Annotated in this window: 59 protein-coding genes (1 of these 59 running past the window's edge); 52 read left to right on the forward strand and 7 right to left on the reverse strand. The window is 30.5% G+C overall.

The features are described from left to right. The 4 genes from ACNG5D_RS00005 to ACNG5D_RS00020 form a co-directional block, all read left to right on the forward strand. Nucleotides 1–410, forward strand: a 410-nt coding sequence (locus tag ACNG5D_RS00005; RefSeq protein ID WP_418181437.1) for a hypothetical protein, incomplete at its 5' end; no start/stop codon positions are given. A gap of 206 nt (nt 411–616) precedes the next feature. Continuing rightward, on the forward strand, nt 617–1,804 hold the full coding sequence (locus ACNG5D_RS00010; RefSeq protein ID WP_418181438.1) for a phosphoglycerate kinase: 1,188 nt from the start codon (nt 617–619) through the stop codon (nt 1,802–1,804). 74 nt (nt 1,805–1,878) lie between these two features. Further along, nucleotides 1,879–3,465, forward strand: a complete 1,587-nt coding sequence (locus tag ACNG5D_RS00015; RefSeq protein ID WP_418181439.1) for a LysM peptidoglycan-binding domain-containing protein — start codon at nt 1,879–1,881, stop codon at nt 3,463–3,465. A 24-nt stretch (nt 3,466–3,489) separates the two neighbouring features. Beyond that, nucleotides 3,490–4,500 (forward strand): DUF4837 family protein, encoded by a 1,011-nt coding sequence (locus ACNG5D_RS00020; protein WP_418181440.1) that lies wholly within the window; start codon nt 3,490–3,492, stop codon nt 4,498–4,500. A gap of 78 nt (nt 4,501–4,578) precedes the next feature. On the opposite strand, the gene tatA is transcribed toward ACNG5D_RS00020, so the two are convergent. Further along, the gene (tatA, locus tag ACNG5D_RS00025) at nt 4,579–4,755 is read right to left on the reverse strand and encodes a twin-arginine translocase TatA/TatE family subunit (protein WP_418181441.1); all 177 of its coding nucleotides are present in this window, start codon (nt 4,753–4,755) and stop codon (nt 4,579–4,581) included. A gap of 115 nt (nt 4,756–4,870) precedes the next feature. Between tatA and ACNG5D_RS00030 the strand changes: the two genes are divergently transcribed. The 27 genes from ACNG5D_RS00030 to ACNG5D_RS00160 all read left to right on the forward strand — a co-directional run bounded on the left by ACNG5D_RS00030 (nt 4,871) and on the right by ACNG5D_RS00160 (nt 32,624). Then, the gene (locus ACNG5D_RS00030) at nt 4,871–5,740 is read left to right on the forward strand and encodes a M23 family metallopeptidase (protein ID WP_418181442.1); all 870 of its coding nucleotides are present in this window, start codon (nt 4,871–4,873) and stop codon (nt 5,738–5,740) included. Then, entirely contained in the window at nt 5,737–6,642 is a 906-nt protein-coding gene (locus tag ACNG5D_RS00035; protein ID WP_418181443.1) for an alpha/beta hydrolase family protein, read from the forward strand. Before ACNG5D_RS00030 ends, ACNG5D_RS00035 begins: the two co-directional genes overlap by 4 nt. After that, on the forward strand, nt 6,643–8,136 hold the full coding sequence (locus ACNG5D_RS00040) for a GH3 auxin-responsive promoter family protein (protein WP_418181444.1): 1,494 nt from the start codon (nt 6,643–6,645) through the stop codon (nt 8,134–8,136). It begins immediately after the preceding gene. A gap of 37 nt (nt 8,137–8,173) precedes the next feature. After that, entirely contained in the window at nt 8,174–9,862 is a 1,689-nt protein-coding gene (locus ACNG5D_RS00045; RefSeq protein ID WP_418181445.1) for a DUF6909 family protein, read from the forward strand. A 5-nt stretch (nt 9,863–9,867) separates the two neighbouring features. Then, nucleotides 9,868–10,926, forward strand: coding sequence for a hypothetical protein (locus tag ACNG5D_RS00050; RefSeq protein ID WP_418181446.1), 1,059 nt, complete (start codon nt 9,868–9,870; stop codon nt 10,924–10,926). Then, nucleotides 10,916–11,932 carry a dTDP-glucose 4,6-dehydratase gene (gene rfbB / locus ACNG5D_RS00055; protein ID WP_418181447.1) on the forward strand — a complete coding sequence of 339 codons (1,017 nt, stop codon included), beginning with the start codon at nt 10,916–10,918 and terminating at the stop codon, nt 11,930–11,932. The genes ACNG5D_RS00050 and rfbB overlap by 11 nt, the downstream gene beginning before the upstream one ends. Continuing rightward, complete coding sequence (rfbA, locus tag ACNG5D_RS00060) at nt 11,932–12,798, forward strand: glucose-1-phosphate thymidylyltransferase RfbA (protein WP_418181448.1); 867 nt, start codon at nt 11,932–11,934, stop codon at nt 12,796–12,798. Before rfbB ends, rfbA begins: the two co-directional genes overlap by 1 nt. After that, a complete protein-coding gene (rfbC, locus tag ACNG5D_RS00065) occupies nt 12,795–13,340 on the forward strand; it encodes a dTDP-4-dehydrorhamnose 3,5-epimerase (protein ID WP_418181449.1) in 546 nt (181 codons plus the stop codon). Before rfbA ends, rfbC begins: the two co-directional genes overlap by 4 nt. Then, on the forward strand, nt 13,337–14,125 hold the full coding sequence (rfbD, locus tag ACNG5D_RS00070) for a dTDP-4-dehydrorhamnose reductase (protein WP_418181450.1): 789 nt from the start codon (nt 13,337–13,339) through the stop codon (nt 14,123–14,125). The genes rfbC and rfbD overlap by 4 nt, the downstream gene beginning before the upstream one ends. Before the next feature lie 120 nt (nt 14,126–14,245). After that, nucleotides 14,246–15,262, forward strand: a complete 1,017-nt coding sequence (gene pseB / locus ACNG5D_RS00075; RefSeq protein ID WP_418181451.1) for a UDP-N-acetylglucosamine 4,6-dehydratase (inverting) — start codon at nt 14,246–14,248, stop codon at nt 15,260–15,262. Then, on the forward strand, nt 15,262–16,404 hold the full coding sequence (gene pseC, locus ACNG5D_RS00080) for a UDP-4-amino-4,6-dideoxy-N-acetyl-beta-L-altrosamine transaminase (RefSeq protein ID WP_418181452.1): 1,143 nt from the start codon (nt 15,262–15,264) through the stop codon (nt 16,402–16,404). The genes pseB and pseC overlap by 1 nt, the downstream gene beginning before the upstream one ends. A 135-nt stretch (nt 16,405–16,539) precedes the next feature. After that, the gene (locus ACNG5D_RS00085; protein ID WP_418181453.1) at nt 16,540–17,415 is read left to right on the forward strand and encodes an aldo/keto reductase; all 876 of its coding nucleotides are present in this window, start codon (nt 16,540–16,542) and stop codon (nt 17,413–17,415) included. A 10-nt stretch (nt 17,416–17,425) separates the two neighbouring features. Beyond that, on the forward strand, nt 17,426–18,196 hold the full coding sequence (locus tag ACNG5D_RS00090) for an SDR family oxidoreductase (protein WP_418181454.1): 771 nt from the start codon (nt 17,426–17,428) through the stop codon (nt 18,194–18,196). Beyond that, entirely contained in the window at nt 18,177–19,007 is an 831-nt protein-coding gene (locus ACNG5D_RS00095) for a cytidylyltransferase domain-containing protein (RefSeq protein WP_418181455.1), read from the forward strand. The genes ACNG5D_RS00090 and ACNG5D_RS00095 overlap by 20 nt, the downstream gene beginning before the upstream one ends. Further along, on the forward strand, nt 19,000–19,998 hold the full coding sequence (pseG, locus tag ACNG5D_RS00100) for a UDP-2,4-diacetamido-2,4,6-trideoxy-beta-L-altropyranose hydrolase (RefSeq protein WP_418181456.1): 999 nt from the start codon (nt 19,000–19,002) through the stop codon (nt 19,996–19,998). Before ACNG5D_RS00095 ends, pseG begins: the two co-directional genes overlap by 8 nt. A gap of 22 nt (nt 19,999–20,020) precedes the next feature. Beyond that, on the forward strand, nt 20,021–20,722 hold the full coding sequence (locus ACNG5D_RS00105; RefSeq protein WP_418181457.1) for an SDR family NAD(P)-dependent oxidoreductase: 702 nt from the start codon (nt 20,021–20,023) through the stop codon (nt 20,720–20,722). 1 nt (nt 20,723) lies between these two features. Next, on the forward strand, nt 20,724–21,443 hold the full coding sequence (locus tag ACNG5D_RS00110; protein ID WP_418181458.1) for a metallophosphoesterase family protein: 720 nt from the start codon (nt 20,724–20,726) through the stop codon (nt 21,441–21,443). Next, entirely contained in the window at nt 21,433–22,371 is a 939-nt protein-coding gene (locus ACNG5D_RS00115) for an ATP-grasp domain-containing protein (RefSeq protein WP_418181459.1), read from the forward strand. The genes ACNG5D_RS00110 and ACNG5D_RS00115 overlap by 11 nt, the downstream gene beginning before the upstream one ends. 3 nt (nt 22,372–22,374) lie before the next feature. Next, complete coding sequence (pseI, locus tag ACNG5D_RS00120) at nt 22,375–23,433, forward strand: pseudaminic acid synthase (RefSeq protein WP_418181460.1); 1,059 nt, start codon at nt 22,375–22,377, stop codon at nt 23,431–23,433. Between the two features lie 14 nt (nt 23,434–23,447). Then, nucleotides 23,448–24,695, forward strand: coding sequence for a lipopolysaccharide biosynthesis protein (locus tag ACNG5D_RS00125; protein WP_418181461.1), 1,248 nt, complete (start codon nt 23,448–23,450; stop codon nt 24,693–24,695). Further along, nucleotides 24,688–25,704, forward strand: a complete 1,017-nt coding sequence (locus ACNG5D_RS00130; protein WP_418181462.1) for a polysialyltransferase family glycosyltransferase — start codon at nt 24,688–24,690, stop codon at nt 25,702–25,704. Before ACNG5D_RS00125 ends, ACNG5D_RS00130 begins: the two co-directional genes overlap by 8 nt. A gap of 85 nt (nt 25,705–25,789) precedes the next feature. Beyond that, nucleotides 25,790–26,959 carry a DUF6418 domain-containing protein gene (locus tag ACNG5D_RS00135; protein WP_418181463.1) on the forward strand — a complete coding sequence of 390 codons (1,170 nt, stop codon included), beginning with the start codon at nt 25,790–25,792 and terminating at the stop codon, nt 26,957–26,959. Beyond that, nucleotides 26,952–28,100, forward strand: coding sequence for an O-antigen ligase family protein (locus tag ACNG5D_RS00140; protein ID WP_418181464.1), 1,149 nt, complete (start codon nt 26,952–26,954; stop codon nt 28,098–28,100). Before ACNG5D_RS00135 ends, ACNG5D_RS00140 begins: the two co-directional genes overlap by 8 nt. Continuing rightward, entirely contained in the window at nt 28,087–29,106 is a 1,020-nt protein-coding gene (locus ACNG5D_RS00145; RefSeq protein ID WP_418181465.1) for a hypothetical protein, read from the forward strand. The genes ACNG5D_RS00140 and ACNG5D_RS00145 overlap by 14 nt, the downstream gene beginning before the upstream one ends. Before the next feature lie 44 nt (nt 29,107–29,150). Further along, the gene (locus tag ACNG5D_RS00150) at nt 29,151–30,272 is read left to right on the forward strand and encodes a glycosyltransferase (protein WP_418181466.1); all 1,122 of its coding nucleotides are present in this window, start codon (nt 29,151–29,153) and stop codon (nt 30,270–30,272) included. Between the two features lie 9 nt (nt 30,273–30,281). Further along, entirely contained in the window at nt 30,282–31,271 is a 990-nt protein-coding gene (locus tag ACNG5D_RS00155) for a UDP-glucuronic acid decarboxylase family protein (protein WP_418181467.1), read from the forward strand. Beyond that, nucleotides 31,272–32,624, forward strand: coding sequence for an undecaprenyl-phosphate glucose phosphotransferase (locus ACNG5D_RS00160; RefSeq protein WP_418181468.1), 1,353 nt, complete (start codon nt 31,272–31,274; stop codon nt 32,622–32,624). Here the strand turns inward: ACNG5D_RS00160 and ACNG5D_RS00165 are convergent. The 3 genes from ACNG5D_RS00165 to ACNG5D_RS00175 are packed head-to-tail and all read right to left on the reverse strand — an operon-like array spanning nt 32,621 to nt 36,201. Further along, a complete protein-coding gene (locus ACNG5D_RS00165) occupies nt 32,621–33,784 on the reverse strand; it encodes a glycosyltransferase family 4 protein (protein ID WP_418181469.1) in 1,164 nt (387 codons plus the stop codon). The two genes, ACNG5D_RS00160 and ACNG5D_RS00165, sit on opposite strands and share 4 nt — an antisense overlap. 8 nt (nt 33,785–33,792) lie before the next feature. After that, nucleotides 33,793–34,878 (reverse strand): non-hydrolyzing UDP-N-acetylglucosamine 2-epimerase, encoded by a 1,086-nt coding sequence (wecB, locus tag ACNG5D_RS00170; RefSeq protein WP_418181470.1) that lies wholly within the window; start codon nt 34,876–34,878, stop codon nt 33,793–33,795. Further along, nucleotides 34,879–36,201 (reverse strand): phenylacetate--CoA ligase family protein, encoded by a 1,323-nt coding sequence (locus ACNG5D_RS00175; protein WP_418181471.1) that lies wholly within the window; start codon nt 36,199–36,201, stop codon nt 34,879–34,881. Nucleotides 36,202–36,272: 71 nt separating this feature from the next. Between ACNG5D_RS00175 and purD the strand changes: the two genes are divergently transcribed. Beyond that, nucleotides 36,273–37,544, forward strand: a complete 1,272-nt coding sequence (gene purD, locus ACNG5D_RS00180; RefSeq protein ID WP_418181472.1) for a phosphoribosylamine--glycine ligase — start codon at nt 36,273–36,275, stop codon at nt 37,542–37,544. Here the strand turns inward: purD and ACNG5D_RS00185 are convergent. Then, on the reverse strand, nt 37,539–37,766 hold the full coding sequence (locus ACNG5D_RS00185; RefSeq protein ID WP_418181473.1) for a DUF6341 family protein: 228 nt from the start codon (nt 37,764–37,766) through the stop codon (nt 37,539–37,541). The genes purD and ACNG5D_RS00185 overlap by 6 nt on opposite strands. Nucleotides 37,767–37,838: 72 nt before the next feature. On the opposite strand from ACNG5D_RS00185, the gene ACNG5D_RS00190 reads away from it, so the two are divergent. After that, the gene (locus ACNG5D_RS00190; RefSeq protein WP_418181474.1) at nt 37,839–38,762 is read left to right on the forward strand and encodes a DUF6427 family protein; all 924 of its coding nucleotides are present in this window, start codon (nt 37,839–37,841) and stop codon (nt 38,760–38,762) included. Here ACNG5D_RS00190 and upp read toward each other — a convergent pair. Continuing rightward, nucleotides 38,751–39,410 carry a uracil phosphoribosyltransferase gene (upp, locus tag ACNG5D_RS00195; RefSeq protein WP_418181475.1) on the reverse strand — a complete coding sequence of 220 codons (660 nt, stop codon included), beginning with the start codon at nt 39,408–39,410 and terminating at the stop codon, nt 38,751–38,753. The genes ACNG5D_RS00190 and upp overlap by 12 nt on opposite strands. Before the next feature lie 136 nt (nt 39,411–39,546). Between upp and ACNG5D_RS00200 the strand changes: the two genes are divergently transcribed. Further along, on the forward strand, nt 39,547–40,152 hold the full coding sequence (locus ACNG5D_RS00200) for a DUF4254 domain-containing protein (protein ID WP_418181476.1): 606 nt from the start codon (nt 39,547–39,549) through the stop codon (nt 40,150–40,152). Between the two features lie 46 nt (nt 40,153–40,198). Beyond that, nucleotides 40,199–41,215, forward strand: coding sequence for a glycosyltransferase family 9 protein (locus ACNG5D_RS00205; protein WP_418181477.1), 1,017 nt, complete (start codon nt 40,199–40,201; stop codon nt 41,213–41,215). Between the two features lie 29 nt (nt 41,216–41,244). Here the strand turns inward: ACNG5D_RS00205 and ACNG5D_RS00210 are convergent, their stop codons facing one another. Continuing rightward, nucleotides 41,245–42,303: a 2Fe-2S iron-sulfur cluster-binding protein gene (locus ACNG5D_RS00210; protein ID WP_418181478.1), complete on the reverse strand. Its 1,059-nt coding sequence runs from the start codon at nt 42,301–42,303 to the stop codon at nt 41,245–41,247. A gap of 116 nt (nt 42,304–42,419) precedes the next feature. Here ACNG5D_RS00210 and ACNG5D_RS00215 point away from each other — a divergent pair, with 116 nt between their 5' ends. The 17 genes from ACNG5D_RS00215 to ACNG5D_RS00295 all read left to right on the forward strand — a co-directional run. Then, nucleotides 42,420–42,764, forward strand: a complete 345-nt coding sequence (locus ACNG5D_RS00215; RefSeq protein ID WP_418181479.1) for a PadR family transcriptional regulator — start codon at nt 42,420–42,422, stop codon at nt 42,762–42,764. Between the two features lie 75 nt (nt 42,765–42,839). After that, nucleotides 42,840–44,318 carry a DUF5687 family protein gene (locus tag ACNG5D_RS00220; protein WP_418181480.1) on the forward strand — a complete coding sequence of 493 codons (1,479 nt, stop codon included), beginning with the start codon at nt 42,840–42,842 and terminating at the stop codon, nt 44,316–44,318. A gap of 12 nt (nt 44,319–44,330) precedes the next feature. After that, a complete protein-coding gene (locus tag ACNG5D_RS00225; RefSeq protein WP_418181481.1) occupies nt 44,331–45,026 on the forward strand; it encodes an ABC transporter ATP-binding protein in 696 nt (231 codons plus the stop codon). Between the two features lie 118 nt (nt 45,027–45,144). Beyond that, a complete protein-coding gene (porW, locus tag ACNG5D_RS00230; protein WP_418181482.1) occupies nt 45,145–47,703 on the forward strand; it encodes a type IX secretion system periplasmic lipoprotein PorW/SprE in 2,559 nt (852 codons plus the stop codon). An 18-nt stretch (nt 47,704–47,721) separates the two neighbouring features. After that, on the forward strand, nt 47,722–48,135 hold the full coding sequence (locus ACNG5D_RS00235; protein WP_418181483.1) for a bactofilin family protein: 414 nt from the start codon (nt 47,722–47,724) through the stop codon (nt 48,133–48,135). After that, entirely contained in the window at nt 48,101–48,334 is a 234-nt protein-coding gene (locus ACNG5D_RS00240) for an AtpZ/AtpI family protein (RefSeq protein ID WP_418181484.1), read from the forward strand. The genes ACNG5D_RS00235 and ACNG5D_RS00240 overlap by 35 nt, the downstream gene beginning before the upstream one ends. Further along, on the forward strand, nt 48,334–48,705 hold the full coding sequence (locus tag ACNG5D_RS00245) for a DUF6168 family protein (RefSeq protein WP_418181485.1): 372 nt from the start codon (nt 48,334–48,336) through the stop codon (nt 48,703–48,705). The genes ACNG5D_RS00240 and ACNG5D_RS00245 overlap by 1 nt, the downstream gene beginning before the upstream one ends. A gap of 117 nt (nt 48,706–48,822) precedes the next feature. Then, nucleotides 48,823–49,929: a F0F1 ATP synthase subunit A gene (gene atpB, locus ACNG5D_RS00250; protein ID WP_418181486.1), complete on the forward strand. Its 1,107-nt coding sequence runs from the start codon at nt 48,823–48,825 to the stop codon at nt 49,927–49,929. Nucleotides 49,930–49,970: 41 nt separating this feature from the next. After that, the gene (gene atpE, locus ACNG5D_RS00255) at nt 49,971–50,159 is read left to right on the forward strand and encodes an ATP synthase F0 subunit C (protein WP_004569351.1); all 189 of its coding nucleotides are present in this window, start codon (nt 49,971–49,973) and stop codon (nt 50,157–50,159) included. A gap of 98 nt (nt 50,160–50,257) precedes the next feature. Then, nucleotides 50,258–50,758: a F0F1 ATP synthase subunit B gene (locus tag ACNG5D_RS00260; protein ID WP_418181487.1), complete on the forward strand. Its 501-nt coding sequence runs from the start codon at nt 50,258–50,260 to the stop codon at nt 50,756–50,758. A gap of 6 nt (nt 50,759–50,764) precedes the next feature. Next, nucleotides 50,765–51,301 (forward strand): ATP synthase F1 subunit delta, encoded by a 537-nt coding sequence (atpH, locus tag ACNG5D_RS00265; RefSeq protein WP_418181488.1) that lies wholly within the window; start codon nt 50,765–50,767, stop codon nt 51,299–51,301. A gap of 29 nt (nt 51,302–51,330) precedes the next feature. Then, nucleotides 51,331–52,911, forward strand: a complete 1,581-nt coding sequence (atpA, locus tag ACNG5D_RS00270) for a F0F1 ATP synthase subunit alpha (RefSeq protein ID WP_418181489.1) — start codon at nt 51,331–51,333, stop codon at nt 52,909–52,911. A gap of 78 nt (nt 52,912–52,989) precedes the next feature. Then, entirely contained in the window at nt 52,990–53,850 is an 861-nt protein-coding gene (gene atpG / locus ACNG5D_RS00275; protein ID WP_418181490.1) for an ATP synthase F1 subunit gamma, read from the forward strand. Nucleotides 53,851–53,962: 112 nt separating this feature from the next. Beyond that, nucleotides 53,963–55,417 carry a lipopolysaccharide biosynthesis protein gene (locus ACNG5D_RS00280; protein WP_418181491.1) on the forward strand — a complete coding sequence of 485 codons (1,455 nt, stop codon included), beginning with the start codon at nt 53,963–53,965 and terminating at the stop codon, nt 55,415–55,417. A gap of 1 nt (nt 55,418) precedes the next feature. Further along, nucleotides 55,419–55,853: a dUTP diphosphatase gene (dut, locus tag ACNG5D_RS00285; RefSeq protein ID WP_418181492.1), complete on the forward strand. Its 435-nt coding sequence runs from the start codon at nt 55,419–55,421 to the stop codon at nt 55,851–55,853. A 124-nt stretch (nt 55,854–55,977) separates the two neighbouring features. Next, the gene (locus ACNG5D_RS00290; RefSeq protein ID WP_418181493.1) at nt 55,978–56,997 is read left to right on the forward strand and encodes a sugar phosphate nucleotidyltransferase; all 1,020 of its coding nucleotides are present in this window, start codon (nt 55,978–55,980) and stop codon (nt 56,995–56,997) included. Between the two features lie 3 nt (nt 56,998–57,000). After that, nucleotides 57,001–57,671: the start of a tetratricopeptide repeat protein gene (locus ACNG5D_RS00295; protein ID WP_418181494.1), read on the forward strand. 691 nt of this gene lie beyond the right edge of the window; 671 of the gene's 1,362 nt are visible here — the first part of the coding sequence; the start codon lies at nt 57,001–57,003; its stop codon lies beyond the right edge, outside the window.

Here is a 57,671-nt window from a genome sequence, read left to right on the forward strand (position 1 = left end):
CTAAAGCAAAAGCGAAGGCTAAGGCAAAAGCAAAAAAGGAACAAGCTAAAAAAGCAGCAAAGTTAAAGGCAGCAAAGCTTAAGGCGAAGAAAAAGGCAAAACTTAAAGCAGCTAAAGCAAAAGCGAAGGCTAAGGCAAAAGCAAAAAAGGAACAAGCTAAAAAAGCAGCAAAGTTAAAGGCAGCAAAGCTTAAGGCGAAGAAAAAGGCAAAACTTAAAGCAGCTAAAGCAAAAGCGAAAGCTAAGGCAAAAGCAAAAAAGGAACAAGCTAAAAAAGTAGCAAAGTTAAAAGTAGCAAAACCAAATAAAAAGAAGAAAGCTAAAACTAAAGCGATTGAAAAAGTAAAGCCAAAAAAGAAAGCTAAAAATGTTAATAGCAAAAAAACAACTAAACTAAAAAAGGTATCCTAATTAGATTGATTAACTAGCTTTAATTGTAAAACTGGTTGAAGACACTAAAAGGCTCAGCCAGTTTTTGTTATTTAATAGTAAAGATGTAATGCTTTATAATTAATTTTGTAGCTACATCGTTTTCGTGAAAAAAGTCGTTTTTTAGCAGTTTATAATTAGTTACATTTGTGAGATACAAAGAATTATAAACAATTAAAAATATAATAATGAAAACGCTTAACGATTTTAATTTCGCTAATAAAAAAGCATTAATAAGAGTAGATTTTAATGTGCCTTTAAATGAAAATTTCGAGGTTACCGATGCGACAAGAATTATTTCAGCAAAACCAACTATTATTAAAATTTTAGAAGATGGTGGTAGTTGTATTTTAATGTCGCACTTAGGGCGCCCTAAAGGTTTTCAAGACGAGTTTTCATTAAAGCATATCGTTAGTAAAGTTGAAGATGTATTAGGTGTTGAAGTTAAAACACTTTCTGATTGTGTAGGTGACGATGTTGAAGCAGCGGTAGCAAACCTACAACCAGGACAAATTTTATTACTAGAAAATTTACGTTTCTATAAAGAAGAAACAGCTGGCGATAAAGATTTTGCCGAAAAACTATCAAAATTAGGCGATATTTATGTTAATGATGCTTTTGGTACAGCCCATAGAGCGCATGCATCAACAACTATTGTGGCGCAGTTTTTTGAAGATAAAAAATGTTTTGGAAACTTATTAGCTCAAGAAATTGAAAGCATTAATAAAGTTATGGAAACAGGAGAAAAACCAGTTTTAGCTGTTTTAGGAGGCGCAAAAGTATCTTCAAAAATTACCATTATAGAAAATATTTTAGATAAAGTAGACCACCTAATTATAGGTGGCGGTATGGCGTTTACGTTTGTAAAAGCTCAAGGCGGAAACATTGGAAATTCTATTTGTGAAGATGATAAAATGCCGTTGGCTTTAGATATTTTAAAGCAAGCTAAAGCTAAAAATGTACAAATACATATTCCTATTGATACTATTGCTGCAGATGCTTTTAGTAACGATGCTAATAAACAAACCGTAGATATTACAGCAATTCCAGAAGGTTGGGAAGGTGTAGATGCTGGCCCTAAATCTGTTAAATTATTTCATGATGTTGTAATGCAATCAAAAACCATCCTTTGGAATGGTCCGTTAGGTGTTTTTGAAATGGAAAGTTTTGCAAACGGAACTATCGAGTTAGGAAATTCTATTGCCGAAGCCACTAAAAATGGCGCCTTCTCTCTTGTAGGTGGAGGCGATTCTGTTGCTGCCGTTAAACAATTTGGTTTCGAAAATAAAGTAAGCTATGTAAGCACAGGCGGCGGTGCTATGCTTGAAAGCCTAGAAGGAAAAACACTTCCAGGAATAGCAGCTATTTTAGAATAATTTGAAATAAGTTTTCAAATTACCTTTAAAAATACGATTTTAGCCATAATATCGTTCATTAATGAATAGATTTTATGGCTTTTCGTTTTTTTATAATAATATACCTTTTTAATTTAAGTGTCTGTTTTTCACAAAAACAAGACTCGGTTTCTATTCAAAATAATAGAGTAAAGGACACTATAAACTTAAAAACAACATCGATTAAAGATTCTATAATTAAAGACAATACGCATGTTGTTAAAGTTATAGAAGCAGTAATTGATAGTACAACAATACGTAAGTTAGAAGACAACGAGTTTGCTTTAAAACTAGACAAGGCTTGGTTTGAAGAACTATATAGTAATAGGTTGTACGATACCATGTATAAAACCATAACCGAGCTAGATTATAAGCCAGTTGAATATCCAGAACTACATACAGATACACTCAAGGCGCGTTTAAAAGCATTAGATGCTAGAACGCCTTTTAATGTAGAATACAACCCCTCGTTAGAAAGTGTAATTAAATCTTATTTAAAACACAGACGTAAATCTATACAACGTCTAATAACGCTAAGTCAGTTCTATTTCCCAATGTTTGAGCGCGAATTAGATTTATACGATATTCCTTTAGAAGTAAAATACCTAGCAATTGTAGAGTCGGCGTTAAAACCAAGAGCAAAATCTAGAGTTGGAGCAACAGGATTGTGGCAATTTATGTTTGGCACAGGCAAAGAGTACGGTTTGGATGTAAGTAGTTATGTCGATGAGCGTAGCGACCCCATAAAATCTACCGAAGCAGCAGCAAAATATTTGGCAAGATTGTATAAAATATTTGGCGATTGGGATTTGGCGCTAGCAGCATATAACTCTGGTCCTGGAAATGTTGGGAAAGCTATTAGGCGTTCTGGAGGGTATAGAAACTATTGGAATATTAGGCATAACTTACCTAGAGAAACCGCTGGTTATTTGCCAGCATTTTTAGCAAACATGTATATTTTTGAGTATGCCAAAGAGCATGGCTTTAAAAAATATAAACCAGAGTTTGCCCATTTTGAAACCGATACCGTTAGAGTAAAACACATGATAACGCTCGATCAAGTATCAGAAGTAACAGGCACTCCAATTGAAGAACTTCAATTTTTAAACCCTTCATATAAGTTAGATATTATTCCTTTTATTAAAGGAGAAAACTATGTGTTAAGATTGCCACGAGATGTTGTAGGAACATTTGTTAATAACGAAGATAAAATTTACGCTTTTGCTAAAGCAGAATTTGACAAGCGCGAAAAACCAATGCCACAATTTTTAAAAGCCGACTCTAAAACAACTTATAAAGTAAAATCGGGCGATTATTTAGGGAAAATATCCAGAAAATATGGCGTAAGAGTTAGCCAAATAAAAAGGTGGAATGGTTTAAGAAGTAACAATTTAAAAATAGGACAAAAACTAATAATTTATCCTAGAAAACCCAATGTAAACGTTACGTCTTCAACGAAAATAACTATAAAACCAAAACCCATTTCTGGCGAAGTAATTATTTATACCGTTAAAAACGGAGATTCATTATGGAGTATATCTCAAAAATTTTCTGGAGTTTCTATTCAAAATATTAAAGATTGGAACGGTATTAGTGGTAGTAAATTAAAACCTGGAATGAAACTTAAAATAGCTAAAAGTTAAATTCTTAAAAACATTAAAAATATTATGCGATATCTTATTTTATCTATGCTGGCAGTTACCCTTTTAATGTCATGTGGAGATGGTAAAAAATCATCAAAAGAAAGATTTCTTCCAGATGCTTCTGGAGCTATTAACAACGTATCTGTTGTAACAGAAAACGATTCTTGGGACGGGCAAATAGGCGAAGCTATTAGGCAAGTACTAGCTAAACCTATTTATGGTTTGCCTCAAGACGAACCCATGTTTACAATAAGCCAAATTCCGCCATCTGTTTTCTCGGGTTTTGTTACAAAAAACAGAACCGTTTTAAAAATTGTACCAGGAAAAGAAGCAGGTATAATTATTAAAGACGATGTTTATGCGCGACCACAAAAAGTAATAGTAGTTTCAGGAAAAACAAAACAGGATATTATTAATGTTTTAAAAACTAACGAACCTAAAATTATTGAAACCTTTAGAAATGCCGAGTTAAATGAAAGACAACGACAAATGGCAAAATCGCCACATAGTTTTACGTCTATTAAAGAAAAATTAGGCTTAACCATTCAGTTTGCATCCATTTACGAAGCCGCTAAAGAAACCGATAAATTCTTTTGGTTTAGAAAAGACATTACAACAGGACACTCGCATTTAATGATTTACGAGTTGCCATATAATGCTATTAAAAGAAATGATAGTACTGTAAATCAAGTAATAAAAGTTAGAGATTCTATAGGTAAAGTGTATTTTAAAGGCCGATTAGACGGAACTGTTAATGCCAACGGAAATAAAATTAGCTCTTATATGGTTACAGAAAGTGCATATACACCTTTCCATGCTGAAACTATTCTAGATAACAAACCAGCTTTTGAAACAAAGGGTTTATGGGAACTAACTAACGATTTTATGGGAGGCTCGTTTATAAATTATACTATCGAAGATAAAGTAAATAAAAGATGGATTGGTATTGAAGGTTTTATATTTGCGCCATCGGTAGAGAAGCGTAATTATATGCTCGAGCTAGAATCGGTAATAAAATCTGTTAAAATAGATTAGCAGAGAATAAATCTAAAAACAAAAAACCAGCTAATAACAAGCTGGTTTTTTTGTTTTTAGATAAAACGTATTTATCTTTTATTTTTCTTCTGCAGATTCTTCTTCTTTACTAGCGTCCTTAAACTCTTTAATTCCACTACCTAATCCACGCATTAATTCAGGTATTTTTTTACCTCCAAATAAAAGTAAAACAACCACAACAATTAATGCTATTTGCCAAGGTCCAATTGCTAATGGTAACATATATAAGCTCATAATAATGATTTTAAAATACAAAGTTAATAATTAAAGTTTAATAAAGTCGTTTAAAATTCAACTTTAGCATACTGTTAGCTAAGTCTTGTTATAAATTTATTTATTTTTGTTTTGCATGGAAGAAAAAAAAAAGAAACCTAAAAAAATAAAAAGAAAATTACTCGATAAGTATCGCTTAATGATACTTAACGAAAACACGTTTGAAGAGCGTTTGTCTTTTAAATTAACACGATTAAATGTTTTCGTGTTTACTTCTTTATTAGCTATATTTTTAATTACCCTTACTTATTTGCTAATAGCGTTTACACCATTACGCGAGTATATACCAGGATATTCTTCAACAGCATTAAAAAAGAAAGCTACAGAGCTGAGTTTTAAAACAGATTCTTTACAACGCGTTATTAATATGAATGATCGTTTGTACGAGTCTATTAAAAACGTATTAACAGGCGATGTAAATGCAGTAAATTTTAATAAAGACTCTATTATTGAGGCCGTAAAACTAGAAGCTAGCGAAGTAGATTTAAATCCAATAGCCGAAGATTCTTTACTTCGAGAAAAAGTAGACAAAGAAGATAAATATAATCTTTTCGAGTCGGCAACATCGGCAACAAATTTTGTGTTGTTCCCTCCAGTAAGTGGTACAATTAGCGAACATTATAATGCTAAAGAAAAACATTATGCTGTCGATATTGTTGTAGCAAAAGATACACCAATTAAAGCAACTGCCGATGGTATTGTTATTTTTTCAGAATGGACATCAAGCACAGGATATGTAATTATTATAGAGCATAGTTATGGTTTAATTTCGGTTTATAAACACAATGCTACATTAACAAAAGCACAAGGCGATTTAGTAAAAGCAGGCGAAGTTATTGCTACTGCAGGAAGCACAGGCGAATTATCTACAGGGCCACATTTGCATTTTGAACTTTGGAATGATGGATTTCCTATTAACCCAACAAATTTTATAGATTTTAAATGAAAATAGTTTGTTGTGAAGCACTTGTTTTTAAAACTGTTTTCTTGTTGTTTTTTGTTTCTTTATCATGCAAAAAGCAGCAACCAAAAACCTTTAATAAAGATATTGTTTATCAACAATTATTAAATAAATCAGAATCGTTCAATAGTCATAATGTAGATGCTTTTAAAATTAGATATAACTCGCAAGGCCTAATTATTGAAGGCTTTATAGCAAAACCAAATAAGCAGAGTAATAAAAAGTATCCAGCAATAATTTTTTGTAGAGGTGGCAATCAAAGTTATGGCATGCTAAACACATATCAACTTAATATGATTACCCATTTAAGTGCAAATGGTTTTGTGGTTTTAGCATCTCAATTAAGAGGAAATATATCTAGTGAAGGTATAGACGAATTTGGTGGAGACGATGTAAATGATATTTTAAAATTAATAGATATTGCAAAAGCGTTAGATTTTGTAGATGAAAAAAACATTCATATTTTAGGCTATTCAAGAGGAGGAATGAATGCATATCAAGTCTCAAAACTTACAGATAAAATTAATAGTATAGCAGTAGTAGGTGCGCCAACAAACAAGTTTAAAGCCATCAAATTTAGGCAAAACATGTATCATAATGTTTATAAACCTTTGTTTGGCGATACTATAAACAACAGAAACGAATACATAAAACGATCTGCGGTTTATTGGCATAATAAAATAAACGAACCCTTACTTATACTTCACGGAACAGACGATAATAGAGTACAAGTAGAAGAAGCAAAACAGCTTATAGATTCGTTAAAAGCCAAAAATAAAAAAGACCTAAATTTTAAGGTTTTTGTAGGCGGAAATCACGCTTTAACTAATGTTAAAAAAGAAAGAGATAGTTTAATAATTAATTGGTTTAAATTACACACAAAATAAATGCTATCATTAAAATCTGTACTAGCAAAACCATTTGCAAAACGTGTTTATAAAAAGGTTCAAAAATGGGCTAACAACCCAATTGAAACCCAAGAAAAGGTGTTTAAAGAATTAATTTCTTCAGCAGCCGAAACAGTATTTGGTAAAGATCACGATTTTATAAGTATTAATAATTATAACGATTTTGTAAAGCGTGTACCAGTTAGAGATTATGAAGCATTAAAACCTTATGTAGATAGGGTAGTAGCTGGCGAAAACAATATCCTTTGGAAAGGGAAACCATTATATTTTGCAAAAACCTCAGGAACCACATCGGGCTCTAAATATATACCTATTACCAAAGCAAGTATGCCAAGTCATGTTGAAGCAGCCAGAAATGCTATATTAATGTATATTCATGAAACAGGTAACGCAAAGTTTGTTGATGGAAAAATGATTTTTTTGCAAGGTAGCCCTATTTTAAATGAGCAAAACGGAGTACAATTAGGAAGACTCTCGGGTATTGTAGCACATTATGTGCCTAAATATTTGCAAAAAAACAGACTACCATCTTGGGAAACAAATTGTATTGAAGACTGGGAAACAAAAGTTGATGCAATAGTAAACGAAACGTTACCAGAAAACATGACTATTATATCTGGAATTCCGTCGTGGGTACAAATGTATTTTGAAAAATTACAGCAAAAAACAGGAAAAAAAGTAGGCGATATTTTTAAAAATTTCAACTTATTTATTTTTGGAGGCGTTAATTACGAGCCATACAGAAGTAAATTCGAAAATTTAATAGGACGAAAGGTTGATAGTATAGAATTGTACCCAGCAAGCGAAGGTTTTTTTGCATATCAAGACAAACAAAACGAAAAAGGAATGCTTTTGCAGCTTAATTCGGGTATTTTTTATGAGTTTATTAAAGCCGATGAGTTTTTTAACGAAAACCCAAAACGAATTACAATTAAAGATGTTAAGGTAGGTGTAAATTATGTTATGATAATTTCAACAAATGCAGGACTTTGGTCCTATAATATAGGAGATACAGTAGAGTTTACCTCGGTAAAGCCATATCGCGTTATTGTATCTGGACGAATAAAACATTTTATTTCGGCATTTGGCGAGCATGTTATAGGTAAAGAAGTAGAACAAGCTATGCAAGAAGCTACTTTAAATTCAAATATAAGTGTTACAGAATTTACAGTAGCACCCCAAATTACCCCTAAAGAAGGATTGCCATATCACGAATGGTTTGTAGAATTTGAAAACGAACCAGAAAACCTTTCAGCATTAGCAAAAAAAATAGATATATCGCTTCAAAAACAAAACACATATTATTTCGATTTAATACAAGGTCATGTATTGCAGCCTCTTAAAATTACTAAAGTAGAAAAAGGAGGTTTTCAAAATTATATGAAATCCATTGGAAAATTAGGCGGGCAAAACAAGATTCCTCGACTATCAAACGACAGAAAGATAGTAGATGGTTTTCCGTATAAAAATTAACACAAATAGTCTTATCTTTGACCCAACCAAACTAACTATGAGTAATAAAAAACTTCATGAAAGAACACGTGCCCAAGAAAGCTCTAATGCTATCGAGCGCATGTATGTTACTATGCGTCATTTATTTAACCGTGGTTTTTATAAGCCTATGGGGGTTTCTGGCGAAACTCTAAGGCAATCCTTATTACTTTTACGTCCAGAAATTTATGGATCTATAGGAGACGAAAAAGCAGAATTAGAAGGCTTGTTATATGTTATTGATAGATTACCACAAGGTATTGAAGAATGTACATTTATTAACTTAACAAGCGACGAAGGATACTCTAACTCGCATTTTAAAGCCATAATTCCAGAAAAACGTCGTAGAAACTGTTATCGCATTGATGATGAACAGATGAATATTGAAATTACACGAGGGCGATCAGAGATATACGATATACTAACACATATTACTTTTCTTTTTATAGAATCGCATAAAATAAGTAACCGTGTAGTAATAGACGATCAAGGAACTACAACTAGAGATTGGGTAAAGCTTGAAAAAGCAGTATTGTCTAAAAAGAAACTTACGCAAGAAGAACGCGAGGTAGCAATTACACACACCGCAAATATTTTAGGCAGAACATTTAATGAGTTAACAACTGTATACAACGAGTTTTCAACACCTACGCAACCCGAACGATTATTACATATAGTATATTGGTTAGGAAAATTAGCTATCGAGGAGCTGGTAAATAGTAATAAACGAACAGTAACCTTTAGCCCTGTTTTAAGAGAACGCATTGGGCACCATATACATGGCGAAATTTGGGCAAATACAGTAAAAGATTACTTGTTTAAAAACAATTTACTAGAAAGGCCAATACACATAATTAGCGCAAATATGCATAGTGTAATGAATACATTGTTTACACCAAGCGCATTAAAATCAATAGTAGCCAAAAAAGATATTTTTGAGGTTTACGAAGCATTAAGTAATAAAGATAATATAGACCTTCGCAATAAAGTTACTAAAGTAGCGTTGCAAAAGGGGATGATTTATATTAAAGATACTTCTGGAGCCAATATTGATGTTCAAATATTTGATACAGAAAAAATAGATACTTCAAAACTAGACCTTAATATTACCGAAACAAATATTAAGAAAAAAAAGCCTGTTATTTTAGTAATGGATTATGCTTTTGGAGAGCAAGCTTATGAAACTATAGACGAATTATTAAAACCGTATAAACAAAAAGGAAAAAAAACACATTTAAATGTAGAGTCTGTTTCAATCATGGGTAAAGCAGGTATTTTAGAAGGAGGCAAAGGCGATATTATGATACCATCGGCACATATTTTTGAAGGCACAGCAGATAACTACCCATTTGAAAATGAGTTAAAAAGAGAAGATTTAGAAGGCAAAGGTGTAAACGTTTTTGAGGGGTCAATGATAACCGTTTTAGGAACATCGCTTCAAAACAAAGACATTTTAAAATTCTTTTATAATTCCACTTGGAATGTTATAGGCTTAGAAATGGAAGGCGCGCATTACCAAAAAGCCATACAAGCAGCCTCGAGAGTAAGAGGTAGTATAGGGCCAGATGTAAAAGTAAGATATGCTTATTACGCTAGCGATAACCCTTTAGAAACAGGAGCAACATTAGCATCGGGTGGTTTAGGTACATCGGGTGTTAGACCAACATATTTAATAACAAGAACCATATTAGAACAAATATTTAATTAAAAATTATGAGTAAAGATTTACCACAACAACCTCAATCTGAAGAAGTAGATTTAGGACAATTGTTTAAACTTATTGGCAGTGCATTCGATAGGTTTATTAAATTTATAGGTTCTATATTTAAAGCCATTTTCTCGGTTGTTATTTACGCGCTAAAAGCTATTATTGATAATTATAAAATTATTGTAGGTGTTTTATTAGTTGCTGCTGTTTTAGGATATGCTTTAGAAAAAACTAAAAGTGATGTATACTCATCAGAAATGCTTGTTAAGCCGTATTTTGATAGTAAATTTCAGTTGGTAACTAACATTAATTATTATAATGCTTTAATTGATGATAAGGATTATGTACAATTAGGTAATTTGTTTGAAATAGATGAAGAAGCAACAAAAAGCCTTATTGAGTTTGAAATTAACCCAGGCCCAGAAACAAAAAATGATCGTATTTTACAGTTTGAAGAATTTATTGTAGCTGTAGATAGTGTAAGAGCACAAGATATTTCTATTGAAGATTATTTAGAAAACAGAAGTGTGTATTCTGGAAATATATTCCAAATTGCTGTAAAATCTCATAAAAAAAACATTTTTAGATCTCTAGAAAAAGGCCTAAATTCTACATTTACAAATACTTACTCTGTAAAGAAAATGCAGAAAAGAGATTCGCTTATTAATTTAAATAAAGAGCGTGTTAGAAAATCTTTAAATCAAGTAGATTCTTTAAAGCGAGTTTATATTGATGTTATGAAAGCAGATGCAAGCACAAACAATACGCCAGTTACCTTAAAAGAAGGAGGAATGTCTTTAGTTCAAGAACGAGTAAAGACAAAGGAATTTGAATTGTTATCAAAAGAACTAGAATTAAGACGTGAGTTAACAGCGCTAGAATCTCAACAAGTTGAAGAAGATGTATATTTTGATACGATTTCTAGTTTTCAAGATGTAGGTTCGGTTTATACTACCTTTTTTGATAAATATTCTATATTATTTCCAATATTAGCATTCGTATTATTAAGTCTAGTTTTTCTTGGAAATAAGCTTGTTAATTTTGTAAAAAATTATGAAGCATAAATACATTTTAATAACTGGAGGAGCTGGTTTTATAGGTTCTAATTTTATTACATACTTTCTGGAAAAGTATCCAGATATTAAAATAGTAAATATAGATAAGCTTACCTATGCAGGTAAGCTTTCTAATTTAAAAGAAGTAGAAAATCATAAAAACTATACTTTTATAAAAGGCGATATTTGTAATAGGAAACTAATCGAGCAGTTATTTCAAGAGTACAATTTTAATGGCGTTATACATTTTGCAGCAGAATCTCATGTAGATAATTCAATAAAATCGCCTAACGCGTTTATTAACACAAATGTCTTAGGTACTTTTAACTTGCTAGATGTTGCAAAAAACAATTGGATTTCATCGCCGCATTATACAAAACAAGACCATATAGAATCAAGATTTCTACACATATCAACAGACGAGGTATATGGAACACTAGGAGACAAAGGTTTATTTACAGAACAAACAGCCTATGCCCCAAACAGTCCATATAGCGCATCAAAAGCTTCTTCCGATTTTATTGTTAGAAGTTACTATCACACCTTTGGCTTAAACGTTGTTACCACAAATTGTTCTAATAATTATGGCCCTAAACAACACGACGAAAAATTTATACCAACCATAATTAGAAAAGCTATAAAAGGAGAAAAAATTCCTGTTTATGGAAACGGTAAAAATATAAGAGATTGGCTATATGTAGAAGACCACTGTAAAGGTATAGATTTAGCGTTTACAAAGGGTAAAGCAGGCGAAACATATAATATAGGAGGAAATAACGAAAGAAATAATTTACACATTGCAAATACAATATGTGAGATATTAAACTCAGTTTTACCCCAAAAAACATCGTATAAAGAACAAATAACTTTTGTAAAAGATAGGCCAGGACACGATTTTAGATATGCTATTGATGCATCAAAAATAGAAGGTGAATTATACTGGAAAGCAGAAGAAAATTTTGAAACAGGTATACAAAAAACCATAAATTGGTATATTAAAAAATATCAGGACTAATGAAAGGGATTATACTAGCAGGAGGATCAGGAACCAGATTATATCCGCTTACAAAAGTAGTAAGCAAACAGCTTATGCCTGTGTACGACAAACCAATGATTTACTATCCATTAACCACCTTGTTATCTTCTGGAATAAAAGACGTTTTAATTATTTCAACATCTATCGATTTGCCAAGGTTTAAAGCACTTTTAGGAGATGGTAAAGCATACGGTTGTTCGTTTGAGTATGCTATTCAAGAAGAGCCAAAAGGCTTAGCAGAGGCTTTTATTATAGGCGAGAAGTTTATAGGAAAAGATAGTGTAGCTTTAATTTTAGGCGACAATATATTTTATGGTTCGGGGCTAGATAAAACACTTAAAAGTAACATAAATCCTAATGGAGGTGTCATATTTGCTTATCATGTTCAAGACCCAGAACGCTATGGTGTTGTAGAGTTTAATGAAAAAAACAAAGCCATTTCAATAGAAGAAAAACCAGCCAAACCAAAATCTAATTTTGCTGTACCAGGTATATATTTTTACGATAATGCTGTTGTAAACATTGCAAAAAACATAAAACCAAGTAAGCGTGGCGAGTTAGAAATAACAGATGTAAACAAGGTGTATTTACAACAAAACAAACTAAACGTTCAAATTCTTGATAAAGGCACCGCTTGGTTAGACACAGGTACATTTACCTCATTAATGCAAGCCTCGCAATTTGTACAAGTAATTGAAGATAGACAAGGACAAAAAATAGGATGCATTGAAGAAGTAGCCTATAAAATGGGGTATATAAACAAAGAGCAATTAATTAAATTGGCACAACCCTTACTAAAAAGTGGTTACGGAGACTATCTTCAAAAATTAGTTTTAGAAGAATGATTATAGAAGAAACATACTTAAAAGGATGTTACGTTATAACCCCAAAAGTTTTTAAAGACGAAAGAGGTTTTTTTCTAGAAACGTTTAATGAAAACGCCTTTATAGAAGAAACAGGTATTAAAACAAAGTTTGTTCAAGACAATATGTCTAAATCATCTATAGGTGTTTTAAGGGGCTTACACTTTCAAAAAGGGACATTTGCGCAAGCCAAATTAGTTCAAGTAATTAAAGGCAAAGTCTTAGATGTTTGTGTTGATATAAGAAAAGAATCGCCAACCTTTGGGAAACATTTTTCAATAATTCTTGATGAGGTTAATAAAAAACAACTCTATGTACCCAGAGGATTTGCCCATGGTTTTATAGTTTTAGAAGATGATACTATTTTTTCGTATAAGTGTGATAACTTTTATAATAAAGCTTCAGAATCTGGTATTATATTCAACGATAAATATTTAAATATAAATTGGAACTTTCCAGAAGAAAAAATGATTGTTTCAGAAAAAGACAAAGAACTATTAACATTTGAAAACATATTCAAATGAAAAAAAAAGTTTTAGTAACTGGAGCTCATGGGCAACTAGGCAGCACTATAAAAGAATTATTTAAAGAAAACAATATTAATTTAGATTTTGTTTTTGTTTCTAAAGACAATTTAGATATTACTAGAAATGAAAACTTAGACGTTTTTTTTAAAAACAATACCTTTCATTATTGTATTAATTGCGCAGCCTATACAAACGTTGAGCAAGCCGAAAAAACACCCGATATAGCTTATAAAATAAATGCTGAAGGTGTTAAAAATATAGCATTAAAGTGTCGTGAATATAATGTTGTATTAATTCATATTTCAACAGACTATGTTTTTGATGGCGAAAAACGTACACCTTACGTTGTAGAGGATAAAACCAACCCTATAAACGAATACGGAAAATCTAAACTTTTAGGAGAAAAACACATTCAAAATACATTAAGTAACTATTATATTGTTAGAACTTCTTGGCTGTATAGTAAAACGTATGGAAAAAACTTTTATAAAACCATAATAAATAAGGCTAAAACAGAGAAAGAACTTTTTATAACTACAGAGCAAATGGGTTGCCCGACCGATACCGTTAATTTATCAAAATTTATTATAAAATTAATTCAAGATAAAAACCTTCCTTATGGCATATATCATTTTTGCGACGAAAAAGCCATGACTTGGTATAATTTTGCAGAGCAAATTTTAAAAGAAAATAGTAAAACAAAACAAATACAATTATTTAAAAGTAATAATTACAAAAGTTTAACTAAAAGACCAAAATATTCTGTTTTAAAAAACAAATAAACAAGTTCAATAATTCTTTTTTTCAATAAAAGTTATTGTTTAAGAAATAAAAGAGTGAAAAAGTATACAATTATATTACTTTTGTTGCTAGAAAATTAAATTTTATCAAAAAAACTACACATGTTCAATTTAAAAGGTAAATCTATTTTAATAACCGGTGGTACTGGTTCTTTAGGAAAAGCGTTAACGAGTCATATTTTAAAAAATAATCCAGAAGTTAGAAGGTTGATTATTTATTCAAGAGACGAGCAAAAGCAATTTCAAATGGCTCAAGAGTTTCCTGATGCAAAATTTCCTCAAATTAGATATTTTATAGGAGATGTAAGAGATAGGGAACGATTAGAAAGAGCATTTCAAGGTGTAGACTATGTTATTCATGCTGCAGCAATGAAACATGTTCATATTGCAGAATATAACCCAGACGAATGTATAAAAACAAATATAGGAGGGGCAGAAAATGTAGTAGAAGCCTGTTTTAAAACTAAAGTGCAGCGTGTAGTTGCCCTTTCAACAGACAAAGCCTGTGCGCCAATTAATTTGTACGGTGCTACAAAGTTAACTTCAGATAAACTATTTGTTGCTGCAAATAATATTAAAGGCGAAAACCCAATTAGGTTTTCTGTAGTTAGGTATGGTAATGTTATGGGATCAAACGGTTCTGTAATTCCTTTTTTTATAAACAAAAAGAAAGAAGGTAAGTTACCTATTACAGATCCTAATATGACCAGGTTTAATATTTCGCTTCAAGGTGGTGTAGATATGGTAATGCATGCTTTAGAGCACGCTTGGGGAGGCGAATTATTTGTGCCTAAAATCCCTTCATATAAAATTATGGATGTTGCTAATGCAATTGGGCCTAATTGTGAAAAACCTATAGTTGGAATTAGACCAGGAGAAAAAGTTCATGAAGAAATGATAACACCTTCAGATTCTTTTTACACTTATGATCTTGGAAAATATTATACAATATTACCAGCAACACATTCATGGAGTTTAAACGATTATATAGAAACGTTTAAAGCAAAAAAAGTAGCCTTAGGGTTTAGCTATAACTCAGGAGATAATGATGAATGGGAAACAGTAGAAACACTAAGAAAACTTATTAAAGAGCACGTAGATTCTAATTTTGAAGCATAATGAGCGCAATACCATACGGAAGACAAAATATTGAGCAAGATGATATTGATGCAGTTGTAGAAACACTTACTGCCGATTTTTTAACCCAAGGCCCAAAGGTAAAAGAGTTTGAAGATGCATTTGCTAAATATGTAGGTGCTAAATACGCGGTTGCGGTAAATAATGCTACTTCAGGCCTTCATTTATCAGTATTAGCTTTAGGCCTTAAAGAAGGAGAACGAGTTATAACAACACCAATTACATTTGCAGCATCTGCAAATTGTGTAAGATATGCTGGAGGCGAAGTTTGGTTTGCCGATATCGATCCAGATTCGTACTTATTATCTTTAGAAAGTACAAAAAAGTTAATTGAAAGTAAACCAAAAGGTTTTTTTAAAGGTATTATTCCTGTAGATTTTGCAGGCCTTCCACTAGACTTAGAGGCTTTTAGAGCATTAGCAAACAAACATGATTTATGGATAATAGAAGATGCATGTCATGCTCCAGGAGGCAGTTTTACAGACTCTAAAGGCGAAAAACAAATGTGCGGAAACGGTGTTTATGCCGATGTTGGTGTGTTTTCATTTCACCCTGTAAAGCATATAGCTTGTGGAGAAGGAGGAATGATAACTACAAATTCAGAAAAAACATACAAAAAACTAGTTTCGTTAAGAACACACGGTATTACTAAAGAAAACATGGCAGAAAACCACGGAGGCTGGTTTTATGAAATGCAAGAATTAGGGTATAATTATAGGTTAACAGATATTCAGTCTGCTTTAGGAATTTCGCAACTTGCTAAAAACGAAGCAGGTGTGTTAAAAAGAAATGAAATAGCAAAGAAGTACAAACAAGCTTTTAATGGTAAAATAAAATTTCAAAGCATACAGGAAGGAGCCTTAAATGCTCATCACTTATTTGTTATAGAAGTTGAAGATAGAAAAGGACTTTATAATTTTTTAAGAACGCACAACATTTTTGCGCAAATACATTACATTCCGGTACACACATTACCATACTATAAAGACATAGGGTATAATCAAGCAAGCTTAAGTAATTCTGAAAATTATTATTCAAAATGCATTAGTTTACCAATGTATCCGTCTTTAAAAGATGAAGAACAACAACTTGTTATAAACAAAGTGTTGGAGTTTATTTCCTAAGCCAAAAAAGATTTTATAACCTAGCAAGTAAGGTTTAAAAAGCAGTAACTGCTAGGTTTTTATATATATACCAAAATAAAATTTACGGAGACTTTTAAAATATTAATTCTGTAACTAATTTAACAAGATATAAACATGATAAATAAATTGGTGTTAGGAACCGTTCAATTAGGCTTAAATTATGGTATAAATAATTTGTTAGGAAAGCCATCTTTAGAACGTGCTTTTGAAATTCTTAATACAGCTTTTGATAATGGAATAGATACTCTTGATACCGCAGAAGCTTATGGAGATTCTTTAAAAGTAATTGGAGCATTTCAAAAAAAGTATCCTGAAAAAACATTTAAAATTATTAGTAAATTATCTCCCAATGTAAATATAACTAATGAAGAATTACAAGCCCATATAAATACAAGTTGTAAAGTTTTAAATGTAGAACAACTTTATGGATATATGTTTCATAACTACAGTCATTTTAAACAAAATTCAGGCTTATACGACGAGTTACTTAAAATTAAGAAAAAAAAAGGACTATTAAACATTGGCATTTCTTTATATACCAATGATGAAATTATAGACATACTAACTAATTTTTCTGGATTTGATTTTATACAAATCCCTTTTAATTTACTTGACAATCATTCCAAAAGAGCAGATATTATATTAAAAGCTAAGGACAAAGGAATATCAATTCATACACGATCCACGTTTTTGCAAGGTTTATTTTTTTTAAATCAGGATAAACTATCGGATAAGATGACGCCGTTAAAACCTTATTTAAATGAAATAAAAAAAATGGAGTCTGATTATAATTTAACAACAGATAAGCTAGCATTGCAATATGTTTTACAAAAAGAATATATTGATCATGTTTTAATAGGCGTAGATTCTGCCGAGCAATTAATAGATAATATTAGTGTATGTAAAAAAAATATAAGCATACCAAGCAAAAAAATAGATTTAATAAATGTTAAGGAAACACAATTGTTAAACCCTTCAACTTGGAAATAAAAAAAACAGAATGAACCTATTTAAAGACATAAAAGAAAAAGTTGTATTTATAACAGGTGGCTATGGGCATTTAGGTGCTGCAATGTGCGAAGTTTTATTAGATTATGGAGCTATAGTTTACGTAGGTGGCAGAAGTAAGGAGAAATTTAACTCTAAATTTAAAACCATTAAAAACGCGCATTTTATAGAAATTGATGTGTCTACAAAAAATTCTATAGAAAAAGCTTTCGAAAATGTTTTTAAAAACGAGCAAAGATTAGATGTATTAATTAACAATGCTCATTTTGGTGCTACAGCACATCCTGAATTATTAACCTCAGACCAGTGGAGAGTAGGAATAGAAGGAGGATTAAATCAGTATTTTGATGTGATTAAAACATCTATTCCATATTTAAAGAAAGCAAAAAATGCTAAAATAATTAATATTGCATCTATGTATGGCGTTGTGGTGCCAGACCTAAATATTTATGACGGACAAGAAGAACTCTTAAATCCTTCAAATTACGGAACAGCCAAAGCGGCCGTCATTCATTTAACAAAATATTATGCCATGTATTTGGCCAAATATAATATTAACGTAAATGCAATTTCACCAGGGCCATTTCCTTCTGTTGAGGTTCAAAAAAATAAAACATTTGTAAAAAAACTAGAAGACAAAACAAAATTGAAACGAATAGGAGAACCTAAAGATTTGAAAGGATTAATATTATTACTTTCATCTAACAGTTCAAGTTATATAACAGGACAAAACATTATTATTGATGGAGGTTGGACAATATAAAATAGCTGCTATTATTCAAGCACGATTGGGTTCGTCAAGGTTGCCAAACAAAGTTTTAATGCCGTTACCCATTAACAGTAAACAAAGTATACTTTCTAGAATAGTAACATCAATTAGGGCTGTTAATTTGGTTTCAACCATACATGTAGCAACATCTGTCGATAGCAAAAATAACCTCATAGAGAATGAATGTAAAAAGCTTTCTGTTAAATGCTATAGAGGAAGTGAAGACGATGTGTTATCGCGTTTTTTCGAAATAGTTAATAATAATGATTATGATTTTGTGTTGCGTTTTACAGCAGATAATCCAATAATAGATGTTAATCTGTTAAGCGATTTTATAAACAACCATACACAAAAAAAGCTAGATTACTCATGTAGCCAAGGCTTGCCATTAGGCTGTAATTTCGAAATGATTAAAGCCAGTTCTATAATAGATGCCTTTAATAAAACATCGGCCTTGTTCGATAAAGAACATGTAACCCCTTTTATTAAAAGAAATGCATTAAATCAAGAGATTTTTAAGTACCCTAAAATTGAAAAAGTAAGTCATTTTAGGTTTACTATCGATTATCCAAGCGACTATGCTTTTATAAATTTAATGTATAACATGTTAGGAGAAAAGCCAACATACTCCTTAAATGATTTTTTAAATTTAATAGAAAACAACCCGTGGGTAAGCAATATAAATAACCAAAACCAACAGAAACATAAAACCGAATCTTTGGCCGAGGAAATAGAGTTAATTTTACCTACTGTTAAAGCGTTAGAATTAAATCGCTTAAATTTATTTTTAAAAAAAGGTGAATAAGAAGAAAATACTTTTTAGAGCAGACGGGAATTCTAAAACAGGTTTAGGGCATTTATATCGTTTATTTGCTTTAGTAGAAATCTATAAAGAAAAATTTGAGTTTATTTTTTTAACAAAAGAAGCATCGGTATTAAATATTATTCCTAAAGATTATAATTTAAAAACTATTCCTAACAATATTGATATAAATCAAGAGCCTTATTGGATTAGTAAACACTTTTCTTCAAACGAGTATATAATAATTTCTGATGGGTATCAATTTGTAAGTTCATATCAAAAAGCTATTACAGAGTTAGGTTATTTTTTAATGTATATAGATGATCTTACAGAAGAATATATGTATGCAAACATAGTGGTTAATCATTCACCCAACGCAAATATAAAAAACTATAAAACAGAGCCGTATACTAATTTTGCACTTGGTACAGACTATGCAATATTAAGGCCTCACTTTTTAAATTCGGCAAAAAGCAAAAAAACAATTACAAATATAGATACAGCATTTGTTTGTTATGGAGGTGCAGATTATTTTGATTTTACGTTACAAACAGTACAAGCATTATTAAAAACATTAAAAATAAAAGAAATAAATGTTGTAATAGGTGGCGCCTATAAACATACAGAAATACAAAAAGTTGCCGAGCAATTTTCTAAAGTAAAGTTATATAGAAATTTAAATGAAAAAGACTTAAATACACTTATAGAGGCTTGTAATATATCATTTGTTTCGTCAAGCACAATATTATATGAAGTAATGACGGTAAAGATGCCGGTATTTACGGGCTTTTTTGTTCAAAATCAAATTGATTTTTATCGCGGAATTGAAAAAAGAGAAGTCTTTTTTGGTATGGAAGATTTACGTGATTTTAATTTTAACACAATTCCTGAAAAGATTGAAGAATTAACACAAGAAAAGATTCAAGAACAAATAAAAAATCAAAAACTAATAATAGATGGCGAGCAAAAAAAGCGATTTCTAGCATTAATTTAAATGGTTTTATTAAAAGTGTAATATGAAAAAACTAATTATAATCACAGGTGTAAATAAAGGCTTAGGAGAAGCATTTTTTAATTTCTTTTTAAAAGACGAAAGCATTACCATTATTGCTATTTCTAGAAATTTTAGCGAAAACCAAAAATTAATAAAAGGGAAAAATAAACAAGTAATATTTTTACAAAAAGATTTATCAACACTTAAAGATGTTGAAGCAGAGCTTAATTTAAGTTTATATTATTCGCCTAAATTTGAAGAAGTAATTTTTATAAATAATGCCGCAACTATTAATCCAATAGAAGCCATTGGTAATTTTAAAGACCATGCGATTATAAATTCAATTCAACTAAACACTATAGCCCCGTTATTATTAACAAATAATATTATAAAACACAATACCTCTAATAAAGTAAGAATTTTTAATATAACTAGTGGTGCGTCTAAACGACCTATAGTAGGCTGGAGTTTATATTGTAGTACAAAATCGGCAAACGAAATGTTTTTTAACACATTAAAATTGCAAGAAGAAAACAATAAAAATATTGAAATCTATAATTTAGATCCAGGAGTTATGGATACCGATATGCAAAAAAACATTAGAAGTAAAGAGGAAAAACAAATGCCAAATGTAAATGTTTTTAAAGATTACCATAAAACCGAAAAACTAAAATCTGCAATAGAAGTGGCACAAGAAATTGTAAAAACACATAATATTATATAATATGAAAATAGCTATATTATCTGATATTCATGGTAATTATGTTGCTTTACAAACAGTTTTAGCTGAAGCCAAAAGGCAAAAGGTTGATCATTTATTTTTATTAGGCGATCAACTAGGTTATTTTTATCGCGCATCTGATGTTTTTGATTTAATAAAGCAATGGCCACATGATATTATTTCGGGTAATCATGAACGCTTATTTTTAGAATTTCTAGAAGCTTCCAAAACAAGAAGAAATGTAATTCAAAACAAATATGGAAACTGTTTTTCTTATTATGAAAAGCATTTTAATGAAAACCTAAAAAATGAAATAAAAGCGCTACCAGAACAAAAGATAGTAAAGAAAGATAATTTTACTTTTTTACTTTGCCATGGTTCGGTAAACGATAAAGATCAATATATATACCCCGATGCCTCTATTAATGAGCTTAAAGCTAATCAAATTAAAGAAATAGATTATATATTTAATGGGCACACACATTATCCTATGATATTTAAAGGCGAACACTCTTTATTAATAAATGTAGGCTCTGTAGGACAGTCAAGAACCGTAGGTGGTATAGCAAATTGGGGAATAATAAATACAAAAAATGGTGTGTATACACCGCAAAACACACCTTATAAAATTAATGAGGTAGAAAACGAATTAATATCATTCAAAGAAGATAAAGAATATTTATTTAAGGTTTTAAAAAGAAATAATAAAAATTATGAAAGTTAATGTTTTAGTTACTGGTTGCGGAGGAGATATAGGTCAAAGTATAGGTAAAATATTAAATAAAAGTACTTTAGTTAATAACCTATATGGGTGCGATATTTCAAACAAAAACGCAGGTCAATTTATTTATTCTAATTTTTTTGTGGGTTTACCTTATAAAGATAGTAGTTACCTGTCAAGTTTAGAGGCTTTTATAGAAGATAAAGAAATTGATTTTATAATACCAATGGCAGAACCAGAACTAAGGTATTTTTCAGAAACGAACAACCTTACTTCTATTGGTAGAGCTAAAATGCTAACAGCTTCGGCAGAAGCATTGCGTATAGGTTTCGATAAATTAGAAACCGCTAATTTTTTAAAAAATAATAATTTTCCTTTTCCAAATACAGTTTTAGCATCAGAAGAGGAGTCGCCTAAATTTCCAGTTATTTTAAAATCAAGAACAGGATCTGGTAGTGCTTCTGTTTATAAAGTAGATAATTTAAAAGATTATAATTACCTTAGGTCTAAACACAACGATTTTATTGCTCAAGAATTTTTAGAAGATAGCCTTGGCGAGTATACATGTGGTGTATTTAGAACGAAATCGGGTGATACAAAAACGATAACCTTTAAAAGAGAATTAACAGGCGGTTATAGCGGTTACGGCGAAGTTGTAAATAACGAAAGTATTAATAATCTATTACTTAATTTAGCAACAAAAATAAACCTTGAAGGATCAATAAATGTACAACTTAGGTTAACCAAAAAAGGTCCAGTTGTTTTTGAAATTAACCCAAGGTTTTCTAGTACCGTTTTATTTAGACACATGTTTGGTTTTAAGGATTTAGAATGGTCAATAAAAGATAAACTAAACGAAAAAATAGAGCCCTATAAAGCGGTTGAAGAAGGCCGAAAGTTTTATAAAGGGTTTAACGAATATATTAGTTAACAAATGAAAACAATACAAATAGGAAATAGAGAAGTTGGAGGTAATAACCCGTGTTTTATTATAGCCGAACTTTCTGCCAATCATGGTAAAGATATTAATATTGCTATAGATACAATTAAAGCAGCAAAAAAAGCTGGAGCAGATGCTATTAAATTACAAACATTTACTCCAGATACCATAACACTTAATGCCAAACGAGAAGAGTTTTTAATTAATCATGGTACTTTATGGGATGGTAAATATCTTTACGATTTATATAAAGAAACCTATTTACCATGGGAATGGCATGAAACATTGTTTAACGTTGCTAAAGAAGAAGGGTTACTATGTTTTTCTTCACCTTTTGATTTAACAGCTGTTAGCTTTTTAGAGAACCTTAACGTACCTGCATATAAAATTGCCTCGCCAGAAATATTAGATATTCCTTTAATAAAAGCTTGCGCAAAAACAGGAAAACCTATTATTATAAGTACAGGAATTGCTTCAATAGAAGATATTAACTTAGCGGTTCAAACTTGTTTAGCCGAAGGTAATAATCAGATTGTGCTTTTAAAGTGTACAACATCGTATCCGGCACCAATAGAAGATGCTAACTTAAAAACAATACCCAATTTAGTTGACACATTTGATGTTATAGGCGGGTTATCAGACCATACATTAGGTGTTGTTGCACCAGTTGTTTCAGTCGCTTTAGGAGGAAAAGTAATAGAAAAACATTTTATATTAGATCGTTCTATTGGTGGTGCAGATGCTTCTTTTTCTTTAGATACCGAACAATTTAAAGAGATGGTAGAAAGTGTAAGAGACGCAGAAAAATCTCTTGGAAAAATCTCATACAAATTAAAAGAAAAAGCCTCATCGCTCTCAAAATTAGCATCACGTTCTTTATTTATTACAGAAGATGTAAAAAAAGGAGAAATACTAACTAATGAAAATATAAGATCAATAAGGCCAGGTAATGGAATACATCCTAAGTATTTAAATCAAGTTTTAGGTAAACAATTTAATAGTAATTATAAGAAAGGGGAGCCATTGCTTTTTCAAATGATTGAAAATGTTTAGTACCCTTTTTTGTAATGAAAAAAATTTCTAAAAAAGAAGTATCTAAATTAATAAACTTATTTTTAAGGGTAATGCCCTTAGCAGTTAAGTTTGTTTTTTTTGCAGCTTTATCGAAAGTATTAACAACAGATAATTATGGTAGCTATACCTTAATAACTACCACCGTTACAGTATCTATATTTGTTTTAGGTTTAGATTTTTATAACTATTCCATAAGAGAAGTACTTATTAATAAATCTCGTGTATTTCAAAAGCTATTTAGTACATTTAGTTTGTATGCAATAATTTATTTAGCCATAAGTATTATAGTAGCTTTTGTTTTATTAACATTTAGTAATGTATTTACTTTAAGCCCAAGCACTATAATAATAATTACATTAATTTGTTTTTCAGAGCATTTTTGTCAAGAAGCCTATAGGTTGCAAATAGCTTTTAAAAAAATATACTTAGCAAATATTATTTTCTTTTTTAGAGTTTTTGTTTGGATGGCTTATTTAGTTATTCAAGTTTTACTTTTTCAGAAAGAAGTTTCAATAAATCGCATACTAAATCTTTGGTTAATTTTTAACGTCGTAGCTGTATTGTTAAATTTTATAACAGCACATAATTTTATAAGAAAGAACCTTAATTATTTAAAACTAGATCTAGATTTTATAAAAAAGGGGCTTGTAATAAGTGGTTTGTTTTTTGCAGGTACATTATCGTTAAAATCAATAGAGTATTTAAACAGGTATATTGTAGACTTGTTTTTAGGTAAGGAAATGACAGGGATATTTAGTTTTTACTCTAATTTGGCATTGGTAATTTCTGTTTATGTAAACGCAATAGTAATTTCTTTTGAATTACCAGCTTTAATTGAGAAAGGAAAATCAAGTCAGATTAATAGTTATTTTAAGGGTTTTAAAAAAAGTTTTTTAAAGCATATTATTATAATTGTAGTAGTTTTGGTAATCGCTATTTTTCCAATTTTAAAATGGCAGAACATGGAGATTTACTCTAATTATTTTTATGTTTTTTTCATTCTATTATTGGCATCAGCAATTATGAATTATTCGCTTGTCTTTCATTTTTATTTATATATAAAAAAGAAAGACAAAAAAATACTTATGTTAACTATTAAATCTGGTATATTTAATTTATTAGCTACTTTTGCTTTAACTTATTTATTAGGTATTCTAGGAGCTTCGGTTTCTTTTTTATTAACAAGTATATGCTTATTTTATTTGCGTAAAACAAGCTCCAAAAAAATAGGTTATGAATAATATATATATAGCTCTTTCTGCACACCATGTAATGTATTGTGAGAGTATTAGTAAAATTAATACCTCTCATAACAATATTTTAATAACATTAGAAGGAATAAAGTTTGACAAGTCAATATTTAATAGTGTTATATTTGTAGGGCATTCGGTATATAACCAATCTAACTCTAAGGTTGAAAAAATTAAAAATATTTTTTACAAAATAAAATCTTACAAAAAAGTAGTAAATAAACTGAAGCATCTTAAAAACAATAAGAATATTACCGTATATTTTTCTTCTCTTGAGGATGTATTATCCAATTATTTATTATTAAACTTTTCTAAGGATACTCAAGGCGTTGTTTTTGAGGATGGTATGCTAAACTATTATGAACATACTATTAATGATGTTTCTGCAATTAATTTCAAATTAAAAAAAATAATTGCTTTATTGCATGGGTTGAGTTATACAAATTATAAAGGGCACACATCGGGTATTGATTACGATAGAGTTAAATACCAATTAGTACGGGTTCCAGAGCTTTCTATTCGACCTAATAAATCAAAAACGTTACCGTTAGTAAAGTATAATTCGTTTAAATTAAATGACGATATTTTAATTGTTGGTCAAGAGCCTTATGGTAATATTTATGGAAAAGACTTTTATCTAGAAAAAATTAAACAATTAATAGATTTAATAAAATTAGATTCTGAGTTTACCGAGAATAAACAAATTTTTTATAAACCTCATAGGCATGGGCCAAGAATTAAAGCAAGTTTTCTTGATAATAATTTTAAAAATACAGTTACTTACATTGAAGATAATATAAGTATTGAAAATATATATTTTAATAAAATTAGATGTAAAAATATTTATACTATCGATTCTAGTGCGGTTTTTAGTATTTTTCAAGACGCGCCGCAAGACGTTAGAAACCAATTAAAAATTAGCGTTATGCCTTTTAAAAAAAGTACTTTAACCCTGCTTTTTTCTAAGCTTAACTTTATAAATTTAAAAAATGATATTTAATTTAATTTGCATACTATTAGCTTTTTCCATTAGTTATCATTTTTTTTTAAAGGCGAGATTAATTTTTATTTGTTTTTTGCCTTTCATGATTCAATATTTATGGATGTTTGCATCGATATTGGTTATTGAACAAGGCGCATATATTAATGAACAAGGAAGAAATGGAGCTTTTTATTATTCTAATTTTTATCTATTATTATTTTATATAGCTTCAATAATATCATTTATATTTTTTTTCCAATTTTTCAATAAAGTGCTATCTATTTCTTTTCCTGAATTTAAATTTTTAAAAAAGAAAGAAATTTCAATGTCGCGCTTTTTTGCAATTATGGTTATTATAATTGCAATGGTTAGTTTAATTTCTTCACCATCTGTATACACCTCAAGTGCTGTAAATAAGTTTAATTATTGGGAAAAAGCAACATTTCCAGGGCTAAGTGTTATTTTAGGGAGTACAATAGGTTATTTACCTTTTGTTTTTGGTTTAATTTATCATAAATACAAGAAATGTACTATTGTATTAATTATAATATACATTATATATTTAATTGGGGTAGATCAAAAATTTACAGCTTTTTTATATGGCTCATTAGGGTTTTTATTATCATTCTCTATTTTAAAACTTAAAAATGATAAAAGCTATAATATTTTAGCCTTTAAGAAGAGATATTTAATATTTGTAGGAACTTTAATTTTTTTATTGGTTTTTATTAAGTACTCAAATAACAACCCTTTTGCATATTTAGATTTAACACCAATGGAATCTGTTTTTTACAGAGCATTTGGTTTACAGGCTCATGTTTTTTGGGGTGTAGTAGAGAGTTATATTTATAGTAATAATAGCCATAGTTGGGACTTATCCGAGCTTCCATACGGAATGCATGTGGTAATGAAAGAGTTTACACCAATAGAACACCAAAAGTATTTAGAGGATTATGTTTGGGCTAAAGGTGTAAGCTGGACAAATGCTTACCCGGCAATTTTAATCCGTATGTTTCCAGTCCCTATATCACTTGTTTTTCATTTTATTATTTTTTCTTTTGTACCCTTGATATATGTAATATTGTTAAAAACAATACAAAATAGAAACTATTTAATAGCCATAATATTATTTCAGTTAACATTATGGCTAACAAACATATATTCTATGGCCTATTTCCATAGGTTGTTTAAAGTAGTACTCATATTCTTATTTTTATGTTTTTTAGCATATATTGTAAATGAAGTAAAGAAAAAACGCAGAAAAATTGGATAAAAATAAAATACTACATACTTGTTATTATGGTGTAATGCTTTTTTTGCCAATTTCGGTTTTTATAGATAACTTGTTTTTAATATTACTTACAATATCTACTTTTTTAGTTAAAAAAAGAGTTTACCCTTTAAAAAACATAGTATTTTCAAGCCTCATTATTTTCTTTGTATATGTAGTATGTCTAGGGCTTGTGTCCTTAGAGTTTGAAACTAATGAATATTTAAAGCTATTACCTTTATTAATTATTCCATATTCCTTTTCTTATTTAAAAAAAGATGTTTTAATAAATGGGTTGTATTTCTTTTTAGTTGCAGTAATCTTAAAGCAACTCATGGCCGTTTACGGGATAATAGAATATTATTACTTTACCCCTGGAGTAAAAGTGCCATTAGCTAGTTATGCCGGTGTAAATGAAATTTTATATTTTGAAAGACCATACTTAGGTTATTTTTCAGCTTTAAATGTTATTATAGCATACTATTTTTTTAAAAACTATAAAGTATGGCTTTTTGCATTAATTTGTTTCTTTTCAACATTAATAGTAGTGCTTATATCAGCTAGAATGGGTCTTTTAATTATAATGGTTACTTTGTTATGTATATTAATATCAAAAATAAGTAAGCGTTTTAGGCTCGTGTTGTTGCTGTTTTCAATTATAGTTTTTACTTTATTTATACAAACCAATAACCCATTAAAAAATAGGTTTCAACAAATTAAATATGACTCTAGATTAATTGTTTGGAATGGAGCTCTAGAAATTGCAAAAGAACACTCAAATTATATATTTGGTATAAAAAACCAAAATACAATTAAAAAAAGCTTGCTAAATTTTTATGAAAACAAAGCAGAATTTGAATACTCGCCAGATAAAATAAGGTTTGTTACTAAAGGTTATAATACCCATAACCAATTCTTAAATGAGTTTTTAAGAGGCGGTATAATAGCTTTACTATTGCTTATTTCTCCTTTTGTTTATGCGTTATATAATAGTTTTAAAAGCCATAATTTAGCATTTGCTTTGCTTGTTTTATCTGTGTTAATGTTTTTACTAGTTGAAAACCTTTTAGCGCGCCAAATAGGGGTTTATATTACAGCTATTATATTATCTTTATCAAGAAAAATCGATTATGAAAAAAATTAGTGTTTTTTTGCTTTTTATAGCATTGGCATCATGTAAAAATGATGTTAAAAAGGCTACAGAAGTGCCTAGTAAAGCGGTTTATGTAGACTCTTTATATGCTTTAAACACTTCCTTTGAAGTTGGAGATGTAAGAAGATATGGTGTAGAACCAGGGGTTAAAATAGGACAACACCCAAAACTTCTTAAAGACAAACTAGATGTTTTAATGGATATTTCTGAGCTAGGAATAAAACTATATTTCCCTAAAGGCGTTTATGATAGAACATTAAATATTGAAAAAAGAGAGGCTGTTAAAATAGTTTCTGATAGTGCTTTATTTACAGGAGCAGTAACTATTAAAAACTCAAGCAGTATTTATATTGATGGTGTTATTCAAAGCCTATCAAGTTTCTATATTCAAAACTCGAATGATATAGAAATTAATTCAATCTTAACAAAAACAGATTCTTTAATAAAAAAGAAAATGTTAAGAAGCACCGGGGTTTCCATACATGGAGGAGCAAAAAATGTGAGAATAAATAAAGTTCTAATTAAAGATTCTGGTTCTGGTTCAAGACATTATAAATATATAAAAGGCGGTTTAATTGTTCATGGGCATAATAACGAGCCCAGAGAAATTAAAATAGATTCTGCAATTGTAGAATCATCAGATAGGCATGGTGTTTATTTAACAGGCGTAGATATAGATATAAAATATTTACATGTGAAAAAATTTGGAGTAGGCACAGCAGACGATATGGCACCAATGGAAGGAGGAATAGATGGAGAACAAGTTAATTTTTCTGGTTTATGGATAAAAAATTGTCATGATTCTTTTATTGATGAGGCTATAATTGACACTAATAAGTCTAAAGGAAAATTTTCTGTTAATTTTGATATTGGCCAAGAATTTAGACCAACTACAATTGAAAAATTAGTAATCAATCATCAAGGTTCTAAAAATAATATCGAAAAAAGAATTTTTTCAAGAACAGGGGTAATTGTTGGAGAAACAATTGAGCAATAATAATATTCTAAATAAAACAATTGATTTAATATTCTTTTTAATTAATGAAAAAAGCTTTAATACATGATTGGTATTACGTAAATGGTGGTGCAGAAAAAGTAATTCATTCTTTCAATAATATTTGGGATGATTTTGATCATTTCGCATTAATTGATTTTTTAGACGAAAACGATAGGGACGAAATTTTTACAGGTAAAAATAAAACAGTAAATACATCTTTTATTCAAAAATTACCAACTGCAAGAACAAATCACAGAAAGTTTTTACAATTATTCCCCCTAGCCATAGAACAATTTGATTTATCAAATTACGATTTAATAATATCATCATCTGCATCCATAGGAAAAGGGGTAATAACAAATTCAAACCAATTGCATATCTCTTACATTCATTCTCCTATGCGATACGCATGGGATTTATACCATCAATATTTAAAAGATTCTAAACTAAAAGGGGTAAAAGGGTGGTATGCAAAAAAGGTACTTAGTAAGATAAGAGTTTGGGATGTTATAAACACTAATAGAGTAGACCATATAATAGCAAATTCAAACTACATAGCAAAACGAATAAAAAAAGTATACAGACGCGACGCCAAAGTTATTTATCCGCCAGTAGATTTATATAATTTTTCATTAGTAGAGGAAAAAGAAGATTATTACGTAACAGCATCTAGATTAGTTCCATATAAAAAAGTTTCATTAATTGTCGAGGCATTCTCTAAGATGCCAAATAAAACCTTAGTGGTAATAGGTGATGGCCCAGAAATGAAAAATATTAAGACTAAAGCAACAAGTAATATAAATTTACTAGGGCATGTTAGTTTTTCAGAAATGGTTAGTTATTTACAAAAAGCTAAGACCTTTATTTTTGCAGCAGAAGAAGATTTTGGAATTGTTCCTGTCGAAGCTCAAGCTTGCGGCACACCTGTTTTAGCTTATGGTAAAGGCGGTGTTTTAGAAACCGTAGAAGAAGGAATAAGCGGAAGCTTTTTTTACAAACAAGATGTAGAAGCCATTATCAAAGCTGTTAATAAAATGGACAATACTAATTTTAATCCTGTATTAGTGAGAAAAAATGCCGAAAAATTTAGCAAAGAAAGATTTGAAAACGAATTCAAAAATACTGTAGAAGAGTTGTATAGAAATTGGAAAAACAGTTCTAAATAACTTAAAAACATGAGAAAAAAAGTATTAATTACAGGTGCGGCAGGGTTTTTAGGCTCACATTTATGCGACAGATTTATAAAAGAAGACTATCATGTTGTAGCCATGGATAATTTTATTACTGGCGATAAAAAAAATATAGAACATTTATTAGGCTTAGAAAATTTTGAATTTGTAGCGCACGATGTAACTAACTATATAGAATTAAGAGGTAATTTAGATTATATTTTACACTTTGCATCTCCAGCAAGCCCTATAGATTATTTAAAAATACCAATACAAACACTTAAAGTTGGAGCCTTAGGAACCCATAATCTTTTAGGCTTAGCAAAAGCCAAAAAGGCTAGAATGCTAATTGCATCAACATCCGAAGTGTATGGCGACCCTTTGGTGCACCCACAAGATGAAGACTATTATGGGAATGTAAATGCTATTGGCCCGCGTGGTGTATATGATGAAGCAAAACGTTTTCAAGAATCTATTACTATGGCATACCATAGGTTTCATGGAATAGAAACGCGCATAGTACGTATATTTAATACCTATGGTCCTAGAATGAGACTTAATGATGGTAGAGTTATCCCTGCTTTTATGGGGCAAGCATTAAGAGGGGAAGATTTAACAGTTTTTGGAGACGGCTCTCAAACCCGATCTTTTTGTTATGTTGACGACCAAATTGAAGGCATTTATAGGTTGCTATTAAGCGATTATTCTAATCCCGTTAATATTGGCAACCCTAATGAAATAACAATTAAAGAATTTGCTGAAGAAATAATAAAACTAACAGGAACAGAACAAAAGGTAGTTTATAAAGAATTACCTCAAGACGATCCTTTACAAAGACAACCCGATATAACATTAGCAAAAAAAATACTAAATTGGGAGCCAAAAATGAGTAGAGAAGAAGGCATGAAAATAACTTATAATTATTTTAAGTCTTTATCTCAAGACGAGTTATATAAAAGTAATCATAAAGATTTTAAAACACATATAAAGAAATAAGTGGATTATAAAAAAGGAAGATATTCAAGTTTAATAAAGCCTATATTTAGTTTTATAGATTTAGTCATAATAAATATGACTGTGTTTTATTTTGAAATAAATTTAAAAAATATTTATGTTTTTTGCTCATATATCTCTATTTCTTGGATATTAATTGGTGTTAAAAACCGTTTTTACGAAGTACATAGACACACAAGATTAATACAAATTGCACCATTAATAATTAGACAAATAATATTCTTTACAATAGCTTTATATGCTTTTATAGGGTTTTTTAAACAGCCCACTATTAGTAGGTTAGCTCTTGGTAAATATTTAATAGCTGTTTTTGTATTAATTACAATTTTTAAATTTTTAACAACCTTTTTATTAAAAAAATACAGAACAGTTTTACGAGGTAATATTAGGCGAGTAATAGTTATAGGAAATAATGATAAGGCCAGACAACTAATAAAAACGTTTAATACAAGATTGGATTTTGGTTACCAATTTGACAAAAAATTTAGCGTAAAAGATGATGGTTTTTCTCTAGAAAAATGTTTCGATTATGTTATTGAAAACAATATAGATGAAATTTATTTTTCTGTTTCAGAATTAAATAATAAACAAATAAATAAACTAATAGATTTTGCCGATAATAATCTGAGAGAGTTGAAGTTTATTCCAGATAATAAAGAGATTTTTTCAAAGAAACTCAAATACGAATATTACAATTATATTCCCATTTTGTCTTTAAGGGCTATTCCGCTTCAGGAATCTGTAAATAAGTTTGTTAAAAGATTATTTGATATATTATTTTCGCTATTCATTATTGTTTTTGTACTGTCTTGGTTAACTCCAATTTTAGCAATACTTATTAAATTAGAATCTAAAGGGCCAGTATTTTTTAAGCAATCTAGAAATGGATTTAATTATCAAGAGTTTGATTGCTATAAGTTTAGGTCGATGACCCCAAATAAGAATGCACACTTACATCAAGCTACTAAAGGCGATTTAAGAGTTACTAAAATGGGGGCTTTTATTAGAAAAACAAGTATAGATGAGTTGCCTCAGTTTTTTAATGTCTTGTTTGGCGATATGTCTGTAGTAGGGCCAAGACCGCATATGGTAAGCCATACTAATATGTATGCCCAAAGAATAGATAAATTTATGGTGCGTCATTTTGTAAAACCAGGAATAACAGGTTTAGCCCAAATAAGTGGTTTTAGAGGAGAGATTGAAACCGATAAGGATATAATAAACCGAGTAAAATATGATATTTTTTACATCGAGAACTGGTCTATTTTGTTCGATCTTAAAATTATGGCACAAACACTTATAAACGCTATAAAAGGCGAAGAGAAAGCGTATTAAATATGTTTAATGAGTTGTAGTAGCTGATTATTAAAATCAAAATGCTTTTGCGCTGTTTTTTGTATAGTAACTCTGTTTTGTGTTGTTAAATGCGTAATATCTAGCTTAGAAATGACATAGTTTAATTCTTTATAATTTCCAGCTTTTGCAATCCAGCCTAAGTTATATTTACTTATTACAGTTTCGCCTTCTCCACCACCAAAATATATCATAGGTATACCTAAACGAGCATATTCAAATATTTTAGAAGGTACAGAGCCATAAATTCTATTTAGTAATGGAATTATTGTTACATCGTACTTAGCAATTACCTGGTGTAATTTTTGTCTAGATACTTCACCATGATAAACAATATCTAAATCTGGTTTATCTTTAATTAGGTTTTTAATAGCAATTTGTTCTGCTCCTGCACCATAAATATGTAGTTGAATGTTTGTATAATCTAAATTAAGACATAGTTTATGTATACCTTGGGCAACACCTAATAAACCAGCATAAACTATTTTTAATTTCCTATCGCCTTGTATTTCATGATTAGGTAAAGGTGCTTTAAAATCAGGAAAATTTCTATATAAAAATGATGTTTTTTTAGGGAAAATAGAGTTTACGTGGTTTAATATTTCTTCACTTTGACCTAAAATTAAATTAGAATTATTATAATTAAAACGCTCTATTTTTTCTAGTAATTTGTAGCTTAAATTCTTTTTAAAAGCGCCTAATTCTAATGCGGCAAGAGGCCATAAATCGCTAATATTTAAGATGAGTTTTCTGTCTTTTGAACGAAGAAAAAGTACAGATGTAAAGGCAACAAGCAAAGGTGGCGATTGTATAATAACTGTTTTAGGTACTTTATTCCAAATAAAAAACCAAATTAAACTAAAACTATAAGATAGCATAGCGATTAAACGTAACAGTTTATTTTTAGAGTTGCTGGCAAAAATCCATAGCCTATGAATGGTTACACCATTTTTTTTTGATTGATGTTTAAATAGGCCTTTATAAGCTTTAAAAACTTTTCCTTTTGGGTAGTTTGGTAAAGGTGTTAATACCGAAACATTTAAATTATGTTTCTGTAATCCTTGAGCTAAATGAAAAATACGGTTTGATGCTGCTCCTGTTTCTGGCGGAAAGTAATTAGTAATTATTAAAATATCTTTCATTTTTAACTTCAAATAGATGTTAAATGATGAACAATTCGTTTTGCTGTATTTCCATCCCATAATTTAGGCGTATTGCCTTGTTTCCATTTGCCAGAAAGTAAAATGTTAAAAGCATTTTTAATTTTTTCAGGATTATTTCCAACCAACATATTAGTGCCAATTTTGCAGGTTTCTGGGCGTTCTGTATTATCTCGTAATGTAATGCATGGTATGTTCATGACTGTAGTTTCTTCTGTAATTCCACCAGAATCTGTAATAACTGCCATAGCGTGTTTTACTAAAAAATTAAATTCTAAATATCCTAATGGGTTTACATAGTGTAAGTGTTTAAAATTTAAATTTAAACCACTTAAAAGCTTTTGGGTTCTAGGGTGAACTGGAAAAATAATAGGGAAGTTTTTGCTTAATGTAGCAATTTGAGAAATTAATTGTTTTAATTGTTTTTCTTGGTCTACATTACTTGGTCTATGAAGCGTCATAACCAGATACTTTTTTTTAGATAGCTTTAAATCTTGCCAAATTAGTGGCTTTTTAAATTTGCTTTCATTTTTTAATAAAGTATCAATCATAACATTGCCAACAAAAAATATTTTGGCTTTAGGCACTCCTAATTCAATTAAATTCTTGTTTGCATAATTTGAAGTTGTAAAAAAATAATCGGTTAAACTATCGGTTACAATCCTATTAATTTCTTCGGGCATTTTCATGTCCCCAGATCGTATTCCAGCTTCAACATGTGCCACTTTAATATGTGCTTTTTTTGCTACTATGGTACATGCCATTGTTGAGGTTACATCGCCAACTACTATTACTAAATCGCAGGGGTTTTGCTGTAGTTCTTTTTCAAAACCAATCATAATAGCAGCAGTTTGCTGGGCTTGTGTGCCGCTTTTTACTTCTAAATTACTGTGAGGTAACGGTATATTAAGTTCTTCAAAAAAAGTACCACTTAAATTTTTATCGTAGTGTTGCCCAGTATGTACGAGTCTGTAATTAATATTAATACCTTCTTTTTTCTTTTTTAAAATAGCATCAATAATAGGTGCAATTTTCATAAAGTTAGGTCTTGCTCCGGCAACTATAGTTATATTCATTTAAGATAATTTCAAGTTTGACTCTATAATTTGAGGTTTTCCAGATTTTGTAGGTGAAATTTCATTTACTTCTTTGAAAATAATATTTAAACAATGGTTTGTTAAAATATTAAGTTTTGTTTTTATTTCATTTAATATAATTTTATTAAACTCATGTTTTGAATCAACAATATAAACAATTGTAATGCTTTCTAAATTGTTTTGAATAATTTTATATTGTTTAATGGCTTGGTAATATTCTAAAATACCCGTAAAACTATGTATGTTTAGCGTAATTCCTTTTGTGGTTTTTATTATATCGGTTTCTCTTCCTATAACTTTTTGTAATAAGGGGTAGTTTAACAATCGCTTATTTGGGTATTTTTCTTTAGGTAGTTTAATTGCTAAATCGCCAAGCTTATAGCGTATTAAAGGCATGGCTTTATTTGTTAAACAAGTTACCAAAACATGTCCCATTTCTCCATTTTTAAGAGGTTTTCCGTGGTTGTCAACAATTTCTATATACACATGAGGAGACATGATGTAATAAAAATCTAAATCTATTTTACAGGCCATAAGTAAACCTTCAGCACAGCCATAGGTGTCAACTAAATTAATGTTATTTCCAAACGCTTGTTTAATGGTTGTTTTGTAGGTGTCAAACAATTTATCTCCAAAGCAAATAACACCAATCACATTGGGTTTAAGCCCAGAATTTATACTCGCTTTTGCCAACTGGTTTATTACCGAAGGATAACCAGCTATAAATAATCGCTTTTTTTTAGATACCTTTTTTAGCGTGTTTTTTAAATCGTTTTCAGATAAGCCAAAAGCTTTAATATATGTACAACGAAAAAAAATATCTTTTAGTTTTTTTAAAAAAGAACGTTTTTGAGAAATGCCAAACTGCAATAAATTATCTCCTATACTATAATCGCTCCATTGCCACCAATGTGTCTGTAAGGCACGTAAGTAAAACGTGTGTTTTTTTGTCATATAGGTAAACGACTGCGTGCCTGAGCTACCACTACTATGGTGTTTATCTAATAAGTTAATATTAAATTCTGAAGAAATTAATTCGGTTTTAAAATCTCTTAAAATAGATTTTGTAAGTATAGGAAAATCAGATAAAGTGTTTGCGTTTATATTTTTGTAGTAAGGCACATAAGTTTTAGCATAAGTAAGTATTTCTTTGAGTCTTTGTTTTTGTATATTTTCAAGTTCAGACTCTGATTTTGTATCCAAAACCATCCAGGATTTTAAATACTTTAAATAAATACCACCAAAAAACCTATTACCCGCAGGCAATATAAGGTGCTTAAGTATGGTATTATAAAAACTCATAGAATATTTTTTCAAAACTAATTATTTTTTAAGCGCAAAAGCAATTATTTTTGCAGCAAACAAAACACAACATGAATATTTTAATACTTGGTTCTGGCGGAAGAGAACACACATTTGCATGGAAAATTGCTCAAAGTTCAAAATGTAAAAAACTATTTGTAGCTCCAGGAAATTCTGGAACAGCAGAAATAGCAACAAATGTAAATATAGGAGTTACAGATTTCCCTGCTATTAAAACGTTAGTTTTAGCCAATAGTATAGATTTAGTTGTTGTTGGTCCAGAAGACCCTTTAGTACAAGGCATACATGATTATTTTTTAAATGATGATGCTATTAAACATGTATCTGTTATTGGGCCAGAAAAAAGGGCAGCCGAGTTAGAGGGCAGTAAAGAATTTGCAAAAGAGTTTTTATATCGCCATAACATACCAACTGCAGCGTACGAAAGTTTTACAAAAGATACTGTAGAAAAAGGGTATGCTTTTTTAGAAACACTAAAAGCGCCTTATGTTTTAAAAGCCGATGGCTTAGCAGCAGGAAAAGGTGTTGTTATTTTAAATGATTTAAATGAGGCTAAAGCCGAATTAAAAAGTATGCTTGTTGATGCTAAGTTTGGTGAAGCTAGTACAAAAGTTGTTATTGAAGAGTTTTTAGACGGTATAGAATTAAGCTGTTTTGTATTAACCGATGGGCAGCACTATAAAATTTTACCAACCGCTAAAGATTATAAACGTATAGGCGAAGGCGATACAGGATTAAATACTGGTGGTATGGGAGCCGTTTCTCCAGTACCATTTGCAACCAACGAATTTCTTACTAAAATTGAAGAGCGCATTGTAAAACCAACAATAAACGGCTTTAAAAAAGATAACTTACCATACGTTGGGTTTGTGTTTATTGGACTTATTAAAGTTGGTGACGACCCAAAAGTTATTGAATATAATGTAAGAATGGGAGACCCAGAAACCGAAGTTGTTTTACCAAGACTTAAAAACGATTTTGTAGACATTCTGCAAGCCATGGCTAATGGAACCCTAGATAAAATAAATATTGAGATTGATGAACGTGCTGCTACAACAATAATGACAGTTTCTGGAGGATATCCTGAAGCTTATGAGAAAGGCAAGCAAATTACTGGAGTAGAAACTATAAAAGACTCTATCCCTTTTCATGCAGGAGCGCAATTAATAGACGGGAAAATTGTAACCACAGGTGGCCGAGTAATGGCTATAACATCTTACGGAAACACGTATCAAGAAGCCATAAAAAAATCTTACCAAAATATAGAAAAACTACATTTTGATAAGATGTATTATCGTAAAGATATTGGATTCGATTTATAAAAACGAGTGCGAAGATATGCTTTTATCTTCCTCGTTATTATCATTAAAACCTTTAAGTTGTATCATCCAGTAAACTACAGCTACAAAGCAAATAAGTGTAAAAATCCAAGAAATGGTGTTTGCACCAAACCAATTTTCAAGCTCTAATGCTCTTAATGTATCCATAGGTGCAAAAAGAACATTAACAAATAAATCTTGTATAGCGTAAAAGAAATCTTTCATTTTGTGTTTGTTTATTAGTAACCAACTATTTTTAGTTAGTATATTTACGTAGCAAAAATACAAAAACAGTTAATGATAACAAGCTTTTTTAATAAATCTAGACCATTATATTTTGCATTTGTTTTTTTTATTGCGCTTTTGGCGTTTATAATATCTAAAACAAACGGGTTAAATAACGAGCTAACTCTAGATTTTATTTTAAAACAAATAATACTTTTTTTAATTGTTTTAGGCTCCATTTTACTACTAAGTTTTATTGTAAATAAAAATAGTTTAACAAACAATAGTAATTACGAAATCTTATTATTTAGTCTTTTTTTGTTGTTCATTACGCAGTCCATTAGTAATACAAACATATTATTGTCTAATTTTTTTGTTTTATTAGGGTTAAGAAGAATTATAAGCTTAAGGTCTCAAAAAAATATTAAAAAAAAGCTTTTCGATGCAGCATTCTGGATTGCTATAGCTACATTATTTTATTTCTGGTCTATTTTGTTTTTTGCATTAATTGTTTTATCGTTAGTCTTATATACCGATCATAATATTAGACATTGGATAATCCCTTTTTTAGGGTTTGCTACCGTTTTTTTATTATCAACCGCAGTTTCTGTTATTTTGTTTAATAGTTATTTTGGCGTTTTTAATTGGTATTCAGGTGTTAGTTACGATTTTAGTAATTATAATACCATACAGTATTTAATTGCTATTACCGTTTTATTATCTTTTGGTATTTGGTCCTCTATGTTTTATTTAAAAAATATTAAAAAGAAAAAGAAGGCTCTTAGGGTGTCTTTTAAAACTATAATTATAGCCGTAATAATTGGTTTTTTAGTTGTTGTTCAAGCGCCTAATAAAAGCGGAAGTGAGTTTTTGTTTTTATTTGCACCATTGGCTATTATTATTGCAAATTATATAGAGATTATTCAAGAAAAATGGTTTAAAGAAATATTTTTAGCTGTATTAGTTTTAGTGCCATTTATATTGTTAATGCTGTAACTTTTTACCATAAGCCAAATCTCCAGCATCTCCTAATCCAGGAATAATGTAGCCTTTATCATTTAATTTTTCATCAACAGCAGCGATCCATAAATGCGTGTTATTATTAAAATTTTTTTCGATAAAAGTAACACCAGCTTGCGCACCAATAACACTTATTAAATGTACTTCTTTAGGTGTGCCAAATGGTTTTAAAGCTTCAAAAGTAGCAAGCATAGATTGTCCTGTTGCTAACATAGGATCTGCCAAAATAAGTGTTTTACCCTCTAAATTAGGGCATGCTAAATATTCTACAACAATCTCAAAACTTTCAGGGTTGTGTTTGTGGTGTCTATAAGCCGATATAAAAGCATTTTCGGCATTATCAAAATAATTAAGTAAACCATTGTGTAAAGGAACACCTGCTCTTAAAATAGAACATAATACGATGTCGTTTTTTGGTAAACTAATAACACATTCGCCTAAAGGTGTTTTTATAGTTTCAGTATCATATTGTAAAGTTTTACTCATTTCATAACATAAAACCTCTCCAATACGTTCAATATTTCTTCTAAATCGCATACTATCTTTTTGAATATCAACATGTCTAATTTCTGAAAGAAAGTTATTTAGTACAGAGTTTTTAAGTGATAAATTATGAATATTCATAGTCGTTATTGTAAAAAATATAAAGTAAAGTTAATGAAACCCAATTAAAAATTAATAATCAATAATTTTGAAAACATGAGAAGGTTAAATATTCTTATATAATTTCCGTAATTTTGCGATTTTAAAACTCATATATATGTTTACAGATAAAGCCAATAAAATTTTTCAAGACGTAATTGAAAAATATCATATTATTAATACCGTAGATCAACCTTTTGAAAATGCTTACCCAGAAAGCGAGTTGTTAGAGCATTTATTATATAGAAAATGTTGGATTGATACAGTACAATGGCATTATGAAGATATAATTCGCGACCCCCAAATAGATCCTGTAGCAGCACTAAAATTAAAACGACAAATTGATGCTTCAAACCAAGATAGAACAGATATGGTGGAGTACATTGATAGTTATTTTTTAGAAAAATATAAAAATACTACAGTAAAAGCCAATGCTACCATAAATACCGAAAGTCCGGCATGGGGTGTAGACAGACTGTCTATATTAGCTTTAAAAGTATATCATATGAATGAGGAAGCTACGCGTAACGATGCTACTGCAGAACATAAAGCTGCTTGCCAGAAAAAATTAGATGTTTTATTAGAACAGCGTGTAGATTTATCAACAGCTATTGATACACTTTTGTCTGATATTGAAAATGGAGATAAATACATGAAAGTTTATAAACAAATGAAAATGTATAATGATGATGAGTTAAACCCAGTACTTCGTTCTCAGAAATAAAAATACATGCCTTAAATTAAAGGTTGTATTTAATTTTATAATATAAATGCCAGAACGCAAACACATTTTAGTTATACGTCTCTCTGCAATGGGAGACGTAGCTATGGCAGTTCCAGTATTAAGAGCGCTTACTAGGCAGCATCCTGAATTAAAAATAACGGTACTAACAAGAGCTTTTTTTCGGCCTTTTTTTAGAGATTTAGAAGGTGTTGATGTGTTTACAGCAGATTTAAAAGCAGAGCATAAAGGTGTATATGGGCTTTATAAGTTGGCAAGAGCATTAAATAAAAAAAAGTTTTACGTTGTTGCAGATTTACACCATGTATTAAGAAGCAAAATACTTAAAAAGTTTATTAACTGTAAACGTTTTATTTCTGTTGATAAAGGAAGGAAAGAGAAACGTTTATTAATTAAAGGTAAAGCCTTTAAACAACTTAAAACAACACACCAAAGATATGCCGATGTTTTTAAGAGTTTAGGTTATCCGGTTAATTTATTAAATCCTGTGTTTCCCCAAAAAGCGGTGTTAAGCACTAAGCTTAAAAAGTTAATAGAAAACGCATCAAAAAAAAATATTGGAATTGCGCCTTTTGCTGCTCATGAAGGTAAAATGTACCCGTTGCATTTAATGAAAATTGTTATAGAAAACCTATCTAAAGAACACAATATTATTTTATTTGGAGGAGGCAAAAATGAGTCTGAAATTCTAAGCCATTACCAAAACAGTTTTTCTAATACTGTTAGTTTAGCTGGAAAGCTATCTTTAAATGAAGAAATGGACGTTATTTCAAACCTAGATGTTATGCTAGCCATGGATTCGGGCAATGCCCATATTGCAGCCATGTTAGGTGTAAAAGTAATTACGGTTTGGGGTGTTACACATCCGTATGCTGGTTTTTCGCCTTTTAATCAACCAGAAGATTATGCGTTACTACCAGACAGAACGGTTTTTCCAAAAATACCAACCTCGGTTTACGGTAATAAATACCCAGAAACTTATAAAGAAGCGGCTTCAAATATTAAACCAGAAACAATAGTTGCTAAAATTAAAGCAGTTATTTAAATATTAAACCCAGAATAAAAGTTTAGTTTTTATACATCATCAAAATCAATAGCAATACTAGGTGTTGTTGGGTGTGCTTGGCAGGTTAAAATTAAACCTTCGGCAACTTCACTTTCGGTTAGTATGTTGTTTTGTCTCATGGTAGCTTCGCCTTCTGTTATTCTAGCCAAACAACTACTGCAAATACCTCCTTGGCAAGAGTATGGTGCATCTAAATCTTCATCTAAAGCAGCCTCAAGAATGGTTTGTTTTTTAGACATTTCAAAAGTAGTGGTTTCATCATCAACCGTTACAGTTATTTTTGTGTTTCCAGAAGCAGTAATAGCGGCATCTTTAACTTCAGCTGGTTTTGCTGCTTTAAATAACTCAAAATGAATTAGGTTTTCCTCTATATTGTGTTCTGTTAAAACATCTTTTACAGTATGAATCATGGCTTCAGGGCCACAAAGATAAAAAGCATCAACAACAACATGTTTGTGCTTGTTTTTTATTACATAATTAACAGTACTTTTTTCAATTCTACCAAAAATAGCATCATCCTCGTCTTGTTGGCTAAATACAAATTGTATAGAAAAACGATCTTTATACTCGTGCTGAAGCTCTAAAAGCTCGTTTAAAAACATGGTGTCTTTAGTTGTTTTGTTCCCGTAAACCAGTATTACTTTACTGTAAACTTCTTCTTCTAAAGCACATTTAACAATACTTAATATGGGGGTAATTCCGCTACCTGCAGCAAAAAGAGCAATGTTCTTTGTTTTAGAGTCGTTTGGCTCAAAAGTAAATCTGCCTTTTGGTGGAGCAACTTCAATAGTATCTCCAACTTTAAGAATGTTATTAGCATAAGCAGAAAATGTACCATCTTTTACTTCTTTTACAGCAACTTTTAATTCACCACTTTTTGGTGATACGCAAAGCGAGTAATCACGACGTACTTCATTGCCATTAATTTCAGTTTTTAAAGTAATGTATTGCCCAGCTTTAAACACAAAACTTTCTTTAAGGTTTTCAGGGACATTAAAAGTAATACTTATCGCTTTTTCTGTTTCTCTTTTAATGTTTTTTACTGATAGTTTATGAAATGATGACATATGTATAATTTTTAACAAAAATAGTGAAGCCAATAAAGAATAGTGCATTTTTTCTATAAAAATATATACATAAGAAATTAATGCATATAAATTTTATGTATATATTTGAACGTATAATGAAAAACACAAATCTTTATAAAGGCAGTATTACAACCATTATTTTGAAACTCTTAAACGAGCATGATAAAATGTATGGTTATGAGATTACAAAAAGGGTTAAACAGATTACAAAAAACGAACTTCAGTTAACAGAAGGTGCTTTATATCCAGCATTACATAAGTTGGAAACCCAAGGCTTATTATATGCAGAAACTGTTAAGGTTGGCAATAGAACACGTAAGTACTACAAATTAACAGAAGCGGGCACAAAAGAAACAGTAGCCAAACTTGCGGCCTTAGAAAGTTATATTAAAAATATGCGAGCTTTAGTAAATCCAAAATTTCGTGACGATAAAAATTAAAAGATATTTTTAATTAAAATTGTAACAATTAAAAGATTCGTAACACTTACTATTAAGAAACTAAAAATCACTAGAATGATAAAACGTTTTTTAAGTTTAGAATGGAAGTCTTTTTTTAGGTCCGCTAGTTTTGGAAAAAGTTTGGGTGTAAAAATCTTTATGGGTTTTTTAAGCCTTTATTTTATTGCTATGTTTTTTTTAATGGGTGTTGCTTTATATCCTGGGCTTTTAAAAGTTTATCCAGATAAAGATCCCTTGTTAGTTGTAAATAGTTTTCTTTTTTATTGGGTTTTAGGCGATTTGGTGTTGCGCTTTTTCTTTCAAAAACTACCAGTAATGAGTGTTAAGCCATTACTAATACTTCCTGTTAAACGAAGCAAAATTGTTAACTATGTTTTAGGTAAATCTGCAATTTCCTTTTTTAATTTTTTGCCCCTATTTGCAGTTATTCCGTTTGGGGTTACTTTAATAGTTGAAAATTACCCTTTAGTTAATGTTTTAATATGGATGTTGGCCATTGTTTTGGTTGTTCTTATTGTAAATTTTTTAAATTTTATTATTGATAATCTTTCATCTAAAACCGAATTGTCTTTTTTGCCAATAATATTAATGTCAGGTGGTTTATATGCCTTAAACCATTTTAATATTATTTCTTTTAATACATTTTTAGGCAATGGTTTTAATGCCATTTATAAACACCCTTTTTTAATTGTTGTTCCTGTATTAATCCTTGTTTTTTGTTATCTATTTAATTTTAAATTACTAAAACAAAAGTTGTTTTTGGATAGTGGTTTAAAAGCAAAAATTAAAGAAGTACACGCCTCTAATTTGGAATGGACACAAAACTTTGGAGATATAGCTCCATTTTTAAGGTTAGATTTAAAACTAATTTGGCGAAATAAACGCACCAAATCTTCAGTTTGGATGGTAGGTATTGGTTTGCTTTATGGTTTGTTTTTTTACCCTCAACCTATGTATCAAGATTTAGAGTGGTTTTTTGTTTTTATAGGTGTGTTTTCAACAGGTATATTTTTAATTAATTTTGGACAATTTATACCGGCCTGGGATAGTGGTTATTACAAGTTGCTTATGAGCCAAAATTTAAAGTACGAACAATATTTAAAGTCTAAATTTACTCTAATGGCTATAAGTGTATTTGTTTTATTTGTTTTAGGAATTCCTTATGTGTTTTTTGGATGGAAAATTTTATTAGCTCATTTTGCAGCTGCCATATATAATGTTGGTGTAAACACGCATGTAATTTTATTAGGAGGATCTTTTAACAGAAAACAAATAGATTTAAACCAAAAGGCAGCATTTAATTATCAAGGTACAGGAGCCGTACAATGGCTAATAGGCATTCCGTTATTACTTTTACCTATGGGGTTATTTGCTTTGTTTTACTTTTTAATAGGATTTGAAATAGCATGTTTAATTTTAATACTTTTAGGAGTTATTGGTGTAGTTTTTCATCAAAAATTAATGAAAATAATTACTAAAAAGTATCTAGACTCAAAATATAAAATGATTGATGCATTCAATCAAAATAATTAATAAAACAAAATCATGATAACAACTTCTAATTTATCAAAAACATACAGCGGAAATCAGGTTTTAAGCATAGAGTCTTTAGAGATTCCAACAGGGCAAAGCTTTGGTTTAGTAGGGAATAATGGAGCAGGAAAAACAACATATTTTAGTTTGCTGTTAGATTTAATACAACCCACAACAGGATTTATACAGAGTAACGATGTACAGGTAAATAAAAGCGAAGCATGGAAGCCTTTTACATCGGCATTTATAGACGAAAGTTTTTTAATAGGTTACTTAACTCCTGAAGAGTATTTTTATTTTATTGGAGAACTTAGAGGGCAAAATAAAGCCGATGTCGACGCGATTGTTTCAAAATTTGAAGATTTTTTTCATGGCGAAATTCTAGGTCAAAAAAAATATTTGCGCGATTTAAGTAAAGGTAATCAAAAGAAGGTAGGTATTGTAGCTGCACTTATTGGTAATCCGGAAGTTATTATTTTAGATGAACCTTTTGCCAATTTAGACCCTACAACACAAATTAGGCTTAAAAATATTATTAAGGAATTGGCAGAAAAACAAGGTGTTACCGTACTAATTTCCAGTCACGATTTATTACATGTTACCGATGTTTGCGAGCGTATTGTAGTTTTAGAAAAAGGTCAAGTGGTTAAAGATTTAACAACCAGTCCAGAAACTTTAAAAGAGTTAGAAGCACACTTTGCAAACTAATCCTTTTGTTTAAAAGTCGTTGCATTTTATAGGTAAATACAAAAAGATGCTTATTTTTACCACTATATATAATAACTAAAGCAGTTTAAAGTTATTATATAGACTAAAATTACCAGCATTGAAAACACCTACTAAAGCCATATTATTAGTTATTTCTTTAACTTTTCTAGCATTGAGTTGTTCTAGAAAAAAAGATAAGTTTATTAATAGAAATTTTCATGCTATTACCGCCGAGTATAATGCGCTTTACAATGGTTATAATGCCTTAGAACAAGGTAAAAAAGCCCTTAACGATGCTTATTTTGATAATTATTGGGAAGTATTACCAATAGAACGAATGCAAATTTTTGAAGATATTGTGCTTCCTGGTCAATCAAAGAATGAAAATTTTTCGAGAGCAGAAGAAAAAGCCGCAAAAGCCATTCAAAAACATAGTATAAACATTGATGGTAAAGAGAAAAATCCACAAATGGATGAAGCGTATTTGCTATTAGGAAAAGCCAGGTACTTCGATCAACGTTTTGTACCAGCATTAGAAGCTTTAAACTATATTTTGTATAAATACCCGGCTAGCGATAAAATTAACCAAGCTAAAGTATGGCGCGAAAAAGCAAATATTAGGTTAGATAATAACGAATTGGCTATAGAAAACCTAAAGCGACTATTAAAACAAGAAGACTTAGAAGGTCAAGATTTAGCCGATGCCACATCTATTTTGGCGCAAGCATATTTAAACACTAAAATTATTGACACGGCAATAACGCAGTTGGAAATTGCATCAAAAGCCACTAAAAATAACGACGAGCGCGGGCGTTACCGTTTTATTCAAGGACAATTATATAACCAATTAGGCTATAAAGATAGTGCTAATATGGCTTTTGATAAAGTTATAAAACTCAATAGAAAAACGCCAAGAATCTATATGATTTCTGCGTATTTAGAAAAAGTAAAAAACTTCGATTTTAAAAATGGAGATAAACTTGCACTTACAGAATTACTTACAGAACTTGAAGAAAACAGAGAAAATCGTCCTTATTTAGATAAAATATACCATCAAATAGCATCATACCATTTAAAAAATAATTCAGATTCATTAGCTACGGCATATTTTAATAAATCTTTACGTACAGATAGTCGAGACAAATTACTTAAAGCCAAAAATCACGAAACTTTAGGCGATATGAATTTTGATGCTTCAGTATATGCAAATGCAGGAATGTATTATGATAGTACAATGAGTAATTTAAAATTAAACTCAAAACCATATCGTATAATAAAACGTAAGCGTGATAACTTAAAAGATGTTATTTATTACGAAGCTATAGCCAAAGTAAACGATAGTATTTTAAATCTGGTAAACATGCCAGAAGCAGATAAGTTGGCTTATTTCGAGTCTTTTGTTAATGCCTTAAAAGAAAAAGCCGAAGCAGAGAAAGCAAAGCAAGAAGCAGCCAATCGTAATACTGGTTTGGCTACGGTAAATAATAAAATTGGAGCGCAACCAAACAGAATAGGAAATCAAGAAGATGTAAATACCTTTTATTTTTATAACCCAACTACAGTTGCTTATGGTAAAAACGAATTTACTAAATTTTGGGGCAATAGGCCGTTAGAAGATAACTGGAGGTGGTCAAGCAAAGGCGTTTCTGCAAATTCAGGAAATAACAACGCAAATAGTATTGCCAATTTAGCATCAGATGAAGAGCGTTTCGACCCACAATTTTATATATCAAAAATACCTTCTTCAAAAAAAGAAATAGATAGTATATCTAAAGACAGGAACTATGCTTATTACCAATTAGGCTTAATTTATAAAGAAAAATTTAAAGAGTACGAATTAGCTAAAAACAAATTTCAAAACCTATTAGAAAGTAATCCAGAAGAAAGATTAATTTTACCTTCAAAATACAATTTATATAAAATATATGAGCTTTTAGGAGAAAATGATGAAGCTACCATAGCTAAAAATAACATAATAGCTCAATACCCAGAATCAAGGTATACAACCATTTTGAAAAACCCAGAATTGGTTACCGAACGCGATGAAAATAGCCCTGAAAGTTTATACGAAACCTTGTATGTACAACATGAAAATCAAGATTACACTCAAGTAATTTCAAAAAGCGAAGACTATATAAAAACATTTGATGGCGAATCTATAGTGCCCAAATTCGAATTGTTAAAAGCAACAGCAACAGGACGTTTATATGGTTACAAAGCTTACAAAAAGGCCATAAATTATTTAGCCATAACTTATGCCAACACACCAGAAGGCAAACAAGCCCAAAACATTGAAACTAATATTTTACCAAAATTAGCAAGTAAAGATTTTGTTGAAGAAATAGATAGTATACCTAATAACTATAAAGTTATATTTCAATTTAACAACCCGCAGCCAGAAGCTGTTTCTAGTTTTAAAGAAACCTTAGATGAGGTTTTAGAAAATGTTAAATATTATAAGTTAAATGCATCAGTAGATGTTTATAACCCAAGTACAAAATTTGTAGTAGTTCATGGGTTAAAAACAGCACAAGTAGCAAAAACATTCAATCAGTTGTTAACTGAAGAAGATCAAAATAAAATAAAAGCCCCTTATTTTGTAGTGTCATCTACAAATTATCAAATCATTCAAATACATAAAAATTTGGATGCCTATTTGAATATTGATAATAATTAAACTTAACACAAATTTATTATGTTCTCTGAAAGTAAAAAAGAAAAACAAATGGCAGAAGGCTCTACAAGTCAAAACATTATAGCAAAGGGCACCAAATTAGTTGGCGATTTTAGTAGTCAAGGCGATTTAAGAATCGATGGTGTTATAGAAGGAAATATTAAAACCTCAGGTAAAGTAGTTGTAGGTAAATCGGGTTCAATAAAAGGAACTTTAAATGGTACAGATGCTTATTTTGAAGGTAATTTTTCTGGTAAATTAACTTTAGTAGGAACATTAACATTAAAAGCCTCGGCGCATATTGAAGGCGAAGTAGTAGCCGAAAAATTAGCGGTAGAGCCAGGAGCAACATTTAATGTAACCTGTGTAATGAAAACCGATACAAAAACAAACAACGCTAATGTCGCGCAAGCAAAAAAGCAAAAAGCAGTTTAACCCATATATAAGGTTCTCTTCTATTGCAATACAAATGGGATTAACCATATATTTAGGTAGTAAATTAGGAGAATGGCTGGATGTAAAGCTAGATAACGAAAATCAACTATATTATAAAATAATATCGCTTATAGCTGTGTTTGTTGCTATTTACTCGGTAATAAAACAAGTTATAAAAATAACCAATAAAGACCTTTAATGATAAAAAGAATAGTTTTAGTAGTCGTTTTATTTTTGCTACTGTTTGGTTTTGGTTATGGTATTCATGCAGCTATTTTAGAAACAAATTTGCCGTTTTCTTTGCTAAATATATATATCTTTTTTGCAGTAAGTGCCGTTTTAGTTTACGCTACAGTAGAGGTGGTTTTTAGTAAATTACCAAATCAAGCTGGATATGCATACCTCATGATGATGTGCTTAAAACTAGGTGCTTTTGTGTTAATTTTTCAAAAAAGTGTGTTTCAAGAAGCCTTGTTAACCAAGATAGAACGCATAAATTTAATAGTGCCTTTATTTTTATTTTTAATTGCCGAAGCGATTGTTGTAGGGAAACTATTAAACAATAAATAGTTAGTAGTTTTTTAACGAATAAAAACTAATATAAAAAAGAGTTTGCAATTCTGAATTATTGTGTACATTTGCACAAATTTTACAGAGCATAAATTTTCATTATTTAGTAAAGACATAATGGTGGCAAAAAAATCTATCAAGTTTATAAAATTACTAGTACTATTCTTAGTTTCTTTTAATGTTTTTGCGTCGGGCGATAAAAACCCTCAAGGCAATACTATAGATACTCCTGATGAAATTAAAGAGTATATCTCTCATCACTTAAAAGATTCACACGACTTTCATCTGTTTACTAATAATGCTACGGGTACACACGTGAGTTTTCCGCTTCCTGTTATTGTTTGGACAAGCGAAGGGTTAAAGACCTTTATGTCTTCTGCGTTTCATCACGATGATGCAGGTCATGTTATAGTAGAAAAAGGTGGTGTTAAGTTAACAAAAATCCATAGTAAAATATACGAATTAGAAAGTGGCGCAGAATCAGTTGTTTTTGATGATCATCATCATGCTACCAACGCACACAAAGTATTAGACTTCTCTATTACAAAAAGTGTTTTCGGAATGTTACTTGCTGGATTGTTAATGTTTTTAGGTTTTGTAAGATTAGCTAAAGGTTATAAAAAAGGGCCAATACCAACAGGTTTTGGTCGTGTGTTAGAGCCATTAGTAATTTATGTAAGAGACGATATTGCAAAGCCAAACATTGGCGAAAAAAAATACAGAAGATTTATGGGTTTTCTGTTAACTGTGTTTTTCTTTATCTGGATATTAAACTTGTTAGGCTTAACGCCTCTTGGATTTAATGTAACAGGGCAAATAGCAGTAACAGTATGTTTAGCGTTATTTACAGCGGTGATTTACTTATTTAGTGGTAGTAAAGATTTTTGGGCACATACATTATGGATGCCAGGAGTACCAGTAGTTTTAAGGCCTATACTAGCAGTAATAGAGTTAATTGGTTTTGTACTTATTAAACCATTTTCTTTATTAGTACGTTTATTTGCAAACATGACAGCTGGACACTTTGTTGTAATGAGTTTAATAGCATTAATGATTACACTAAAAAAAGACTTTGGACCAATTGGTTCGACAGGTATGTCTTTAGTGTTAGCATTATTTATATCGGTTATCGAAATATTGGTAGCCTTTTTACAAGCGTTTATTTTCACGATGTTATCATCGTTATTTATAGGGATGGCTGTTGAAGAACATGAGCATCACTAACAAGAATTTGTTTAATTAATATATATTTAAAAACAATTATTATGTACAATTTAATTGGAGCAGGATTAATCGTAATCGGAGGAGGAATCGGATTAGGTCAAATTGGTGGAAAAGCAATGGAAGGTATTGCTAGACAACCAGAAGCAGCTGGAAAAATTCAAACTGCGATGATCATCATTGGTGCCTTATTAGAAGGTTTAGCATTCGGTGCATTAATCTTAGGGAAATAAGAATTTCCTAAAAAACAAATAAAACAGTATTCTGCAACGGTTGGTTGCAGAAACTGTTTTAAAAAATTAAACAAAAAAAGTTAAGTAATCTATATAGTATGGAAACTTTATTAAATGATTTTTCGGTAGGTTTATTCGTAATGCAGGCGATTATCTTATTAATAATTATTTTATTAATGAGAAAATTTGCTTGGAAACCAATTCTTAATGCTCTTGATGAAAGAGAAGGTGGAATTGAAGATGCTTTAAAATCTGCTGAAAAAGCAAAATTAGAAATGCAAAATCTTCAAGCAGATAACCAAAGGTTATTAAAAGAAGCTAGAGCAGAACGTGAAACGATGCTTAAAGAAGCACGCGACATGAAAAACAAAATGATTGAGGATGCTAAAACAGAAGCTAACGAAAGTGCTTCTAAGCTTATCGCTCAAGCTCAGGCAAGTATAGAGTCTGAAAAGAAAGCAGCAATAGCCGATTTAAAATCGCAAGTAGCTAACTTATCAGTAGAAATAGCAGAAAAAGTAGTGCGTACAGAACTATCTAACAAAGACAAGCAATTAGAATTGGTTGATGCAATGTTAGCTGAAAAATCATTAAACTAAATTATAATGGCGGGAGCAAGAGCAGCAATACGTTACGCAAAAGCATTATTAAGTTTAGCTTCAGAGCAAAAAGCAGCCGATGCTGTGAATAATGATATGAAGTTAATAGCTAATGCCATTGCAGATAATAAAGAATTGAGTGATGCGCTTCAAAGCCCTGTTATATCTTCTTCAAACAAAAAAGCTGTATTATTAGAGGTGTTTAGTAACGCTAATAAAAATACTGTAAGCTTAATAGATACATTAAACGCTAATAATAGAATTGATATTTTACAACATGTAGCTTTAAAATACAATCAATTATTCGACAAGTCTAAAGGTATTCAAATAGCAACAGTAACTACAGCAGTAAAGCTAACAGCAGATTTAAAGAAGAAAGTTTTAGCAAAAGCTAAAGCACTTACAGGGAAAGATGTTGAAGTAGAAAACATTGTAGATGAAAGCATTTTAGGAGGTTTCATTTTACGAATAGGTGATGTGCAGTATAACGCAAGTGTTGCAAATCAGTTAAACAAATTAAAACAAGAATTTACATTAAACTAAGATCTTTATCGATCTAAATAAATAATAAGATGGCAGAAGTAAATCCAGCTGAAATATCAGCAATCTTAAAAAAACAACTTTCAGGTTTTGAAGCAAGCGCTTCATTAGATGAAGTAGGAACTGTATTAACTGTAGGTGATGGTATTGTACGTGCTTACGGATTGTCTAACGCTCAATATGGTGAGTTAGTAGAATTCGAAGGTGGTTTAGAAGGTATCGTACTTAACCTTGAAGAAGATAACGTTGGTATTGTATTATTAGGTGGTTCATCTGGAGTAAAAGAAGGATCAACTGTAAAACGTACATCTCGTATTGCTTCTATTAAAGTTGGTGAAGGTATTGTTGGTCGTGTTGTAGATACATTAGGAAACCCAATTGATGGTAAAGGTCCTATAACTGGAGATACTTACGAAATGCCTCTAGAACGTAAAGCACCAGGTGTTGTTTTTCGTGAGCCTGTAACAGAGCCATTACAAACAGGTATCAAATCTATTGATGCTATGATTCCTGTAGGTCGTGGACAACGTGAGTTGGTTATTGGCGATCGTCAAACTGGTAAAACAACAGTTTGTATTGATACCATTTTAAATCAAAAAGAATTTTACGATGCAGGCGAGCCTGTATATTGTATATATGTTGCTGTAGGTCAAAAAGCATCTACCGTAGCAAACATTGCTAAAGTACTAGAAGAAAGAGGCGCATTAGCTTATACAACAATTGTAGCTGCAAATGCATCAGACCCTGCACCTATGCAAGTATACGCGCCAATGGCGGGTGCTGCAATTGGTGAGTATTTTAGAGATACTGGTCGTCCAGCATTAATTATTTATGACGATTTATCTAAGCAAGCCGTTGCTTACCGTGAGGTATCTTTATTATTACGTCGTCCACCAGGACGTGAAGCGTATCCAGGTGACGTTTTCTACTTACACTCAAGATTATTAGAGCGTTCTGCAAAAGTTATTAATGACGATGATATTGCTAAAGATATGAACGACTTACCAGACTCATTAAAACCATTAGTGAAAGGTGGAGGTTCTTTAACAGCTTTACCAATTATTGAAACACAAGCAGGAGACGTTTCAGCATATATTCCAACAAACGTAATTTCTATTACAGACGGACAAATTTTCTTAGATGGAGATTTATTTAACTCTGGTGTACGTCCAGCAATTAACGTAGGTATTTCTGTATCTCGTGTTGGTGGTAACGCACAGATTAAATCCATGAAAAAAGTATCGGGTACATTAAAATTAGACCAAGCACAATTCCGTGAGTTAGAAGCTTTCGCTAAGTTTGGATCAGATTTAGATGCTGTTACTTTAAATGTAATTGAAAAAGGTAAACGTAACGTTGAGATTTTAAAACAAGCTCAAAACGATCCGTTTACAGTTGAAGATCAAGTTGCAATTATTTATGCAGGATCTAAAAATTTATTAAAAGACGTTCCAGTAAATAAAGTAAAAGAATTCGAAAGAGATTTTATAGAATTCTTAAATGCTAAGCACAGAGGTGCTTTAGATACTTTAAAATCAGGAAAATTAACTGATGAAGTTACAGATACATTAACAGCTGTAGCAAAAGATTTATCAGCGAAGTATAAAGCTTAAAAAGTTCAAAGTTTAAAAGTTATGAATCTACAGTTTCCTTACTCATAACTTTTAAACTCATAACTCATAACTAGTCTTATGGCAAATTTAAAAGAAATACGTAACAGAATATCATCAGTATCTTCAACAATGCAGATTACAAGCGCCATGAAAATGGTATCGGCTGCAAAGTTAAAGAAGGCACAAGATGCTATTACAGCTATGCGTCCTTATGCTGATAAGTTAACTGAGCTTTTACAAAGCTTAAGCGCAACTTTAGATGCAGATTCTGGAAGTGCATATTCTGAACAACGCGAATTAAAAAAAGTACTTTTGGTGCCAATTACTTCTAACAGAGGTTTGGCAGGTGCATTTAACTCAAACATTATTAAAGAAGTTAATAAATTAACTTCTGAAACTTATGCAAACCAAGAAGTTTCTTATTTAGCTATTGGTAAAAAAGCAAACGATGCTTTTAAAAAGACAAACAATGTAATTGCTAATAAAAGCGAAATTTACGATGATTTAACGTTTGATAATGTTGCCAAAATTGCTCAAATTTTAATGGATAAGTTTATTGCCGGCGAGTTTGATAAAATAGTTATAGTTTATAACAAATTTAAAAACGCAGCAACTCAAATTGTTATGGCCGAACAGTTTTTACCAATTGTTCCTGTAAAAAGTAATGCTAATACCAATGCCGATTATATTTTTGAGCCATCAAAATTAGAAATTGTTGAAGAATTAATACCTAAATCTTTAAAAACGCAATTATATAAAGGTATTAGAGACTCTTTTGCTTCAGAACATGGTGCACGTATGACAGCAATGCATAAAGCAACAGATAACGCCACAGAATTAAGAGATCAACTTAAATTAACATATAACAAAGCACGTCAAGCTGCTATTACTAACGAAATTCTTGAAATAGTTGGTGGAGCTGAAGCTTTAAATAATTAATTTTTATACTGAACATGTTTCAGTATCTCATAATAAAACAAAAACCTAACTTTAACAGTTAGGTTTTTTTGTTTTAAAAACCCTATTTTTAGCCTTATAAATTAGTAATTCTTTGAGCGGACTTAAAACATTATTTAAGCAAACATTTATTTATGGTTTAGCAACTGTGTTACCTAGAATGTTAAGTTTTTTGTTAACACCGCTTTATACTACTGTAATGGCTGTAGGTGTTTATGGAAAAGTGTCCATAATATTTTCATGGTTTGCTATCTTTAATGTGATTTTAGCTTATGGAATGGAAACCGCTTTCTTTCGTTTTTTTAATAAAGAAGAGAAGAAAGACAGCGTAGTAGGAACAGCAACCCTTTCCATTATATTTACTTCGGTTTTAATATGTGTTTTAGCATTTTTATTTAAGAATCAAATTTCTCAAGCTACAGATATAGAGGCTCATCATATCAGTTTTGTTATATCGATTTTACTCTTAGATGCCTTAGTCATTATTCCATTTGCATGGTTACGAGCCAATTCAAAACCTGTAAAATACGCCATAATTAAAATAACAAATGTTGCTATTAATATTGTATTAAATTTATTTTTCTTTTTATTACTAGAAAATTTATCAAAACAAGGTGGTTTTTTTGAATCTATTTACAAAATCAATTTTGAAATAAGTTATGTACTTATTGCTAATGTAATTGCTAGCGGTGTAACCTTGGTTTTAATGTTGCCTTTTTATAGTAAAATAAAATACGTATTTAGTAGTAAATTATGGAGACAGATGCTTAATTATGCGCTACCCGTATTAGTTGCAGGTTTAGCATACACAATAATAGAAACGTTTAATCGAATTCTGTTAGATAGCAGTTTATCTACATCCCAAAACCCAGCAAAAGAAATAGGAATGTTCTCGGCCTGTTATAAATTAGCTTTATTTATGACATTATTTGCTACAGCTTTTCGTTTGGGTATAGAACCTTATTTTTTTAGCCATGCTAAGAGCAATAACCCTCAAAAAAATTATGCCAGAATTTTAGAATACTTTGTTGCCTTTGGTTCCGTAATTTTATTATTCGTAGTTGTATTTTCAGATGTTCTAAAAGTAATCATTATTAGAGATGAGAATTTCTGGGAGGCCATGTCTATTGTGCCAATAATTCTTATTGCAAGTTTCTGCCTGGGCATTTATCATAATCTTTCGGTATGGTATAAAATTACAGATCGCACAAAGTTTGGAGCATATATATCTGTAGTTGGAGCCATTGTTACTTTAGTATTAAACATATGGTTAATACCAATTATAAGTTATAAAGGTTCTGCAATTGCTACGTTAGCAGCTTACGGAACTATGGTATTGTTATCGTATTACTACGGAAGAAAATACTACCCAATTCCCTATAATTTGAAGAAGATAAGTTTATATTTAATGACATCAATACTTTTTTCATTGATTTCTTTTTATCAATTTAGAGGTGTTTATATTGTTGGAATTTCTATGTTAATTGTATTTTTGGGTATAGTTTACTTTGCCGAACAAAAAGCGATTAAACAACTTTTAAAACGATAACATGAAAGTTAAAATAATTAATAAATCAAATCACGATTTACCACACTACGAAACCATAGCATCTGCAGGCATGGATTTGCGCGCAAATATTTCAGAAGCAAGAATATTAAAACCATTAGAGCGATCTATTGTGCCTACAGGCTTGTTTTTAGAACTTCCTGTGGGTATAGAAGCACAAGTGCGACCAAGAAGTGGTTTGGCAGCAAAAAAAGGTATTACTGTGCTTAATGCTCCTGGAACTATTGATGCCGATTATAGAGGCGAAGTAGGTGTTATTTTAGTAAATCTGTCAAACGAAGATTTTGTTATAAATAATGGAGAGCGTATAGCGCAATTAGTTATTGCAAAGCATGAGCGTGCAGAGTGGGAAGAAGTCAAAACACTTTCTGTAACCGATAGAGGCGAAGGTGGCTTTGGAAGTACAGGAACAAAATAAATACCTGCAAAAAAAAATTACTAGTCGATAAAACTATATTAATTAAAAACATGAATCCTAGTTGGTTTAATTTAAGAAAGTAAAGTTTAATATTTAAAAAATATCCGCTTTTGCGGTCAATTGTATGAAAATAATAGTTCCTATGGCAGGTCGAGGATCTCGATTGCGCCCTCATAGTTTAACCGTACCAAAACCATTAATTCCTGTTGCCGGACAACCCATTGTACACCGTTTGGTAAAAGATATTGCTAAAGTTTTAAAACAGCCTATAGAAGAAATAGCTTTTGTTTTAGGCGATCCAGCTTGGTTTGGCGACGATGTGGTTTCTAGCCTACAAGCATTAGCAACTGGTTTAGGTGCCAAAGCATCTATTTACCGCCAAGACAAACCACTTGGTACCGGCCATGCTATTATGTGCGCTAAACCATCACTATCTGGGCCAGCAGTAATTGCTTATGCAGATACATTAATTAGAGCTCAATTCGATTTAGATCCTACAGCAGATAGCGTAATCTGGACCAAACAAGTAGAAAACCCAGAAGCTTATGGCGTTGTAAAATTAAACGATAACCAAGAAATTGTCGAATTAGTAGAAAAACCAGAATCTTTTGTATCAGACCAAGCCGTAATAGGAATTTACTATTTTAAAGATGTGGCTGTTTTAAAAGGAAAGTTACAAGAAATACTTGATGAAAACATTATGAATGGTGGCGAATACCAAATTAACGACGGTATTAAGCGCATGATGGCCGACGGAAAAATATTTAAAACAGGAACCGTTGATGAATGGATGGATTGCGGAAACAAAGCCATTACTATCGAAACCAATCAACGCATGCTAAGCTTTTTAAAAGCCGATGGCGAAGAGCAGTTAGTTGCAACTTCTGTAAAACGTATTAATTCTAATATTATAGAACCTTGTTTTATTGGCGAAAATGTAGTGCTTACAAACGCAACCATAGGGCCGTTTGTATCAGTTGGAAATGGCACAGTTATTGAAAATTCTACCATAGAAAATAGTTTAATACAAACCCATTCTGAAATTAAAAATGCCAAACTAAACAATGCAATGATAGGTAATAACGTTAAATATAATGGCGAGTTTACAAGTATTAGTATTGGCGATTATTCAGTATTAGAATAACTTATGAAACAAAAAATCTACATTTTATTTTTACTTTTCGGAATACTTTTATTTCCACAGGTAAATTATGCCCAGGTAGATTTTAATAAAACACCTAATGACGATTTAGGCGATAACCAAGACCAGTTTCAAGAATTTTTTTACGAAGCCTTAAAGCAAAAAAGTATTGAAAATTATGATAGAGCAGCAGAAGCTTTTCAAAAATGTATAGCCATTGATAATTCTGTGCCCGTTTTATATTTCGAGTTAGGCAAAAGCTATAACAAACTTAAAAATTTTGGCGCTGCTGAAGATGCCTTAAAGAAAGCAGTAAGTAAAGACCCAGATAACGAGTGGTTTTTAGACGAGCTTTATGGTTATTATGTTTCGCAAAACGAATATGATAAAGCTATAAAAGCAGTTAAGCAGTTAGTTAAATTTCATCCAGATTATAAAGAAGATTTAGCATCGCTTTACGTAAAAATGAAAAATTACGACGAGGCTTTAGACATTTTAGATGCCTTAGATGCCGAGTTAGGAATATCGATAAACAGAGATATTTTGCGAAACCGAATTTACGAAGCCTCAGGCCGTAAAAAAGACCAGATAGAGAATCTAGAAAATCGTGTAGAAAATAACCCCGAAAAAGAATCTAATTATTTAGCACTTATTTTCCGCTATAGCGAAAACAACGA

Source organism: Algibacter ulvanivorans (assembly GCF_048381495.1).
GTDB classification, from domain to species: domain Bacteria; phylum Bacteroidota; class Bacteroidia; order Flavobacteriales; family Flavobacteriaceae; genus Algibacter_B; species Algibacter_B ulvanivorans.

What these genes read in the sequence shown, in the direction of transcription:
- ACNG5D_RS00010 (WP_418181438.1), top strand. Translation starts at nt 617, where the DNA reads ATGAAAACGCTTAACGATTTTAATTTCGCTAATAAAAAAGCATTAATA.
- ACNG5D_RS00015 (WP_418181439.1), top strand. Translation starts at nt 1,879, where the DNA reads ATGGCTTTTCGTTTTTTTATAATAATATACCTTTTTAATTTAAGTGTC.
- ACNG5D_RS00020 (WP_418181440.1), top strand. Translation starts at nt 3,490, where the DNA reads ATGCGATATCTTATTTTATCTATGCTGGCAGTTACCCTTTTAATGTCA.
- tatA (WP_418181441.1), bottom strand. Translation starts at nt 4,755, where the DNA reads ATGAGCTTATATATGTTACCATTAGCAATTGGACCTTGGCAAATAGCA.
- ACNG5D_RS00030 (WP_418181442.1), top strand. Translation starts at nt 4,871, where the DNA reads ATGGAAGAAAAAAAAAAGAAACCTAAAAAAATAAAAAGAAAATTACTC.
- ACNG5D_RS00035 (WP_418181443.1), top strand. Translation starts at nt 5,737, where the DNA reads ATGAAAATAGTTTGTTGTGAAGCACTTGTTTTTAAAACTGTTTTCTTG.
- ACNG5D_RS00040 (WP_418181444.1), top strand. Translation starts at nt 6,643, where the DNA reads ATGCTATCATTAAAATCTGTACTAGCAAAACCATTTGCAAAACGTGTT.
- ACNG5D_RS00045 (WP_418181445.1), top strand. Translation starts at nt 8,174, where the DNA reads ATGAGTAATAAAAAACTTCATGAAAGAACACGTGCCCAAGAAAGCTCT.
- ACNG5D_RS00050 (WP_418181446.1), top strand. Translation starts at nt 9,868, where the DNA reads ATGAGTAAAGATTTACCACAACAACCTCAATCTGAAGAAGTAGATTTA.
- rfbB (WP_418181447.1), top strand. Translation starts at nt 10,916, where the DNA reads ATGAAGCATAAATACATTTTAATAACTGGAGGAGCTGGTTTTATAGGT.
- rfbA (WP_418181448.1), top strand. Translation starts at nt 11,932, where the DNA reads ATGAAAGGGATTATACTAGCAGGAGGATCAGGAACCAGATTATATCCG.
- rfbC (WP_418181449.1), top strand. Translation starts at nt 12,795, where the DNA reads ATGATTATAGAAGAAACATACTTAAAAGGATGTTACGTTATAACCCCA.
- rfbD (WP_418181450.1), top strand. Translation starts at nt 13,337, where the DNA reads ATGAAAAAAAAAGTTTTAGTAACTGGAGCTCATGGGCAACTAGGCAGC.
- pseB (WP_418181451.1), top strand. Translation starts at nt 14,246, where the DNA reads ATGTTCAATTTAAAAGGTAAATCTATTTTAATAACCGGTGGTACTGGT.
- pseC (WP_418181452.1), top strand. Translation starts at nt 15,262, where the DNA reads ATGAGCGCAATACCATACGGAAGACAAAATATTGAGCAAGATGATATT.
- ACNG5D_RS00085 (WP_418181453.1), top strand. Translation starts at nt 16,540, where the DNA reads ATGATAAATAAATTGGTGTTAGGAACCGTTCAATTAGGCTTAAATTAT.
- ACNG5D_RS00090 (WP_418181454.1), top strand. Translation starts at nt 17,426, where the DNA reads ATGAACCTATTTAAAGACATAAAAGAAAAAGTTGTATTTATAACAGGT.
- ACNG5D_RS00095 (WP_418181455.1), top strand. Translation starts at nt 18,177, where the DNA reads ATGGAGGTTGGACAATATAAAATAGCTGCTATTATTCAAGCACGATTG.
- ACNG5D_RS00105 (WP_418181457.1), top strand. Translation starts at nt 20,021, where the DNA reads ATGAAAAAACTAATTATAATCACAGGTGTAAATAAAGGCTTAGGAGAA.
- ACNG5D_RS00110 (WP_418181458.1), top strand. Translation starts at nt 20,724, where the DNA reads ATGAAAATAGCTATATTATCTGATATTCATGGTAATTATGTTGCTTTA.
- ACNG5D_RS00115 (WP_418181459.1), top strand. Translation starts at nt 21,433, where the DNA reads ATGAAAGTTAATGTTTTAGTTACTGGTTGCGGAGGAGATATAGGTCAA.
- pseI (WP_418181460.1), top strand. Translation starts at nt 22,375, where the DNA reads ATGAAAACAATACAAATAGGAAATAGAGAAGTTGGAGGTAATAACCCG.
- ACNG5D_RS00125 (WP_418181461.1), top strand. Translation starts at nt 23,448, where the DNA reads ATGAAAAAAATTTCTAAAAAAGAAGTATCTAAATTAATAAACTTATTT.
- ACNG5D_RS00130 (WP_418181462.1), top strand. Translation starts at nt 24,688, where the DNA reads ATGAATAATATATATATAGCTCTTTCTGCACACCATGTAATGTATTGT.
- ACNG5D_RS00135 (WP_418181463.1), top strand. Translation starts at nt 25,790, where the DNA reads ATGATTCAATATTTATGGATGTTTGCATCGATATTGGTTATTGAACAA.
- ACNG5D_RS00145 (WP_418181465.1), top strand. Translation starts at nt 28,087, where the DNA reads ATGAAAAAAATTAGTGTTTTTTTGCTTTTTATAGCATTGGCATCATGT.
- ACNG5D_RS00150 (WP_418181466.1), top strand. Translation starts at nt 29,151, where the DNA reads ATGAAAAAAGCTTTAATACATGATTGGTATTACGTAAATGGTGGTGCA.
- ACNG5D_RS00155 (WP_418181467.1), top strand. Translation starts at nt 30,282, where the DNA reads ATGAGAAAAAAAGTATTAATTACAGGTGCGGCAGGGTTTTTAGGCTCA.
- ACNG5D_RS00165 (WP_418181469.1), bottom strand. Translation starts at nt 33,784, where the DNA reads ATGAAAGATATTTTAATAATTACTAATTACTTTCCGCCAGAAACAGGA.
- wecB (WP_418181470.1), bottom strand. Translation starts at nt 34,878, where the DNA reads ATGAATATAACTATAGTTGCCGGAGCAAGACCTAACTTTATGAAAATT.
- ACNG5D_RS00175 (WP_418181471.1), bottom strand. Translation starts at nt 36,201, where the DNA reads ATGAGTTTTTATAATACCATACTTAAGCACCTTATATTGCCTGCGGGT.
- purD (WP_418181472.1), top strand. Translation starts at nt 36,273, where the DNA reads ATGAATATTTTAATACTTGGTTCTGGCGGAAGAGAACACACATTTGCA.
- ACNG5D_RS00185 (WP_418181473.1), bottom strand. Translation starts at nt 37,766, where the DNA reads ATGAAAGATTTCTTTTACGCTATACAAGATTTATTTGTTAATGTTCTT.
- ACNG5D_RS00190 (WP_418181474.1), top strand. Translation starts at nt 37,839, where the DNA reads ATGATAACAAGCTTTTTTAATAAATCTAGACCATTATATTTTGCATTT.
- upp (WP_418181475.1), bottom strand. Translation starts at nt 39,410, where the DNA reads ATGAATATTCATAATTTATCACTTAAAAACTCTGTACTAAATAACTTT.
- ACNG5D_RS00200 (WP_418181476.1), top strand. Translation starts at nt 39,547, where the DNA reads ATGTTTACAGATAAAGCCAATAAAATTTTTCAAGACGTAATTGAAAAA.
- ACNG5D_RS00205 (WP_418181477.1), top strand. Translation starts at nt 40,199, where the DNA reads ATGCCAGAACGCAAACACATTTTAGTTATACGTCTCTCTGCAATGGGA.
- ACNG5D_RS00210 (WP_418181478.1), bottom strand. Translation starts at nt 42,303, where the DNA reads ATGTCATCATTTCATAAACTATCAGTAAAAAACATTAAAAGAGAAACA.
- ACNG5D_RS00215 (WP_418181479.1), top strand. Translation starts at nt 42,420, where the DNA reads ATGAAAAACACAAATCTTTATAAAGGCAGTATTACAACCATTATTTTG.
- ACNG5D_RS00220 (WP_418181480.1), top strand. Translation starts at nt 42,840, where the DNA reads ATGATAAAACGTTTTTTAAGTTTAGAATGGAAGTCTTTTTTTAGGTCC.
- ACNG5D_RS00225 (WP_418181481.1), top strand. Translation starts at nt 44,331, where the DNA reads ATGATAACAACTTCTAATTTATCAAAAACATACAGCGGAAATCAGGTT.
- ACNG5D_RS00235 (WP_418181483.1), top strand. Translation starts at nt 47,722, where the DNA reads ATGTTCTCTGAAAGTAAAAAAGAAAAACAAATGGCAGAAGGCTCTACA.
- ACNG5D_RS00240 (WP_418181484.1), top strand. Translation starts at nt 48,101, where the DNA reads ATGTCGCGCAAGCAAAAAAGCAAAAAGCAGTTTAACCCATATATAAGG.
- ACNG5D_RS00245 (WP_418181485.1), top strand. Translation starts at nt 48,334, where the DNA reads ATGATAAAAAGAATAGTTTTAGTAGTCGTTTTATTTTTGCTACTGTTT.
- atpB (WP_418181486.1), top strand. Translation starts at nt 48,823, where the DNA reads ATGGTGGCAAAAAAATCTATCAAGTTTATAAAATTACTAGTACTATTC.
- atpE (WP_004569351.1), top strand. Translation starts at nt 49,971, where the DNA reads ATGTACAATTTAATTGGAGCAGGATTAATCGTAATCGGAGGAGGAATC.
- ACNG5D_RS00260 (WP_418181487.1), top strand. Translation starts at nt 50,258, where the DNA reads ATGGAAACTTTATTAAATGATTTTTCGGTAGGTTTATTCGTAATGCAG.
- atpH (WP_418181488.1), top strand. Translation starts at nt 50,765, where the DNA reads ATGGCGGGAGCAAGAGCAGCAATACGTTACGCAAAAGCATTATTAAGT.
- atpA (WP_418181489.1), top strand. Translation starts at nt 51,331, where the DNA reads ATGGCAGAAGTAAATCCAGCTGAAATATCAGCAATCTTAAAAAAACAA.
- atpG (WP_418181490.1), top strand. Translation starts at nt 52,990, where the DNA reads ATGGCAAATTTAAAAGAAATACGTAACAGAATATCATCAGTATCTTCA.
- dut (WP_418181492.1), top strand. Translation starts at nt 55,419, where the DNA reads ATGAAAGTTAAAATAATTAATAAATCAAATCACGATTTACCACACTAC.
- ACNG5D_RS00290 (WP_418181493.1), top strand. Translation starts at nt 55,978, where the DNA reads ATGAAAATAATAGTTCCTATGGCAGGTCGAGGATCTCGATTGCGCCCT.